This window comes from Curtobacterium flaccumfaciens (assembly GCF_013359815.1).
Lineage (GTDB): Bacteria > Actinomycetota > Actinomycetes > Actinomycetales > Microbacteriaceae > Curtobacterium > Curtobacterium flaccumfaciens.
Genome location: NZ_JABMCF010000041.1, coordinates 227,922 through 285,592 on the forward strand (window position 1 = coordinate 227,922; position 57,671 = coordinate 285,592).

The following is a 57,671-nucleotide window of genomic DNA, read 5'->3' on the forward strand; positions in this document are numbered from 1 at the left end:
CCGCGTCCGGACCGCGTGGCAGGAGCCGGGCGAGCACCTGGACCCGGAGCGGCTCGCCGACACACTGCGACGGACCGCGAGCTGGCAGGGCCTCGGCGCGATCGAGGTGACCGACCGAGGAACCGCTGCTGCGGCCGTCGCCGGGGCGCTCGGAGTGCCCCTGGTGCCGCACGAGTCCGCTGACGACGCGGACACCCCCGAACCGATCGAGACGGCCGAGGACACGGTCGCCGACGGCATCGGCTGACCCGTCAGAACCGGTCGGCGTTCGCTCGCAGCCGCGCGATGCGGTCGGGCAGCGGCGGGTGCGTCGAGAACAGTCGGTCCATCACCCCGGGGCGCATCGGATCGGCGATCCACAGGTGCGCCATCGAGGAGTTCTGCGTCTGCATCGGTCGGCCGTACGCGCCGAGCTTCTCGAGGGCCCGGGCCAGGCCCTCCGGGTGCCGGGTCGTCATCGCCCCCGTGGCGTCGGCCAGGTACTCGCGCTGCCGGGACACCGCCGCCTGCACGCCGGCTGCGGCGATCGGGGCCACGACGACGGCGACGATCCCGGCGATGAGCAGCACCGGGTTGGCGCTGCCGCCGTTGTCCGAGTTGCGGTTCCGCCCGCCGGACAGGCCGCTGAAGATCGAGATGCGGAGCAGGACGTCGGCGATGAGGCCGACGGCCACGACGAGTCCGAAGACCATCGTGGACACCCGGATGTCGTAGTTCCGGACGTGTCCGAGCTCGTGGGCCATCACGCCCTGCAGCTCCTGGTCGTCCATGAGTTCGAGCAGCCCCGTCGTCGCCGCCACCACCGCGTGCTCCGGGTCACGCCCGGTCGCGAAGGCGTTCGGCGAGGGATCGGGGATGACGAACACCCGGGGCATCGGCATGCCGGTCGCGATGGCGAGGTTCTCGACGGTGCGCCACAGCCGTGGTTCGGAGGCACGGTCGATCTCGACTCCGCCGGCGATCGCGGTGGCCTGTCGTGCCGCCAGGAAGTACTGCAGCACCGCGTACCCGAGGGCCACCACGAGGACGATGAAGCCGATCGAGACGTTGCCGGCGAGGTACCCGCCGAGGAACCCGAGCGCGCCGATGACCAGCAGGAACACCACGACGATGAGGACGGTGTTGCGCTTGTTCCGCGCGATGGCGCTGTACACGTCGGATCCGACGCTGGGGTCAGAACTGGACGCGCGGCGGCTCGGCGATGGCCGCCGGCTCGTTCGTCTCGAAGAACGGGGCCTCGGAGAAACCGCGGTTCTTCGCGAACGTGGAGTTCGGGAACACCCGGATCTTCGTGTTCAGCTCGCGCACTCCGCCGTTGTAGAAGCGGCGGGCGGCCTGGATCTTGTCCTCGGTGTCGACGAGCTCGGACTGCAGCTGCAGGAAGTTCTGACTCGACTGCAGCTGCGGGTACCCCTCGGCCACCGCGAACACGCTCTTGAGCGCCTTCTGCATGTGCCCCTCGGCGGTGGAGGCCGTGTCGGCGTCACCGGCGGACAGGGTCTCGGCGCGGGCCTTCGTCACGTCGTCGAAGACCGCCTTCTCGTGCGTGGCGTACCCCTTGACCGTGTCGACGATGGTGGGGATGAGGTCGGCGCGGCGCTTCAGCTGCACCGAGATGTCGCTCCAGGCCTCGTCGACCCGGACCTTGAGCGTGACGAGGGAGTTGTACGTCACCCAGAGGTAGATCCCGATGATCACCAGGACGACCACCACCACTCCGACGACGATGAGCGTCGTGACGAGTCCGGTGTCCATGCGGGCGTACTCCTTTGCGCGTCGGGATCCGCGGTGCTGCGTTGGCCTGAACGGCCATCGTGAAGTCTATCGACGCGCTGAGCATGCTCCGTTCCGTGAGCAGTGTTCACGGCCGATTCCCGAGTCACGCACACCGGGTTCCCGGACTGCGGCCCGATCCCGAACCTCATCCGCGAGGTGTATTGACCGGAGGCCGCCGATCCCGTGGGATGGGTCCGGTGAACACGACCGGGGAGAACGTGGAAGAGAGGGCTGTCGGGGGCGACAGCCCTCGTCGTCGTCCCCGCTTCGCCCTGCTCGCAGCTGCGACGACGGTCCTCGTCGCCGCCCTCCTCGGGGCCGCCGCCGCCCCGGCCATCGCGGTCGCCGCGGACGGCACGTCGGTCGACGCTGCCGCTGCGGACGCCCCCGCCGGCCGGGCAGCCGCCACCCCCACCGCCACCCCCGAGCCGAGCGAGATCGCTCCGCCGAGCCCCGGCCGGCCGGGCGCCCCGACGCCCACCCCCACGCGTCCGGCCGTTCGGCCCACCATCGCCGACCCGGGTGACGTCACGACGGGGACGACGCGTTTCCACGGCACCGGCACCCCCGGGCACACCGTCCGCGTGACCGGCCCGGCCGCGACGGGTTCGTCCGGGTGCACGACCCGGGTGGCCCCGAACGGTTCCTGGGCATGCCTGGGCACCGTGCGCTCCGGCCCGCAGCAGGTCTTCACGGTGCGCGACCTCGTCGCCGCACTGCCCGTCGCGAGTGCACCGGCCTCGGACGTCATCGTCCCGCCGACCCTGGCGGCAGCCGGCCCCACCGGCGGCACGGTCTCCGGTACGGGGTACCCCGGATCGACGGTGCTGCTGTCGGTGTCCGGGTCCTCGGCCCAGCAGACCGCCCGGGTCGGTGCGGACGGCCGGTGGGTGGCCGCCCTCGGGTCGCTCGCCGACGGCCGGTTCACCGTCACCGCGTCGCAGACCGCCAGCACGGCGCGCGGCTACCGGTCGGACCTGCGGAGCGCGGCCTCCGCTCCCGTGACGATCACGGTCGACCGCACGGCGCCCGCTGCCCCGCGCATCACGACACCGGACGACGGCCAACGGATCGGCACCCGCTCGACGACGGTGGCCGGGACCGGTGAGCCGGGCGCCCGCGTGACCGTGTACGTCGACCGTGCTCCGGTGTGCGGCGTGGTGGTCGCGTCGGACGCCTCGTGGTCGTGCTCCACCGCGGGGTCGACGCTGCGCGCCGGCGGGCACCAGCTCACCGCGACGCAGCACGACGTCGCCGGCAACTACTCCCGGTCGTCGGCCGCCGTGCGGGTCACGGTGTGGTCCACCACCACGGCTCCGACCGCCACACCGACCCCGGGCCCCACGGACACCCCGGGGACGCCGGGTACGTCGACGCCGGGGTCCGGCGCGACGACGGGCACCCCCGGCGCGACCGGCCACGGCGGAACCGGCGACGGCAACGGCACGAACGCCGCCGGTCACGGGGGCGACGGCGGCAACGGCGGCAATGGCGCTGAGAACGGCGGCGCAGCAGGCACCGGCAACGGCCCCAGCGGCGGCACCGGCAGCACCCCGGCCGGCGTCGGCAGCGCCGGAGGCCACCCCGACTGGTCCGGCCCCGCCGGCGACTGGACCGCGGCGACCACCTACGACCGCACCGTCCCGACCATCCAGGCCGCGTTCTCGTGGAAGACCGTCCTGGTCGCCACCGCCGTCGCCGCCGGGTTCCTCCTGCTGATCGCCGCGCCGCTCGCCCTCGTGGCCGCGGTCACCCGGGGCCGCCTCCGCTCGCCGTTCGCCGCGCTGCTCGGCCGCAACCGCTCGCGGTCGGACCGCGCCCGCGGCGACGACGTCCTGCCGACCTGGGCGTCGATCGCCATCGCGGTGTCGGTCGCGGCGCTGTGCACCCTGCTCGGGGTCGGCGTCGAGCTCGAGGCCCGCTACGCCCGCCTGGCGATCGCCGTCCTCGCCGGGACCGGGGTCCTGACCGCCGCCGTCGTGTTCGCCACGCGGTGGGCAGCCGGCAGCGACCATCGAACCGTCGAGTTCCGGGTGTCGCCGTGGCTCGTGCTCGCAGCCCTCGTGGCGTGCGGCGTCACCCGCGCGGCGGACCTGTCCCCCGCACTCATCGTCGGGGTCGTCCTCGTGCCGTCCGTCCGCCCCGATCTGGGGACCGGCCCGCTCCGCCTGGGCACCGGGATCGCCGCGAGCGCCCGGGGTGCGACCTGGCGGGTGCTGGCGCTGCTCGGACTCGCCGCGGCCGGCTGGGTGCTGCACAGCCTGCTCGCGGGCGGTGGCTTCTGGGTGTCGCTCGGGTCGGAGTTCGCCATCACGCTGTGCGTCGGCGGCCTCGGTGCCGTCGTCGCGACCCTGCTGCCCGTCGCGGGGTCCGCCGGCAGTGCACTGCTCGCCGCCTCCCGTGGCCGGTACGTCGCGCTCGCGGTGGTCGCCGTCGCGCTGACCACCGCGGTCTACTCGGGGACGACCGGCACGCACGCCGCACCCGCCCTGCTCGTCGGCATCGCCGCGGCCTGCGTGGCTGCCGCGATCGCGGCCCTGGTCTGGCTGCGCACCGACCGGCGCGCGGCCCGCGTCTGACCCGAGCCGGGCCTCCAGAGCGGCGCACCGCACCACCGGTCGGACAGAAGACGCACATCCGGGCCGGTTCGCGGACAGCGGGCTAGTGTGACGAACGGTGCTGGTCGCACCGCACGGAGGACGTTCGCCGTCCCGCACGGACGACCGACGCCGCACCGGACCAGCGGTGCAGCAGTGCCGCGCGACCGGTGCCCGCGCAGCACCGACGGTGTGCACCGCACGACCGCGGCAGGAGCGATGATGACCGACACCCGACTCGACCCGGAACCCCACACCGACACCCGACCCGACCCGGAACCCCGCACCGACACCCGGTCCGACTACGACCCGACGCGCTTCCGCGAGGTGTTCGAGGGCAGCTTCACCTACGCGAACGGCTTCGCCCGCAACACCCACCGCTTCGCCGGCCGACCCGCGCTCCGCGAGCCGGAGACGGACCGCTCGTGGACCTACGCCGAGCTCGGCGACGCCGTCGACCGGATCGCCGGGTGGCTCGTCCGGCACGGTGGCGGACGGGGTTCCGTCGTGATGGTCGAGCTGTTCAACTCACCCGAGTTCGCGATGCTCTACCTGGCCTGTCACCGCATCGGCGCGGTGTTCTCGCCGACGAACTTCCGGCTCGCCCCGGACGAGGTCGCGTTCATCATCGAGGACTCCGCACCCGCCGTCCTGGTGCACGACACCGAGCGGACGAGTGCGATCGCCGCTGCGATCGAGTCCTCGCCGCACCGGCCGGACCAGGTCGTCCCGGTGGGCGGCGACCACGACCGGTTCGCCGAGCTCCTCGCGTCCGAGCCCGTCTCCCCCGAGGAACTCGCGGCGATCGGCCCGCGCAGCACCTACGACGAGTCCACCCGGCTCTACACCTCGGGCACCACCGGTCGGCCGAAGCCGGTCCCGCTGCCGAGCCTGGTCGAGGTGCTCAGCGCGCACGACGTGGTCATGCACTTCCCGCTCAGTCCGTTCGACAAGACGCTCAACATGTCGCCGCTGTCCCACCGTGGCGGCCTGTACTCGGGTGGCCCGAACCCGGTGTTCTACGTCGGCGCGGAACTCACGACGCTGCGCCACTTCGACGCCGACCGGGTGCTCGACCTGGTCGAGTCCGAGCGCCTGACGTTCCTGATCGGGGCCCCGCCGAACCTGGTGCAGCTCGCCGACGCGCAGGAACGCCGGGCGCGGGACCTGTCGAGCCTCAACGGCATCGTCACGATGGGCGCACCGCTCGACCGCGCCGCGGCACTGCGGTACCAGGAGCTGCTGTCGCCCCGGATCTTCAACGGGTACGGCACCACCGAGACCTTCTGGAACACGTTCCTGCGCCCCGAGGACTTCCCGGACGGCGCCGGCTCCACCGGTCGCGCATCGACCGACGACGACGTCGCCGTCGTCCGCGTGCACGAGGACCGTCTGGCCGACCCGACCGACACGGTGGCGAAGGACGGCACCGAGATCGGCGAGGTCGCCGTCCGCACCGTGAAGTCCGGCTACTCGTACCGGAACCCCGGGCTCGAGGCCGAGAAGTTCGCGAACGGCTGGTTCTACCCCGGCGACCTCGCCACGTGGGACGAGCACGAGCGGGTGACGATCGTGGGCCGCAAGGACGACATGGTCATCTCCGGCGGCGAGAACGTGCACCCCGTCCAGGTCGAGGCCGTGCTGCAGGAGCACCCCGGGGTCGCCGACTCCATCGTGGTGGGCGTGCCGGACCCGCGATGGGGCGAGGTCGTCACCGCGTACGTCGTCCGTGCCGGCGACCGGCTGCCAGCCGACGACGCCGAGGCAGCGGCCGCGCTCGAGGAGTGGTCGGGCTCCCACCCGGGCCTCGCCCGCTACAAGCGCCCGCGGCGGTACCGCTTCGTCACGGACGTCCCGTACAACGCCACCGGCAAGAAGGTGCACTACCTGGCGAAGGACACGGCCGCGGCGGACCAGGCAGCCGGCCGGCTGATCGAGCCGTAGCGGACCCGGTACCCGGCCGGTGACGGCCTGGAGGCCCGTGGCGGCGCCGCCACGGGCCTCCAGGCCGTCAGCTGGTCGCGTCCACCGCGCGCCGGGGCGCGTTGCGGGCGAAGAGGCCGGGCAGGAGCCCGCCGATCTTCGTCCCGATGCACAGGCTGACGAAGGTCGCGAGCGGGGTCGCGAGCGCCTCGGGATCGAAGGTGGCCACCGCCACGAGCCCGACCGTCCCCGGCACGAGCAGCAGGAACGCCGGGAAGAAGGACACCGTCGCCGGGATCGCCGGCACGAGCCGCTCGAGCAGGCGCGTCGCGACGAACAGCAGCGCCGCCGCGGCCCCGGTCGCGACGACGCTGCCCCAGAGCGGCGTCGTCGTGCTCACCACGGCGTAGGCGGTGACCATGACCGCCACCGACACGAGCGTCAGGCGCCACCCGGACCGGAACACCAGACCGAGCCCGACCGCGAGCACCACGACGGCGACCCACGACACCCAGTACGCGGGCACGGACTCCCAGCCGGCCAGGTCGGTGCCGACCCCCGCGACCTCGCCGACGAGCGCGGCCGACGACGGGTCGACGTGCAACCCGGTCAGGGCGCTGCCGGACGCGATGCCGGCGGCCATGAAGCCGAGCATGATGAGCCCCTGCACCAGCCGCGACGACCCGGTGACGATGTCCGCGGCGGTGAGTTCGAGCAACGCGTTGGTGATGAGCGCGCCGGGGACGAACACCGCCACCGGGGCGCAGACCGCGAAGAGCGGGACCTGCTCGAACCCGGTGCCCGCGGCGACGAGGCCGACGATCGCCGTCGACACGAACGCGGCCAGGAACGGGATGATCGCCACGGCTTCGCGGAAGCGCCGGAGGACCAGTCCGATCACGCCGACCAGGCCGCCGACGACGAGCGCCAGGACGATCGCCCACCAGGGGCAGCGGAAGACGACGGCCAGGCCGGCCGAGGTCAGGGCGTTGCCGAGGATCCACGGCAGCGCGGGCGGCGGGACCGTGCCGGCGCGGATGGCCCGGACGCGGGCGGGGATCTCGGCGAGGGCGATGGAGCCGCTCTCGAGCCCGAGCACGACCCGGTTGGCGCGGGCGGCCTGGCGGGAGGACAGTTCGACGCCCTCGGCGTTGACGATGGTGGCGGCGCCCGTCGAGACCTCGCTCACCATCACCAGGGCGGGCAGGACGCCGATCGCGAGCGTCGGTCCGACCCCGGCGGCGTCCCGGGCCTTCTCGAGCGCCGACCGGACGTCGGTGACGGAGCTGCCGGCGTCCAGGAGCAGGGCTCCGAGGGTGCCGAGGAGCATGCCGACCGGGACGCTCTCGCCGTCGACGACCTCGACGTGGGCCTCCGGTCGGCGGAGGGCGTTCTGCAGGTTGGCGAGTGCGCTTCCGAGTCCGACCACGATCGTCGATGCTACTGGGCATGCGGGGTGCGCGGGTCGCGTGCGGTGTTCGGTACCCCCGGTGGGACTCGAACCCACAACTCAGCGATTTTAAGTCGCGTGCCTCTACCGATTGGGCCACGGGGGCGGGCCGCAACAGCCTACCGATGCACGAAGGCGGCCACCCTTCGCAGGTGACCGCCTTCGTGACGAGTGGTGCTACTTGGCGTCGGCCGGGGCCGTCACCGGCTCGGGGGCGTTGGAGACGTCCTTCGCGGGTTCGCCGTAGACGGGGCCAGCGGCACCGGCGACCTTGCCCTCTTCCGGAGCCGGGGCTGCGGCGGGCGCGGCCGGGGCCTCGGCAGCGGGCTTCGGACGGGACGCGAAGGCCTCGAACGCGGCACGCGGGGTCTCGCGGTCGTCGAGCGACACGATGTCGCGGCCCAGGAAGAAGCCACCGACCCAGTCGCCGATGACGCGCCACTTGCGCTCCCACGACGGCATGGCCAGGCCGTGGTAACCGCGGTGGGCGCCCCAGGCCAGGAAGCCCTTCATGGCGAACTTGCCGGACTGGAACACACCGGTGCCCAGGCCGAGACCCGCGACGGCGCCGAGGTTCTCGTGCTTGTAGTCGGTCGTCGCCTCGCCACGGATGGTCGCGACGACGTTCTTCGCGAGCTGCTTGGCCTGGCGCACGGCGTGCTGGGCGTTCGGCACGCAGAACCCGCCGACACCGCCACCGGTCAGGTCCGGCACGGCTGCGACGTCGCCGCAGGCCCATGCGTCGGCGATCACGCCGTTGTCGTCGACCACGCGCAGGTCGGGCTGCACGCGGATGCGGCCACGCTGCTCGAGCGGGAAGTCGGTGCCCTTGACCATCGGGTTCGCCATGACACCGGCGGTCCAGATGATGAGGTCGGACGGGATGGTCTCGATCGCGCCGTCGCTCGTCTTCAGCTCGCAGACGCCACCGACGGCCGAGGCCAGCTGGGTCTCGAGGTGCACGGTCGCGCCACGCTCGGCGAGGTTCTTGAGCACCCAGTGCGAGGTCTCGAGGGAGACCTCGGGCATGATGCGGCCCATCGCCTCGACCAGGTGGAAGTGCGTGTCGTCGAAGGACAGCTGCGGGTGGCTCTTCAGCAGGTCGGTGACGAAGGAGCGGAGCTCGGCGAACACCTCGATGCCGGCGAAGCCACCACCGACGACGACGACGGTGAGCAGGCGGTCGCGCTCGGGACCGGCCGGCAGGTTCGCCGCCTTGTGGAAGTTGCTGAGGATGCGGTCACGGATCGACGCGGCTTCCTCGATCGTCTTCAGGCCGATGGCCTCGTCGGCGACGCCCGGGATCGGGAACGTGCGGGACACCGCGCCGGCGGTCATGACGATCTGGTCGTAGGACTCCTCCCACGCCTCGCCCTCGGTGGGGGTGATCGTCGCCGTCTTGGTGGCGTGGTCGACCTTGGTGACCTTCGCCGTGACGACGCGGGTCTTCTTGAGGTGACGACGGTGCGCGACGACCGCGTGACGCGGCTCGATGGAACCGGCGGCGACCTCGGGCAGGAACGGCTGGTACGTCATGTACGGCAGCGGGTCCACCATGACGACCTCGGCTTCGCCCTGGCGAAGGTGCTTCTCGAGCTTCCATGCGGTGTAGAAACCGGCGTAACCGCCGCCGACGACGAGGATCTTGGGCACGGGGGATGATCTCCTTGGATGGGGGTGTGCGGGAGTCGGGTCAGACTTCGCCGCCACCCGCCCCGACTCCAGCGTCTGCACCGTCATCATACGCCCGGCACTCACACCGGGAGGGCGACCAGTCCGCGCGCTCGAGCGCGAGGTCGCCGATGGGGTTGACGCCGGGTCCGGCGGCGAGGGCGTGGCCGACGAGGGCGTGCAGGCACTTCACGCGGGTGGGCATGCCACCGGCGCTGATGCCGTCGATCTCGTCGACGTGTTCGATCGACTCGCGATCGGCCAGGTAGGACTCGTGGGCCGCGCGGTACTGCGCGGCGACTTCGGGGTCCTCGAGCAGGGCTGCCAGCTCGGGCATCACCTGGTTGGCCTCGAGGGTGCTGACCGCAGCGGTGGCCGCGGGGTGGCACAGGTAGTAGAACGTCGGGAACGGGGTGCCGTTCGACAGCCGGGGCTTCGTGGAGACGACGGTGGGGTTGCCACAGACGCAGCGTGCCGCGATCCCGATGACGTCACGTGCCGGTCGGCCGAGCTGCGCCGACACGACCTGGACGTCGCGGTCGGAGGGCGGGTCGAAGGGAGGGGTCGTCACGGGAACGTGAGCCTACCGGAGAAGCGGAACCCCTCGCACCGTCGGGCCGGACGGCTCCGCGCCCTGCGGTCCGGGACTACTTGCTGTCGCCCGTGCCGGAGACGTCGGGGGCGACGAGGTCGGCGGCACGCTCGTCGGTGAGCCCGGACTGCAGCACCGACGAGAGCATCGCCTGCACCCAGTCGACCTTGGGCGTCTGCACCTTCGCGCTCACGGGCGTGCCCGAGTCGGTGGTGGGGGTCTTCTCGGTCCGCTTGTCCTCGGTGCCCATCACGAGGTAGCTCTCCTCGCCCGGGTACACGTAGAGCAGCCGGTCACGGGCCTGCGCCTCGATGTACGCCGGGTCGTCCCAGCGTGCGACGTCCTTCTTCTTCTGCGTGACGTCGGCCTTCTGGCTCGCGACCTCCTGCTGCTGCTGGGCGATCTGCTCCTGCTGCTGGATGAGCGTCCGGAGCGACGGCGCGAGCACCACCACGAAGAGCACGATGATCGCGAGCATGAGCAGGCTGAACCCGGAGAAGTGGATCGAGCGGTACCAGGGCTGCGCGGGTGTGCTGCCGTCGGGCATCGCCACGGGGACGCGGCGGACGCGGGGCTTCTGGCTGGGCACGGTCCGACGATAACCCGGCACGGCCGGTCGGGCCGCCCGGCACGCGGCTGTTCGGCGCCCTCCCAGCGTCTCGCGTCGTCCGGTCCAGGCAGCCGGGAGGCACGGCTCCGGCCCGCCCGTCCGTCCCGCACCCGGAGTGGTCACCACACACCGCCAGACGCACGTCCGGTGGTCACGTCCTGTCGGCCGGGCCCGGGCCAGCCGACGACTCCCGACCACTCGACGCAGCGCGCGCGGCACGTCCTGACCGCTCGGCACCTCGAGGCCGCACACACGACGAGACGCCGCCCTCCTGGAGGAGGACAGCGTCTCGGTGGTGCGGGTACTGCTGGCCGGGCTGGTTACAGCGACGCGGCGCGCGGGAAGGCCGAGCGACCGGCGTACACCGCGGCGTCGCCGAGCTCTTCCTCGATGCGGAGCAGCTGGTTGTACTTCGCGACGCGGTCCGAGCGGGCCGGGGCGCCGGTCTTGATCTGACCACCGTCGACCGCGACCGCGATGTCCGCGATCGTGGTGTCCTCGGTCTCGCCGGAGCGGTGCGACAGGATCGAGGTCAGGCCGTGACGGTGCGCGAGCGAGACCGCGTCGAGCGTCTCGGTGAGCGTGCCGATCTGGTTGACCTTGACGAGGATCGAGTTCGCGGCCTTCTCGTCGATGCCCCGCTGCAGACGCTTCGGGTTGGTGACGAACAGGTCGTCGCCGACGATCTGGACCTTGTCGCCGAGCTCGGCGGTCAGGTGCGACCAGCCTTCCCAGTCGTCCTCGGCCAGCGGGTCCTCGATGGTGACGAGGGGGTAGTTCGCGACGAGCTCGGCGAAGTAGGAGGTGAACTCCTGGCTCGAGAGCTGCTTGCCCTCGAACTGGTACTTGCCGTCCGAGAAGAACTCGGTGGACGCGACGTCGAGGCCGACGGCGATGTCCTTGCCGGGCGTGTAGCCGGCCTTCTCGATCGCGGTGAGCAGGAAGTCGAGCGCGGCGCGGTTCGACGCGAGCTCCGGCGCGAAGCCGCCCTCGTCGCCGAGGCCGGTGGCCAGGCCCTGCTTCTTCAGCTCGCCCTTGAGGGCGTGGTAGGTCTCGACGCCCCAGCGGAGCGCCTCGGAGAAGGACTCGGCGCCGTAGGGCACCAGGAAGAACTCCTGGATGTCGACGTTGGTGTCCGCGTGGGCACCACCGTTGACGACGTTCATCAGCGGGACGGGCAGCGTGTGCGCGTTCGGGCCGCCGAGGTAGCGGAAGAGCGGCAGGTCGACCGAGTCGGCTGCGGCACGGGCCACGGCGAGCGAGGCACCGAGGATCGCGTTCGCGCCGAGGCGGGACTTGTTCTCGGTGCCGTCGAGCTCGATGAGCGCGGCGTCGACGAGGCGCTGGTCGGTGGCGTCGAAGCCCTCGAGCGCCGGGCCGATCTCGTCGAGGACGGCGTCGACGGCCTTGAGCACGCCCTTGCCGCCGTAGCGCGAGGCGTCGCCGTCGCGCAGCTCGTACGCCTCGAACGCGCCGGTGGATGCACCGGACGGGACGAGCGCGCGGGACACGACGCCGTCGTCGAGGAGGACCTCGACCTCGACCGTCGGGTTGCCTCGGGAATCGAGGACTTCGCGTGCGCCTACGGCATCGATCAGGGCCACGGGGTACTCCCTACACATTGGTTGTGGTGATTGCGGTGTCGATCCTAGCGAGCGGAGGTGAACACGACGTCGGCCGTGACGCCCCGCTGTGGACGAGTCCGTGCTGGAACGAGGACTGGGTGCTCAGTCGAGCGGGCGGAACTCGACGCCCTCGAGCGACGCGGTGTCCGCCGAGACGGTCGCGAACGCCGTGAAGCCCTGGGCGGCGAGGCCGGCGAGCAGGTTCTTGGTGTTCTTCGTGCGGCGCTCGAGCCGGACGCGCCGGTGGGACGCCAGGGCCTCGGTCTTCAGCGCGGCGAGCCGGACCGGGTCGACGTCCTTGTCGTACACGAGCACGACGGCGTCGGCCTCGGCGGACTCCGGGAGGGTCACGAGGTCGACGAGCCGCTCGAACCCGAGCGAGAACCCGACCGCGGGGACGTCCTGCCCGAGGAACCGACCGATCATCCCGTCGTACCGGCCGCCGCCACCGAGGCTGTAGCCGAAGTCGGGGTGCGCGACCTCGAAGATCGTGCCCGTGTAGTAGCCCATGCCGCGCACGAGCGTCGGGTCGAAGCGCAGGTCCACCCCGGGCAACGCCTCGCGCAGGCGGAGCAGGTCGGCGAAGGCCTCGGCGTCGAGCCACGGCGCCCCCTCGACCGACGTCCAGTCGGCGGCCTCGAGCGCACGGATGGTGTCCTCGAGCCCGGGCAGGCCGGCGCCCACGGAGCTGCGGAGTTCCGCCGCGACGCCGTCCGCGCCGATCTTGTCGAGCTTGTCGATCGTGATGAGCGCGCGGTCCGCGGCGGCCGGCTCGGTGATCCCCCACGACGCGAGGAGCGCCAGCAGGATCCGGCGGTCGTTGATCCGGATCGTCGTGCCGCGGACCCCGAGGGCGTCGAGGGCCGCGGTCGTCGCGCGGATGAGCTCGATCTCGGCGAGCTGCCCGGGCTCCCCCAGGATGTCGATGTCGCACTGCACGAACTGGCGGTAGCGGCCCTTCTGCGGGCGCTCGGCACGCCACACCGGCGCGATCTGCACGGACCGGAACACCGACGGCAGCTCCGCACGGTGCGAGGCGTAGAACCGGGCCAACGGGACCGTCAGGTCGAACCGGAGACCGAGGTCGGCGAGGTCCAGCGGCGCTTCGGCCGCCTGCAGGTCCTCGGTCGTCAGCCCGCGCTTCATCACCGCGAACGCCAGCTTCTCGTTGTCGCCGCCGAGCCCGGAGTGCAGCCGCGCAGCGTCCTCCACCACCGGGGTCTCGATCTCGTCGAAACCGTGCCGCGAGTAGACGTCCCGCACGACACCGAGCACGTGCTCGCGCCGGGCCTTGTCCGCCGGGAGGAAGTCACGCATGCCACGGGGTGCCGTCACGGTCGTTGCCATGCGGTCAATTCTGGCAGACGGGCGTCTCCGGCTTGCGCGCGTGCCGACCCACTGGCATACTGCATGCAGAACCTCGGTCCGGATCGTGCCTGATCCACGCTCCGGACCGATTCGCGGGGCGACGTGCTGCAGTGCGTCCCGCGGTTCGAGCGGGCTTCCCTGTCGGCCCCTCTCCCTGGTGGAGCCGACGCCCGCTCACGGGCGCCCTCTCTTTTTCGGGTTGGGAGGGCGCCCGTTCTCCCCTGCCCGGAGCGACCTCCCGACCGGGGATCACTCCACAGCCCGACCGGCCTCCTCGAGCGCCGACACCGCGGCCCGCAGACTCGCGACCGGGTCCACCCCGCGTCCCGCCGCAGCCGCGACCTCCCCGAGCACCGCTCGCCCCCACTCGGCGTCGACCGTGCCGACCCCGTCGTCCGCGGCGGACGCACCACGGGCCTCCAGGCCGACGCCGGAACCAGCCCCGACGACGGACGCGACGACCGCGTCGGCGTCCCCACGTTCCTCCAGGCGTTCCAGCAGCTTCACCGCGCGCTCCAGCGGCGGCATCGCCCGCGGCACCCCGTCGAACGCACTCCGCCGGCTCGCCTTCTCGGCAGCCTTGGCCGCACGCCAGACCCGCACGACGTCCTCGACGGTGTCCGCCGTCTCGTCGCCGAACACGTGCGGGTGCCGCCGGGTCATCTTGTCCCGCACCCCGGCGGCGACGTCCTCGAGGGTGAAGTTCCCCGCCCGGGCGGCGATCCCCGCGTGCAGGACCACCTGGTAGAGCAGGTCGCCGAGTTCCTCGCGGACGTCGTCCGGGTCGCCGTCGTCGATGGCGTCGACGAGTTCGTACGACTCCTCGACGGCGTAGCGGGCGAGCGAGGCGTGGGTCTGCGCCCGGTTCCAGACGCACCCGCCGTCCTCGGCGAGCAGGCGGTCGACGACGGTCACGAGGTCCGGTACGGCGGTCATCAGGTCATCGTGCCACCCGCGTAGACTGGCCGTGGTGTGTCGGGAAGTCTGGTCGACGGACACTCACCCGACCCCTCGAGACGGAGATCCATGTCGTCCCTCGTCCGCTCCCCCCGCTTCAGCGCCATCGCGCTCCTCACCGCCGCCGTGCTCGGCCTGGTCGTGGCGAACTCCCCGATCGGCCCCGGCCTCGAACGGCTGCTCGACGCGCACCTGCCGCTCGGTGCCCTCGGCCTCGACCTGTCGATCGCGCACTGGATCAGCGACGGTCTGCTCGCGGTCTTCTTCCTGCTCGTCGCGATCGAGCTCAAGCAGGAACTCGTCGACGGCGAGCTGTCGAACCCCAAGACCGCGATCATCCCCGCCATCGCGGCGGTCGGCGGCGTGCTCGTCCCGGCCGGCATCTTCCTGCTCGTCACCGCGGGCACGCAGTACACGCACGGGTGGCCGATCCCGACGGCGACGGACATCGCGTTCGCGCTCGGGGTGCTCGCCATGTTCGGTCGCGGGCTGCCGAGCGGCATCCGGGTGTTCCTGCTCGCGCTGGCCGTGCTCGACGACCTCATCGCGATCATCATCATCGCCGTGGTGTTCGCCCACGACACCGACTTCCTGGCCCTCGCCGCTGCCGTCGTCACGCTCGCGGTGTTCTGGCTGCTCGGCCGGATGCTCCGTCCGGGGCGCAGCGGGCAGACGCTCGTCATCGTGGCGATGGTCGTCGTCGGGCTCCTGACCTGGTGGCTCGTCTACCACTCCGGTGTGCACGCCACCATCGCCGGCGTCGCGCTCGGGCTCGTGCTGCCCCGCCGCCCGGGCCACACCCTGCACGAGAACGTCGAGCCGTGGTCGAACGCCATCGTGCTGCCGGTGTTCGCGTTCGCGTCGGCCGCCGTCATCATCCCCTCGGTCGGCATCAGCGAGCTCTCCCCCACGTTCTGGGCGGTCGTCCTCGCACTGCCGGTCGGCAAGGTGATCGGCATCACGCTGTTCGGCACGATCGCCACGCGGGTCTTCCGTTCGCCCGGCCGCTCGTCGCTGTCGTTCTTCTCGATCATCACCGTCGGTGTGCTCGGCGGCATCGGGTTCACGGTGTCGCTGCTCATGAACGAGCTGGCGTTCGCCCGCAACGAGGAGATCCTCGACGAGGGCGTCCTCGCCGTGCTCGTCGGCTCGGGCGTCGCCATCGTCGCGTCGGCGGTCGTCGTCACCCTGCGGGCGCGGGCGTACCGCGCGCGCCGCGAGCTGTCCGAGGCCGAGGACACCGAGTAGCGGGTCGCGGGCGGCGGGCGGCGGCGCAGCCGACGCGGAACGACAGAGTCGACGTCGGACGACGTCGACTCTGTCGTTCCGCATCAGCGGACGCGTGGATCGTCGCGGACGGCGCACGCGCCGTGGACGTGGCCGATGGACGGCCTGGAGGCACGGTGCGGGCCCGCACCGTGCCTCCAGGCCGTCTCCGCTCGCGTCTACGCGGCCGGCGCCTCGGCGGGGGTCGTCGCGCCGTACACGGCGGTGAGGATGCTCTCCACCCACTGGATGAGGGCGTCGTCCGGCAGCGCCTGGTCGTGCGGACGCGGCATGGGGATGCTCGTCGCGTTCTGCTGCGGGAACCAGCGCGCACCCGGGAACATGCGCTTCAGGCGCACCTGCGACGAGTCGGCGAGCTCCTTGCCGGCGACCCGCAGGTTCGAGCCCATCACCACGACGTCGGACAGGCCGACCTGCTGCGCCATGCGACGGAGGCGGGAGACCTCGACCAGGGTCTGCACGGCCTGCGGCGGCTGCCCGTAGCGGTCGGTGAGCTCGTCGAGCACCATGTCGATCGCGTTCGGCTGCGCCGTCGGGGCCGACGCCGCCGACAGCTTCTGGTACGCCTCGAGCCGGAGTCGCTCGGACTCGACGTAGTCCTCGGGGATGTGCGCGTCGACGGGGATCTCGAGCCGGAGCTCGGTCTGCCCCTCGGCGACGTCGCCACGGAACTGCGACACCGCCTCGCCGATCATCCGCAGGTACAGGTCGAAGCCGACGCCCGCGATGTGGCCGGACTGCTCCCCGCCGAGCAGGTTGCCGGCCCCGCGGATCTCGAGGTCCTTCATGGCGACCTGCATGCCCGCGCCGAGCTCGTTGTTCGCGGCGATGGTCTCGAGGCGGTCCTGTGCGGTCTCGGACAACGGCTTGTCGGAGTCGTACAGGAAGTACGCGTACCCGCGCTCCCGCCCACGGCCGACACGTCCGCGCAGCTGGTGCAGCTGCGACAGGCCGTACTTGTCTGCCTTGTCGATGATGAGCGTGTTCGCGTTGGCGATGTCCAGGCCCGTCTCGATGATCGTCGTCGAGACGAGGACGTCGAAGCGGCGCTCCCAGAAGTCGACCATGACCTGCTCGAGGGTGGTCTCGGACATCTGCCCGTGCGCCACGGCGATGCGGGCGTCCGGCACGATCTCGGCCAGGTGCGCTGCGACCGACTGGATGTCCTTCACGCGGTTGTGCACGTAGAACACCTGACCCTCGCGCAGCAGCTCGCGACGGATCGCCGCCGCCACCTGCAGGTCGGACTGCGGTCCGACGAAGGTCAGGATCGGGTGGCGGTCCTCGGGCGGGGTCGCCAGGGTCGACATCTCACGGATGCCCGTGACCGCCATCTCGAGCGAGCGCGGGATCGGGGTCGCCGACATCGCCAGGACGTCGACGTTCGTCTTGAACTTCTTGAGCTGGTCCTTGTGCTCGACCCCGAACCGCTGTTCCTCGTCGATGATGACGAGCCCGACGTCCTTGAAGGTGATGCCCTGCGACAGGATCCGGTGGGTCGCGATGACGATGTCGACTGTGCCGTCGGCGAGCCCGGCGATGGTCTCCTTCGACTCCTTCTCGGTCTGGAAGCGGCTCAGGGCGCGCAGGTGGACAGGGAACCCGGCGAAGCGCTCCTGGAACGTCTCCATGTGCTGGCGGACGAGCAGGGTCGTCGGGACGAGCATGACGACCTGCTTGCCGTCCTGCACGGCCTTGAACGCCGCCCGGATCGCGACCTCGGTCTTGCCGTAGCCGACGTCGCCGGACAGCAGGCGGTCCATCGGGATCGGGCGTTCCATGTCGCGCTTGATCTCGTCGATCGTGGTGAGCTGGTCGGCGGTCTCGGCGAACGGGAACGCCTCTTCCAGCTCGCGCTGCCACGGGGTGTCCGGACCGAACGCGTGCCCCTTCGACGCCATGCGCGCCGAGTAGAGCTTGACCAGGTCGACGGCGATGTCGCGGACGGCCTTGCGGGCCTTCGACTTGGCGGCGGACCAGTCCGAGCCGCCCATCTTCGACAGGGTCGGGGACTCGCCACCGACGTACCGCGACAGCTGGTCGAGCTGGTCGGTCGGCACGAAGAGCTTGTCGCCCGGGTAGTTGCGCTTCGACGGCGCGTACTCGAGCACGAGGTACTCGCGCTGCGTCTTCACGGCGTTGCGGCCGCCGCTGGAGACCTCGCGGCTGACGAGCTCGACGAACTTGCCGATGCCGTGGGTCGCGTGCACGACGACGTCGCCCGGCTTGAGCTGCAGCGGGTCGACGACGTTCTTGCGGCGGCTCGCGAGCTTCTTGACGGTGCGGGCACCCTGCTGGACGCTGCGGCCGTAGAACTCCGCCTCGCTCAGGACCGCGATGCGGGGGTCGGGGATCGCGAAGCCGTGCTCGACGGTCGCGGTCGTCACGACGGCGAACCCCGGCTCGGGCGGCGCGTCGACCGCTGCGGCACGGGCGGCGACCCCGGCGTCGGCGAGCACCTGCACCGCACGCTCGACGAGGCCCTGGCCCTGCGCGGTCACCACGACGGCCCACCCGTCGTCGGTCAGCGACTTGACGTGCGCGATCGCCCCGTCGGCGCTGCCGGCGAAGCTCGGGACGGCCTCGGCCCGGACGCGGATGTACTCGCCGGCCTCGGCAGCGGCCTCGGCGTCGGTGAGGACGCGCTCGGTGTCCCCTTCGTCGAGGCCGGAGTCGAACGGCGACACCGTCCACCAGGTGCGCTGCCCGCGGGTGTTCTTGAGCTGCTGCACGGTCAGGAAGTTGCCCGCGTCGAGGTCGATCGGGGCCTGGGCACCGGCGACCGCTGCACTCCAGGCCGCCTGCAGGAACTCGGTGTTCGTCTCGGCGAGGCTGTTCGCCCGGCCGTTCACCCGCTCGGGCGAGAACACCGCGATGGTGGCGTCGTCCGGCAGGTAGGAGGTCATCGGCACGAGGTCCTGCACGAGCGCCGGAGCGAGGGACTCCATGCCCTCGACCGGGATGCCCTCGGCGATCTTCGCGAGCATCTGCGACAGGTTCGGGAACTCGTGCAGCATCTCGCGCGCCCGCTGCCGGACGTCGTCGCTGAGCAGGAGTTCGCGCGAGGCGGTCAGCTCGACCGAGCCGAGGTCGTCCTCGGTCGTGCGCTGGTCGGCGACGGAGAACGCCTTGATCGCCTCGATCTCGTCGCCGAAGAAGTCGACGCGTGCCGGGTGGTCGGCCGTCGGCGGGAAGACGTCGAGGATGCCACCGCGCACCGCGAACTCACCACGGCGTGTGACGAGGTCGACACGCGAGTAGGCGAGGTCCACCAGCTGGGACGCGATCGCCGCCAGGTCGTTGCCCCGCGAGTCGGTCCGCAGCACCACCGGCGCCAGGGACGTCAGGTTGCTCGCGATCGGCTGCAGCGCGGCGCGGACGCTCGCGACGACGATGGTCTGGCGGCGCTCGGCCGGGTCCGCCGCCTGCCACGCCGCGAGCTTCCGGAGCGTCGCGATGCGGGTACCGACCGTCTGGGCACTCGGGCTGAGGCGTTCGTGCGGCAGGGTCTCCCACGCCGGGAACTCGAGCACGTCGGCGTCGGGGACGTAGCTGCCGAACGCTTCGCGGACCGCCTCGGCTTCACGCCCGGTCGCCGTGATGACGAGGACGCACTGCGGACCGTTGCGCTCGGCGAGCAGCGCGCCGAGCAGCGGCACGCGCAGGCCATCCACGACGGAGAAGTCGGCGTCGCGCGGTGCGGCGCGCAGCACGCGATCGAAGGCGGAGGCGCGCGAGAGCGCAGGGATGATGCCCGAGATCGTCACTCAGGAGATGGTACCGGCCGCCACCGACACCGGCCGCGACGTGCGCGACGGGCGAACAGCGCCGACGCCCGGCACGGAGCGCTCAGGACGGAGCGTGCACGCGCTGCTGTGCGGCGAGCAGCCCGACCTCGGCGATCGCCTGTACCGCGTCGGCGGCGTCGGCCAGCAGGATCGGCAGCGTCTTCTTCTCGGCTGCGGAGAAGTCACGCAGCACGTAGTCGGCCGGGTCCTGCCGACCGGGCGGACGCCCGATGCCGACCCGGACGCGCATGAACTCGTTCGTGCCGGTGGCCTTGATGATGTCGCGCAGCCCGTTGTGCCCGCCGTGACCCCCGCTGCCCTTGAGGCGGACGGTGTCGAACGGCAGGTCGAGCTCGTCGTGCACGACGACGAGGTCGGCCGGTGTGGCGCTGTAGAACCCGAGCACCGAGGAGACCGGTCCGCCCGAGGTGTTCATGAACGACCCGGGCTTCGCCAGCACGAGTCGTGTGCCGCCGGGCACCAGGCGCCCCTCGGCGACCTGGTTCGGCGTCTTGTGCTTCTTGAACGTCGCTCCCATGCGGGACGCGAGTTCGTCGAGGACCATCTGGCCGACGTTGTGACGGTTGCCCGCGTAGTCGGGCCCGGGGTTCCCGAGCCCGACCACCACCAGGATGCTGCTGCCGTTCATGAGCGCAGTGTCACAGCGTCGACCAGATGTCTTCGAAGGGGTGTTACTCGGAGTCCGCGGCGCCCTCGGCACCCGACTCGGCACCGGCCTCGGCCGAGGCCTCGTCCGCAGCGTCGTCGTCAGCGGTGCCACGCGGGGTGACGATCGCGACGACCAGCGCCTCGGGGTCGGTCTCGAGCTCGGCGCCCTCGGGGAGCTCGAGCTGCGCGGCGTGGATCTGCACGCCGTCCTCGAGGCCCTCGACGTTCACGGAGACGTGCTCCGGGATGTCGGTGGCGAGCACGAGCAGCGAGATCGTGTTGAGGTCCTGCACGTGGATGGTGCCGGAGAAGGACTCGCCCTCGATGACGACGGGCACGTCGACCGTGACCTTCTCGCCACGGCGGAGGACCACGAGGTCGATGTGCTCGATGATCTGGCGCACCGGGTCACGCTGGACGTCCTTGACGAGGGCGAGCTGCGCAGCACCCTCGATGTCGAGGTCGACGACCGCGTTGGCGGTACGGACGAGCAGCATGGTCTCGTGACCGGGCAGCGAGATGTGCTTCGGCTCGGTGCCGTGGCCGTAGACGACCGCGGGGATCTTGTCGGCCGCGCGGAGCTTGCGAGCAGCGCCCTTGCCGAACTTGGTGCGGACTTCCGCTGCGAGCTTGGTGTAGTCGGCCATGGTGCCTCCTGGTGTCGGGGACGACGCCGGGGTGCCGGCATCGTGGGGGTCTGTGGTGTTGCAACTCGAACGCGTGCACGCGTGAGGAACGATCCCAGGGTCTTGCCGGGTATCCCACCGCGTCGATCACGGCCGCGCGTACGCAGCCCTCGCCGAAGTCAGGGATTGAGTCTAGCAGGGCCGTCCGGGCGTGTCGTCCCGTGATCTGCCCGCTTCCGCTGCGACGACGCTCAGCGGCCGACCTGCCGACGGTGCTCCTGCGCGGCGTGGAGGACGTCGCGCGCCCGGTCGCTCGCTGCCTCGGCCTCGTCGCGGGCTGCCTCGAGCCGGGTGATCTCGGCCTCGGCCTGCTCCAGGGCACGCTGGAGCTCCGCGCGGCGCTCCTCCGCCTGTTCGAGATCGGCCTCGGCGGTGTCGAGTGCTGCGTCGGCGTCGCGGGACTCCGTGCGCGCCGCGGTCTCGGCCTGGCGTGCGGCCTTCCGGTCGGCGACCGGGTCGCGCTTCGGTTCTGGTACGGGGTCGGGATCGGCTTCGGCGTCCGGTTCCGGGGCGTCGCGCTGCGCGGGCCTGGAGGCACGGCTCGCCTTCCGCGCGCCCCTCGCCTGGGAGATGGGGATGGGTGGGGCATCGCTGCCGGACCAGGCATCGGGCACCGCGTCCGGATCCGCGAGCGCCCCGTCGAGGTCGACCGCGTCGAACCCCACGCTCTCGAGCGCCGTCACGAGCAGCCCCGACCGGACGGCCGCGCCGGCGTGCGGGTCCGCCATCGCCGCCTCGATCGTCGACCGGACCTGCTCGAGCACCGCCGGGGTGACGGGGTGTCCGGCGTCGGACGCCAGGTCCGCACCGGCCTGTGCGAGGGCGTCGACGACCTCGGCGCGCTGCCGACGGAGGGTCCGGATCGCGTCGGGGTCGGCGTCGGCCTGGGCCTTGCGGAGTGCCGGTCCGAGGTCGACGGCGTCGTCGAGGGCACCGTCGTGGGCGAGCAGGTCGATCACCCAGGCGGCCGGTGAGGGCTTCCGGAGCTTCCCGATCTCGGTCGCGAGGGCGCGGTCGTCCTGCCGCACCGCACGCTGCCGTGCGGTGCGCTCGGCGACGAAGTCCTGCGGCGCGACGAGCAGCAGCTCCCTGGCGACGTCGGCGAACTCCATGCGACCACTGTGCCTGCTCAACACCGTGCCCGCCACGGCGTCGGGGACTACCAGTCGTGGACGGTGCCGTCGGCCAGGCGGTTGAACGGCAGGTACGCCTGCTCGTAGGGGTACTTGCCGGCTTCGTCGACGTCGAGGCTGACCCCGAGGCCCGGCTCGTCACCCGGGTGCAGGTAGCCGTCGGTGAACGTGAACGTCTGGTGGAACACCTGGTTGGTCTGCGGCCCGTGCTGCATGTACTCCTGGATGCCGAAGTTGTGGATCGCGAGCCCGAGGTGCATCTGCGCGGCGAGACCCACCGGGGAGATGTCGGTCGGCCCGTGGAACCCGGACTTGACCTGGTACAACGCCGCGTACTCCATCGTCTTCTTGAGCGGGGTGACGCCGCCCATGTGGGTGACGGCACCGCGGACGTAGTCGATGAGCTGGTCTCGGATGATGTCCTTGAAGTCCCAGATGGTGTTGAAGACCTCGCCGATCGCCAGCGGCGTCGTCGTGTGCTGCCGGACGAGCTTCAGGGCCTCCTGGTTCTCGGCGGGGGTGCAGTCCTCGAGCCAGAACAGGTCGTACGGCTCGAGCGACTTCCCGAGCTTGGCGGCCTGCAGCGGGGTCATCCGGTGGTGGCCGTCGTGCAGCAGGGGCAGTTCGGGGCCGAACTCGTTGCGGACGGCCTCGAACACGGTGGGCACGTGGCGCAGGTAGGCGCGGGTGTCCCAGTCCTCCATCGCGGGGTACGCACCGCGCTGCGCGGGCTCGAAGTCGTAGCGGACGCCGGCGTTGCCCTCGGTGGTCCTGTTCGACGCGATGCCGTAGATGGACTCGAGGCCGGGGACACCGGTCTGCACGCGGATGGAGCGGTAGCCCTCTTCCTGGTGTTCGCGGATGGAGTCGAACAGCTCGGGCAGCTCCTTGCCCGAGGCGTGGCCGTACGCCATGAGCCCGGTGCGCGATGCGCCGCCGAGCAGCTGGTACAGCGGCATCCCGGCGACCTTCGCCTTGATGTCCCAGAGGGCCATGTCGACGGCGGCGATCGCGGCCATCGTGACCGGACCACGGCGCCAGTACGACGACCGGTACAGGAACTGCCAGGCGTCCTCGATGCGGCTGGCGTCACGGCCGACGAGCAGCGGGACGACGTGCTCGGACAGGTAGGCGGAGACCGCGAGCTCGCGGCCGTTCAGGGTGGCGTCGCCGAGCCCGGTGACGCCGTCGGCCGTGGTGAGCTTGAGCGTCACGAAGTTCCGGTTCGGGCTGGTCACGATGACCTCGGCCCGCTCGATCAGCTGGCCGCGATCCGCCGAGGCCCAGGTGTCCGGACGGCCGGCGGTGGTCTCGGCCGGCCCGCTGTCGGTGGCGCCGGGGACCGGGGCCGCGGGGTTGGTGGTGGTCGTGTCGGTCATGCGTGGACTCCTCCGTTGGAGCGTTCGCGGGCGCGTGCCGCGGCGGTGCGGATGCGGTCGGCCGCCGCCGTCACGGCGGTGACCACGGGGGTGGTGTCGAGTTCGGGCGCGACGACGGCCAGGACGTCGTGCACGTCCGAGTCTGGCCCGGGGGCACCGGGGTCGTCCACCAGGTCGGGTTGCTCGGTGACGTGCAACCACCACGCGGCGAGGGCGGTGGCCGCTCCGGTGCCGATGCCGGCCGAGGGGTCGCGGGCGAGCCGGTGCCGCACGACGTCGACGACACGGACGGGCAGCTTCTGCGAGCCGCCGGACGCGATCTGCCGCAGGGTGTGCCGGATGCGCGGGTTGGCGAACCGCTCGACCAGGGCCGCGCGGGCGTCGGTGACCTCGCCCTCGGGCAGGGGCAGCTCGAGCGCGGCTTCGTCCCAGAGCTGCTCGACGGCGGTGCGGCAGACCGGGTCGTCCATCGCCTCGGCCACGGTGTCGTGGCCGAGCTGCAGCCCCAGGTAGGCGAGGAGCGAGTGCGAGCCGTTCAGCAGCCAGAGCTTCCGCTGCTCGTACGGGGTGACGTCGTCGACGATGCGCACCCCGGCGGTCTCCCACGCGGGGCGGTCGATCCCGTCGAAGGCGTCCTCGAGCACCCATTCGGCGAACGGCTCGGTGACGACGGGGACCCGGTCGCCGGCGAGCGCACCCGGCAGTTCCGACAGGTGCGCGACGTCGTCGTCGGTGGTGGCCGGGGTGATCCGGTCGACCATCGAGCTCGGGAACGTGACGTTCGCCTCGATCCAGTCGCGCAGGGCGTCGTCGGTGACGGCGTCGAGCACGGCGTCGCGCAGGACCGCCCCGTTGTGCGTCAGGTTGTCGAGACTGACCAGCGCGATGCGCCCGGACCCGGCGGCACGGCGGGCGTCGAGCCCCGCGACCAGCCGCGCCGGCACGTCGGAACCGGGCCGGTAGCCCTGCTCGGTGACCGTCAGCGTGACGATGGTCGTCTCCGGGGACGCGACCACGTGCCTCCAGGCCGTGTCGTCGCTGCCGGGGTGGGCGGCCACGATCGTGTCGACCACCTCGGCTCCGTCGCCGGACGCGGCTCGGGTGACGAGCGTGTACCGGCAGTCCTGCGCGGTCAACGCGTCCGCGGCGGCGGGCGAGCGGCCGGTGAAGGCGGTGATGCCCCACGGCTCCCCCGTGGTGTGGGCGGTGTACCAGGCGAGGTGGGCACGAGCGAAGGCCCCCACCCCCAGGTGGACGATGCCCGGACGGCGCTCCGTCATGCGGTCACCGGCACGAGGGAGCGGAGGTACGCCAGGTTGTCGGCCGTGCGGGTCTCGAGCGGGAGGTCGGTGGAGAAGTCCTCGATGGTGACCCACCCGTCGTACCCGACCTGGCGGAGCGCGTCGAGGTACTCGGACACCGACGCCTGGCCGGTGCGCAGGGGTGCCCACTCGTGCTGCCAGATCGAACTGCCGTCGGCACGGGTGTCGCCGGTGTCGACCCAGCGGGCGTTCTTCACGTGGGCGTGTGCCAGGTACGGCCCGAGCAGTTCGAACGCGGCCAGGTGGTCCTCGTACCCCTCGATCACGAGGTTGCCGAGGTCGTGGATGACGCCGACGTGTGCGGGGTCGAGACCGTCGATCAGTCGCAGTGCCGCGGAGGCCGACGGCGTGATCGTCATGTGGTGCAGCTCGACGAGTGCTTTCACGCCGAGCTCCGACGCACGCGACGCGGCCCACTCGAGGTCGGCGCGGGTGCGGTCGAAGAGCTGCGGGTAGGTCTCGCCGGTGCGTTCCTTCTCGGCACGGTAGTGCGGCATCGTGACCCGCACCTGGCGCGCGCCGAGTTCGCTGGTCACGCGCAGCATCGTCTCGACGCCGTCGTGGTCGGCGGCCGCCTGGTAGCCGCCGATGCCCGAGTACTCGAGGCCGGCTGCGTCGGTGACCCGGGCGATCTCGCCGACCCGGTCGCGGATGCCGGTGTACTGCCAGGTCGAGTTGTTGCCCGCCCAGAACGACCGCTCGGCAGGGACTTCGGCGCCGTCGGCCGGGCGGTCGTCGACGATGCGCCACTCGATGCCGTCCCAGCCCTGTGCGGCCAGGATCTCGGCGGCTTCGGACGGGGTCCAGTCGGGGGTGGAGGCGGTGAACACAGAGAACTTCATCGGGTGGCTCCTTCGGTCGCGGTGGCGGTGGCGGGTGTGCCGACGACCGGCACCACGTCGTCGTACTTCCCCTCGATCACGTCGTCGATGCGCACGGGGTGCCCGAGCGTCGCGCTGACGTAGAGCCCGCGGACGGTGGCGAGCGACACGAGGGCCGCGTCGACGGTGACACCCGGTTCGCGTCCCTGCCGGATCGCGTCGACGATGTCCGTGTACTGCCGAGCGTGGCCCGCGGCGAAGTGGTCGGGTTCAGCCGGGCCGCCGACGACGTGCTCGGGCGGGACGACCTGGTCCTTCTGGTCGACCGCACCGGCGACCGCGGTGGCGTTCGACGTGGTGGACGCGGACTCGAGCGTGGCGGTGTCCGGGGCGATGTGGAAGTACGCGAGCCGGTCGTCGTCGACGATGGCGGAGCCGTGCGTGCCGTACACGGCGTACCGGGCGGAGAGCCCCGGGTACGCGGCGGTCGTGCAGTGGACGACCCCGAGCGCCCCGCCGGCGAACCGGACGGTGGCGACGGCGGTGTCCTCGACCTCGATCCGGTCGTGCGCGAGCAGGCCGGTCTGCGCGGAGATCTCGACCGGACGACCGAGCGCCCAGACGAGCAGGTCGACGGTGTGCACGCCCTGGTTCATCACCGCGCCGCCGCCGTCGAGCGCCCAGGTGCCGCGCCAGTCACCGGAGTCGTAGTACCCCTGCGACCGGTACCACGCGACGCTCGCGAGCCCCGAGGTCACGGTGCCGAACCCGCCGTCGTGCGCGGCCCGGGCGACGGCCGCCGACGCCGGGTCGAAGCGGTGCTGACTGATGACGCTCGTGACGAGCCCGCGGTCACGAGCGGCTGCGGCGAGCGCCGCGATCTGCCGGGCCCGGGGCATCGTGGTGTCGAGCGGCTTCTCGATGACGACGTGCTTGCCGGCGGCCAGGGCGGCCTCGGCGAGCTGCACGTGCATGCCGGACGGCGAGCAGATCGCGACGACGTCGATGTCGGTCTGGTCGATCGCTTCCTCGATGGTGGACGTCGTGATCGGGCGGGCGACGCCCATCGCCTCGATCGCGTCGGCTGCGCTCGTGGCGGCTTCGGGCACGGCGTCGACGAGGGCGACGACCTGCAGGTCGGGGTGGTGCACGGCGACGGTCGCGTGGTGGCGTCCGATGACACCGGCGCCGACGACGGCCAGGCGGAGCGGGTTGGTGGGTTCGGTCATCGCAGGGTGACTCCGATCTGGTCGGTGAGGGTGCGGAAGGCCCGGCCGGCACGACCGAAGGCCGCGGGGCCGGAGAACCCGCCGAGGGAGGTGAAGTCGCTGAGGTGCGGCTCGAGCGAGGCGTACCCGGAGTAGCCGGCGTCGCGGAGCGCGGTGAGGGTCTGGAGCAGTTCGCCGTCACCCTCGCCCGCGGGGACCACCGACGAGTCGGCGGCGAGGGCGTCCTTGACCTGCAGGTAGTCGACGAACGGGGCGAGCTGCTCCCAGCCGTCGGTGAAGGGCCGGACGCCGCACTGCACGTAGTTCGCGTTGTCCCAGGCCAGGCGGAGCGCCGGCGATCCGACGCTCTCGACGATGTCGAGCACCCGCGCGGGGACGTCGCCGTAGATGTCCTTCTCGTTCTCGTGCAGCAGGGTCACGCCCTCACGCTCGGCGAGGTCGGCCAGCGCCCGCATCCGGACGAGGACGTCGTCGCGGACGTCGTCTGGGCTGCGGCCCTCGAAGTAGAACGAGAAGATCCGGATGTTCGTCGTGCCGAGCGCGTGTGCGGCACGGATCGCACGGGCGAGCCGTGACACCTCGTGCTCGACGGGCTCGTCGACGGGCACCTTGCCGATCGGCGAGGCGATCGCAGACACGGTCTGCCCGCGCTCGTCGAGCAGCCGGTGGAGTCCGGCGAGCTGGTCCTCGTCGAGGTCGACGACGTTGACGCCCCAGGCGCTGCGGACCTCGATGGCGCTCGCGCCGAGCGCCTGGAGGACCGCGACCTGGACGACCGGATCGGCGTCGATCTCGTCGCCGAAACCGGAGAGTTCCCAACTGGGCTGGTCGGTCATGGTGTCCTTTCGTTCGGACTGGAGGCGCGTGGCGGGGCCGCCGAGGGCCTCCAGTCCGGTTCTGGGTTGCGGCCTACTTGACGGAGCCGGCGGTGAGCCCGCCGACCAGGTAGCGCTGGAAGATCAGGTACAGGGCGACGACGGGGACGGCGCAGACGATCGAGGCGGCCATCATCTGGCCGTAGATCGGGACCGCGCCGCCCTCTTGGGTGGTGCCGAGCACCTGCAGGACCACGGCGACCGTCCGGGTGTTCGGGGTCGTCATGATCGTGGAGAACAGGACGTCGTTCCAGCCGAGCAGGAAGGCGAAGATCGCGGACACGACGATGCCGGGCCACGACAGCGGGAGCACGATCTTCGTCAGGATCTTCGTCGAGCTGGCGCCGTCGATGCGCGCCGCTTCCTCGAGTTCCTTCGGCAGGCCGCGCAGGTAGGTGACCATCACCCACGTCGAGAACGGCAGGGCGAAGGTCAGGTAGGTGACGAACAGGCCCCAGCGGGTGCCGATGATCTGCACGCCGGTGGCACTGGCGATGTTCGAGAACACCACGAAGACCGGCAGGAGCAGGAGCGTGCCGGGGATCGACTGCAGGGCGAGGAGCCCACGCAGGATCGTCAGCCGCCCGAGGAACCGGAACCGGACGAGCACGTAGGCCGTGGACACGGCGAGCGCGGCACTCGCGACGGCGACGGCACCGGCGGTGAGCATCGAGTTCACCAGTCCCTCGCCGAGGGCGACGGTGGACCAGATCTCGACGTAGTTCGACAGCGTGAACTCCGACGGGAAGTACTCGCCGCGGGCGACCGCGACGTCGGAGTTGACCGAGCCGAACAGGATGTAGAGCACCGGGACGGCGATGAACGCAATGATCACCGCGATGACGGTGACGAGCAGCCAGCGCGGCAGCAGCCGGGTGACGTCGGTGTCGTAGGGACGCTTGCTCCGTCGGCCGCCGCTGCCGGTCGTGATGCTCTCGGTGAGCGTCGCGGTGGGGCGGGTGCGGGTGCTGAAGGACGTGCTCGGGGTGGTCATGCGCGGGCTCCGTCGATGTCGGCGGCGGTCGGGGCGGCGGCGAGCGTGGCGCGGTCGGCGCGACGCTGCTTCCGGTTGGGGCCGGCGTCGTCGCCGGTGTCGAGCTTGACCGCCCGCAGGTAGACGAACAGCGGGATCGCGACGATCACGAGCGAGCAGATCGCCATCGCCGCGGACAGGCCGAAGCGGAACGACTGGAAGCTCGCGATGTACGTCAGGACGGGCATCACCTCGACGCTGGACGGCAGCGGGATGCCGAACAGCACGAACGGCAGCGTGAAGTTGTTGATGTTGTGCAGGATCGAGATGATCACCGCGAGGCTGAGGGGTCCGCGCAGGTACGGGAAGATGATGTACCGCAGCTTCGCCCACCAGGTCACCCCGTCGAGTGCGGCGGCCTCGTGCACCTCGTTGTCCACGGCCTGCAGTCCGGCCAGGGACAGCAGGTAGACGAAGGGCCAGCTCGTCCAGATCATCACGCCGGCGAGCGCCCAGTACGACGCCGAGCCGTTCAGCCACAGCACGTCGGTGTGCAGGATCGAGTTCACGACCCCCTGCGGCTGGAGCATCGTGCGGAAGAACGTGCCGACGACGAACGCCGGGAGCACGTACGGGATCAGGTAGATCGAGCGGACGAGCCCGCGACCGGGGAACCGGTTCTGCGTCGAGATCGCGGCCGCGACGCCGATCGGTACGGTCACCGCGGTGACGAGCACCGACAGCGACACCGAGATCCAGATGGAGTGCAGCAGCGGCGAGTTCGTGAACGCCTCGGTGAAGTTCGCGAACCCGACGAAGGGGGCACTGAACCACTGGCGGAGCGTGTACTGGTCGAGGTCGAGCATCGCGATCCAGAAGCCCACCAGGAGCGGCACCACGATGACGGCGAGCATGAGGACGCCGCCGGGCAGGAGCATCCACAGCGGGCGCTCGCGTTTGTAGAGGGGCGTCTTGCCGGCCGGGCGGACCGGCCGGGGCGGCGCCGCGTCGGTGCGGGGCCTGGTCTGCGTGCTGGTCATCACAGACCTCCGTTCTTCTGACGGTCGAGGGTGGCCTGGGCGTCCTTCTGGGCGTCCTGCAGTCGCTTGCGGAGCTGGTCGTCGGTGACCTCGCCGGACTTCAGCGACGGGATCGACTGCACGACCACGTCGACCAGGGCGAGCTGGATGTCGGACCAGGCGCCGGTGAACGCGGTCGGCTTGGACAGGCGGCCGGCGTCGATGATCGGCTTGAGCTGCGGGTTGTCGGCTGCCAGGTCGGCGGCGGCCGAGGCGTTCGTCGGCAGGTTGCCGAACAGGTCGTAGTACTCGAGCTGGGCCTTCGGGGCGCTGAGCTGCTTGACGAACGCGAACGACAGCTCCTGCTTGCTGCCGTAGTCGGCGACGACCCAGTTGTCGCCGGACAGGATGCTGGCGGCTTCGATGCCGTCGGACGGCCGCTCGGACGCCCCCGGCGGGACGGTGGGCAGCAGGGCGAACTCGTACTTGCCGTCGACCTTGGTGTCCTGGAAGGAGTTGATGGCAGTGGTGGTCGTCATCGGGAAGAACGCGGCCTTGCCCTCGGTGAACTGCGCGAGGGCCTGGGCGTTGTTCCAGCCGATCGCGGCCGGGTCGACGACGCCGTCCTTCGTGACCCAGTCGAAGTAGGTGCGGTAGGCGTTCTCGACGGCCTTGCTGTCGATCTCGGCCTTCGAGCCGTCGACGATCGTGTTGCCGGCGTTCTGGGCCATCCCCCACACGAACTTCCAGGGGTCGAAGCCGTCGGCGTAGGCGATCGCCATGCCGTGGTGTCCGTCACCCGTGGTGGCCTTCGCATCGGCGGTCAGCTCGTCCCACGTCGTGGGCATGTCGGTGATGCCGGCCTTCGCGAGCAGGTCCTTGTTCACCGCCATCACGAACGGACGGCTGGCGAACGGGATCCCGATCTGCTTCGACGCACTCGGACCGGAGATGCCGAACGACGCGGGGTCGAACTGGTCCTTGCCGCCGATCGCGTCCCACTCCTTCGTGCCCATCTCGACGAAGGCACCGGTGGCGTACGCGGTCGGGGTGAAGGTGGTGCCGATCGCGTAGACGTCGGGGCCCTGGCCGGAGATGACGCTCGTCTGGATCGCGGTCAGTTCCTCCTGCGCGGACGAGTAGGTCTCCCACTGGATGTCCGCACCGGTCGTGCGCTTGAACTCGGCGGCGGTCTCCCGCTGCCATTGCTTGCGTTCCTTGGGGTAGGTGGTGTCCGCGCCCATCATCACGCGGAGGGTGTTCGGGTCGTCGCCGCTGCCGTTCACCACAGCGCATCCCTGCAGGGACAGTGCGGTGAGGGCGACCACGGCGACGGCACCGACGAGGGTGCGGACTTGCAGTCTTCGCGTCTTCACGGGGGTTTCCTCCTCGAGACCTCCTCCGAGCGGCGCTGCTCGGTGGCACCACTGTTCCGCCGATGGCAACATGCGGCAACCGGTTGCCACTTGTTGCCAGACGCGAATACGTTCGGCCTCGTGAAGGACCTCTCGACGGACGGCGGCGGGCGCACGGGCGGTGCCGCAAGCACTGCCGCTGGTGGCGCCGCCGCTGGTGCTCGCGCTGCCGGCGCCGCCGTTGGTGCCGCGCGTCGCGTCACCATCCGCGACATCGCCGACGCCACCGGGGTCGCCGCGTCCACCGTCTCCCGCGCCCTGTCCCTGCCCGACCGGGTCAACCCCGTCACCCAGGAGCGCATCCAGCGGGCAGCTCGCGAGCTCGGCTACGTCGCCAACTCGCAGGCCCGGGCGCTGACCTCGGGCCGCACCCGCGCCGTCGCCGTGCTCGTGTCCGACATCACGAACCCGTTCTACTTCGACGTCATCCGGGGCACCCAGCACCAGCTCGCCGGCGCCGGCTGGACGCAGCTGCTCGTCGACACCGAGGAGTCCGCCGACGCCGAGATGGCCGCACTCACCGCCGTGGGGGCGAAGGCCGACGGGGTCGTGCTCACCGCGTCACGACTGTCCGACGCGCAGATCGCACGGTTCGCCGAACGGATCCCCCTGGTCGTCGTGAACCGTCGGCCCACCGGCGTGCCGTCGGTGCTCATCGACACCCCCGGCGGGGTGGAGCAGGCGGTGCAGCACCTGGTGTCGCTGGGACACCGGGAGATCCTGTACGTCGCCGGGCCCGACAGCTCGTGGTCGAACGAGCGTCGGTGGCGCGCCCTCGTGCAGGTCGCCAAGCGCCTGGGGATCCGCGTCGCCCGGGTCGGACCGCACGCTCCCTTCGTCGACTCCGGCGCCGCGGCCGCCGACGCCGCCGTGCACGCCGGTGCGACCGCGTGCATCGCCTTCAACGACCTGATCGCCATCGGGATGCTCGCCCGGCTGCGGGAGCGCGGGGTCCGCGTCCCCGAGGACATGAGCATCGTGGGCTGCGACGACATCTTCGGCGCCGACTTCTGCAACCCGCCGCTCACCACGATGACCTCGCCGATCGAACGGGCCGGCCGGGTCGCGATCCGGATGCTGCTCGGACGGCTCGGCGCGCTGCCCGCCGACGAACTGCCCGGGGAGCACATGTCCGGCGCCGTCGCCCTGCCCACCCACCTGACCGTGCGCGAGTCGACCGGGCCGGCGCCCCGTGTCGGCACCGACTGATCCCGCACGAGCAGCCCCACACTCGCACCACCCGAACTCGCCGCCCCCGAAGGAGTCGATGATGACCCGCACCAGCACCCCCACCCGGCTCGCACCGCACCCCGACCGACTGTTCCCCGCCGACCCCGGAGCGCGAGCCGTGGCACGCACCGTGTACGAGGCGGTCAAGGACGCCCCGATCATCTCGCCGCACGGGCACGTCGACGCGGCGCTGATCGCCTCGGACCAGCCGTTCAGCGACCCCGCATCGCTGCTCATCACGCCCGACCACTACGTGCTCCGCCTGCTGCACGCGAACGGGGTGGACCTGGCCGCGCTGGGACGCGCGGATCTGTCGGGGCCCCGCCCGGGCTCGCAGGCTCGCCCGGCGGCGTCGGCGCATCGCTGGCGCGATGCCGCTGAGCCGACGCCGCCAGGCCGTGCCATCTGGCGGCAGTTGGCGGAGCACTGGGACGACTTCCTCGGGACCCCCGTGCGCTACTGGTTCGAGACAGAGCTGCACGACGTGTTCGGGCTCGACCAGGCGCCGTCCGCCGCCAACGCGGACGACCAGTACGACCACATCGCCGGCCTGCTGGCGTCCCCCGCCTTCCGGCCACGCGCGCTCTTCGACGCCTTCGGCATCGAGGTCCTCGCCACCACGGACGGCCCGGCGGACGACCTCGCTGCGCACGCGCAGCTCGCCGCGGACCCCGGCTTCACCGGCCGGGTGCTCCCCACGTTCCGCGCGGACGCCGTGTTCGACCCGACGCGGTCGGACTGGAGGCCCGTGGTCGCGTCGATCGGCGAGGCCGCCGGCATCGACACGGGCACCCACGCAGGGCTGCTGGCGGCTCTCCGCGCACGTCGCCGGTACTTCATCGAGCACGGTGCGACCGCCACGGACACCGGGGTGCTCGACGCGGGCTCCGCTCCCCTGCCGTCGAGCGAGCGGGAACGCATCCACGCCGCGGCGCTGCGCGATGCGTCGTCGGTCACCGAGGCCGAGGCGACGGCGTACCGGCACGACATGCTCTACCGCTGGGCGGAGATGAGCGTCGAGGACGGCCTCGTCATGCAGCTGCACCCCGGGGTGATCCGGAACCACCACACCCCGACGCTCGAGCGCTTCGGGCCGGACACCGGGCACGACCTGCCGGCCGTCGGGTCCTTCACCGAGCCGCTCCGGCCGCTGCTCGAGTCCTTCGGCACCGCTCCCGGGTTCCACCTCGTGCTCTTCACCGTCGACGAGACCGTCTTCTCGCGCGAGATCGGGCCGCTGGCGGGCTTCTACCCCGCCGTGTACGCGGGCGCACCGTGGTGGTTCATCGACACCCCGGCGGCCATCGGGCGCTACCGGTCGGCCGTCACCGACTCCGCGTCGTTCGCCAAGACCTCCGGGTTCATCGACGACACCCGTGCGTACTGCTCCATCCCCGCGCGGCACGACATGGCGCGGCGGGCGGACGCGGCGTACCTGGCGTCGCTCGTGGTCACGCACCAGGTCTCGGAGGAGGACGCCGTCCGCACCGCCCGCCGCATCGTGTCCGACATCCCGAAGGCGACGTTCAAGCTCTGACGCGGCGTGCGGCGCGCTGGTGGCCGCGTGGTGCGAGGTTCCGTGCCTGGTGCGAGGGTTGCCGGGTCGCACGGAACACGGAACCTCGCACGGTTCGGCGCTGCGGCGGTACGGCGGTGCGGCGGTACGGTCGGGTGCATGACGGAGCGGGTGACGGCGGCGTACAGCGCTCGAGCTGACGAGTACGCGACGCTGCTCGGGTCGATGGACGCCGTCCACCCCGACGACCGAGCCGTCGTCGAGGCCTGGGCAGCCGGTCGCAGCGGTCCCCTGGTCGACGTCGGGTGCGGCCCCGGTCACTGGACGGCGCACCTCGCACTGCAGGGGCACCGTGTCAGCGGCATCGACGCGGTGCCGGAGTTCGTCGAGCACGCACGACGGACGCACGGCGCGGTGGACGCGGACATCGACTTCCGGGTCGGGTCGCTCGACGCGCTCCCGCTCGCGGACGGCAGCGTCGACGGGGTCCTGGCCTGGTACTCGGTGATCCACCACGAACCGTCGCAGATCCGTGGGGCACTCGCCGAGTTCCATCGGGTGCTCGCGCCCGGCGGTGGGCTGCTGCTCGGGTTCTTCGAGGGTCCCGCGGTCGAGGCCTTCGACCACGCGGTCGTCACCGCGTACCGCTGGCCGGTCGCGTCCCTGGCGACGCTGCTGGACGGAGCGGGGTTCGACGTCGTGGACGTCCACACCCGCACGGCCCCGGGGCACCGGCCGCACGGGGCGATCAGTGCGGTGCGCCGCTGATCGCTGACCGCTGTCCGTTCCAGCGGCCGGTCAGGCGTCCGAGACCATCGAGGTCAGAGCAGCAGCGATCTCCGGCACAGCATCGAGTTCTCCCTCGGCGATCGCGACGATGAAGTCGTACGCCTGGTCGTTCGAGGCGTGGAGCCGGACGCCGTTCACGCCGAGGAAGACCACGAGCAGCATGAGCCCGAGGCGCTTGTTGCCGTCGACCAGGGCGTGGTTCCGGACGGCGGAGTGGACGAGCGCCGCCACCTTCTCGACCAGCGTCGGGTAGGCGTCGTTCCCGCCCACCGACGCGGCGGGTCGCGCGACCGCCGCCTCGAGCAGTCCGACGTCGCGGATCGCGTAGTCAGCTCCCAGGGTCCGACGAGCGACGTGCAACGCCTCGTCGGTCGTGAGGTGGATCACTTGCCGAGTCGTTCGAGCGCCTCGGCGTAGCGCGGGAGTTCTCGGTCGAGGATGCCGTCGATCAGATCGCTGCGGCTGTGCTGCTCGACGTACTCGCGGATGGCGGCGCGCGCGACGTCCTGCATCGAGCGCTCCTCGAGGTCAGCACGCTTGCGCAACGCCGCTGCCTCGTCGTCGTCGAGTCGGAGGGTCATGGCCATGGGGTCGATGGTATCAAGAGTGGTATCTGAACGCGCGGCAGTGATCGTGGTCATGGAGCGACGGTACGAACGTCCCCCTCGACGCGGACGGGACCGGGGATCGGTTGGGGACGGCGACGGCCGCGCTGCGCCCTGTGGAGGAACTGCCCATCCGTCGCAGGTCGTGGAACTTCGTCAGTCGGTGGTGACCGCGAGCGCGGCGAGGATCTCCCGCACGGTGTCGTCGACCGAGCCGTCGATCGACACCGCGACGGCGGCCTCGTCGGGCTGCGGCCGCTCGAGGGTCGCGAACTGCGAGTCGAGCAGCGTCGTCGGCATGTACTCGTGCTGGCGGTGGGACTGCCGTTCGGCGATCAGGTCGCGCGACCCGTCGAGGAAGGCGATGACGAGCTCCGGAGCGGACGCGCGCAGACGGTCCCGGTAGGCGCGCTTGAGCGCCGAGTTCGCCATCACGCACCGGGAGCCGTCCGATTCGACCGCGGCGATCCGCTCGGCGCAGGCGTCGAGCCACGGCCAGCGGTCCTCGTCGGTGAGCGGGATCCCCTGCCGCATCTTCTCCTTGTTGGCGACCGGATGCAGGTCGTCGGCGTCGACGAAGACGCACGGTTCGCCCTGCGCGACCAGGGCGTCGGTGAGCGCCTGGCCGATGGTGGACTTGCCGGAGCCGGAGACCCCCATCACGAGGACGGGCGGGTGGACAGCGAGCTCGCTCATCCCTCCACAGTATTGATCCGGTGAACTCTGGTCCCCAGTTCCCGCAACACCTGTGCGATCCCAGACCGCCGGTCGTAGGTTGGGCGCCAACGTCAGGACAAAGGAGGCCCTCGTGGCAGACAACAACGGTCAGGCGAACATCGGAGTCGTCGGACTCGCAGTGATGGGCTCGAACCTCGCCCGCAACCTCGCATCGCGCGAAGGCAACACGGTGGCGGTCTACAACCGCACCTACGCCCGCACCGAGGAGCTGCTCCAGGAGCACGGCGACGCCGGGTTCATCGCGTCCGAGGACATCGACGGGTTCGTCGCCTCGCTGTCGAAGCCCCGGACCGCCATCATCATGGTGCAGGCCGGCAAGGGCACCGACGCCGTGATCGGGCAGCTCGCCGAACGGTTCGAACCGGGCGACATCATCGTCGACGGCGGCAACGCGAACTTCCACGACACCATCCGACGTGAGCACGGCCTGCGCGAGAAGGGCCTGAACTTCGTCGGCACCGGCATCTCCGGTGGTGAGGAGGGCGCCCTCAAGGGTCCGTCGATCATGCCCGGTGGCTCGAAGGAGGCCTGGGAGACACTCGGGCCGATCCTGAAGTCGATCGCTGCGGTGGCCGAAGGCGAACCGTGCGTGACACACATCGGTACCGACGGCGCCGGGCACTTCGTCAAGATGGTGCACAACGGCATCGAGTACGCAGACATGCAGCTCATCGCCGAGTCGTACGACCTGCTCCGTCGCGTCGGCGGGCTCTCGGTGGAGGACCTGGTGCAGGTCTTCGACGAGTGGAACAAGGGCGACCTCGAGTCCTACCTGATCGAGATCACCGGCGAGGTCCTCAAGCAGCGCGACGCCGACACCGGCAAGCCGCTCGTCGACGTCATCCGTGACGCGGCCGGCTCGAAGGGCACCGGCGTCTGGACCGTGCAGAACGCCGTGGGCCTGGGCATCCCCGTCTCGGGCATCGGCGAAGCCGTGTTCGCCCGCGCCGTCTCGTCGAAGCCGACGCAGCGTGCCGCCGTGCAGCAGTCGGTCAAGAACCGTCCGCAGATCGCCGAGGTGCCGGACACCTTCGCCGACGACGTCCGTGCGGCGCTCTACGCCTCGAAGGTCGTCGCGTACGCACAGGGCTTCGACCTCATCATCGCCGGGGCGAAGGAGTACGGCTGGGACATCGACCTCGGCAACGTCGCGAAGATCTGGCGGGGTGGCTGCATCATCCGGGCCCAGTTCCTGAACCGCATCGTCGAGGCGTACGCCGAGAACCCGAAGCTCGAGTCGCTGCTGGTCGACCCGTACTTCGCGAACGCGGTCGCCGAGGGCGAAGCCGCCTGGCGCCGCATCGTCGGCATCGCGGCCGCGTCGGGCGTTCCCGCGCCGGGCTTCTCGTCCGCGCTGTCGTACTTCGACTCGCTCGCGTCCGACCGTCTGCCCGCGTCGCTGATCCAGGGCCAGCGCGACTTCTTCGGCGCGCACACCTACCAGCGCATCGACAAGGACGGCACCTTCCACACGCTGTGGTCCGACGACGACCGCCGCGAGGTCGAGCAGGAGCCGTCCACGCACTGACGACCGCGCCCGCTGCCGCTGCTGCCCCGTTGCCGGCCACGGAGGTCGGTGCGGGTTCGGCAAGGAGGGCCTCGCTGACCGGGGCCCTCCGTCGCGTCAGGCGACGATGCGTTCCCGCGCCAGGTCGGCGACGAGCCGGTCCAGCCGTGGACCGCGCCCGAGCAGCCGACGCGAACCCGGGGCGGTCCGGACGAAGAACGTCGCCACGGCGGGGGTGTCGTCCGGTCGCACGTGGTGGATCGCCACCGCACACGCGCGGCGAGCACCACCGGTAGCACTAGGTCGCGGCGAGCCACCGGGTTGCCCCGAGCCGTCCGAGCCGTCCGAGCCGTCGACGCCGTCCGCCACGTCTTCCAGTCCGACGTGCACGACACGACTCCACCGGATCACGAGCAGCCGGGTCGCCCGCCGTTCGTCGAGTTCCCACAGGGAGGCCTCGGTGGCGCCGAAGGCCCAGGTCACGCGCGAACCGAGGTGGGTATCCGGACGGACTTCGTCGACGACGCCACGGAGTTCCGGTGTCGGCGCCGCCGGCACCAGCCACACCGTCGGGTCGATCCGCCGGATGGCGAGCGCGAGGGCCTCGTCCGCCTGCCGCCGCCGTGCCGTCGCGGTCCGCACGACGGCGACCACGATGACCACGACACCGAGGGCGATCGCGCCGAACTCCACGATGCCGTACCAGGAGAGGTCGACGCCCGGCGCCGTCGAGACGACGACGATCCGGGTGATCAGGAGGACCAGCCAGACGGCGACGATGACCCAGCGCAGGGTGGCGAGTCGACGTGCCGGAGACATCGGTGTCCGCCCGGCACCGCGGGCACGACCGGACCGCGGGACACCATCCGGACGCTGCAGCACGGTCCGATCCTCCCACGAGCCGCGCGCCACCTGCTGGCCGAACCCGATGAACGCGCGGGGAAGCGCACACACAGCCCACGAGCGGCCGGGCGACCTACGCTCGGGCGGTGACCACCGAGACGACGGACGAACCCATCGGCCAACCGACGGCGGGTCCGTCGGACGGCCCGGGCGGGCCCGATGCCCCTTCGACCCGACGTTGGACGCTGATCGCCGCGATCGTCGGCGTCGTGGCCGCCGCCGCGTTCCTCGGTGTCGCCGAGTTCGGCGCGCTGCTGCTCGGCGGAGCGGGCAGCCCCCTGGTCGCCGTCGGGTCCGCCGTCATCGACCTCGCTCCCCCGGGTGCGAAGGACTTCATGGTCTCCGTGTTCGGCACCGGGGACAAGGTCGCCCTGTTCGTGCTCATGACGGTGATCGTCATCGCGATCAGCGCCGGTGCCGGTGTCCTCGAACGTGTCCGCCCACCCTTCGGCGCCCTCGTGTTCGCCGCCGGTGGTGTGCTGGCGCTGCTGGCCGTCAGCACCCGCTCGGGCAGCGGGACGCTCGACGGCGCCCCCACGGTCCTCGGCATCGCGGCAGCGGTGGTCGTCCTGCGCCTGCTGCTCCAGCGGCTGCGCCGGTGGGAGGCCGCGGCGACCGTGCCGACGGCGGCGCCGCGACCCGCCTCGACGGAGCGCCGCACGTTCCTGGTCTGGGGCGTCGCGACGGCGACCGTCGCGATCGTGGTGGGCACCGCCTCCAGGCTGGGGTCGTCCGCGATGCAGGCGGCCGCTGCTGCCCGGCGGGCCATCCGGCTGCCCGCCGCGGCGACCGCTGCACCGGCCGTGCCGGCCGGTGCGTCGCTCGACGTCGACGGCATCACCCCGTACATCACGCGGAACGCCGACTTCTACCGGATCGACACGGCCCTCCGGGTGCCGCAGGTCGACCCCGCCGACTGGTCGCTCCGCATCCACGGCGCGGTCGAGAACGAGATCACGCTGACGTGGGACGAGCTGCTCGCACTGCCGCTCGAGGAGCACGTGGCCACCCTGAGCTGCGTGTCGAACGAGGTCGGCGGTGACCTCATCGGCACGGCCCGCTGGTTGGGCTACCCCATCCGGGAGCTCCTCGCCCGGGCACGTCCGACGGGCGACGCCGACATGGTGCTCTCACGGAGCATCGACGGGTTCTCCGCCGGCACCCCGCTCGACGTGCTGCAGGACGACGGCACCGCGGCGCTGCTCGCGGTCGGGATGAACGGCGAACCCCTGCCGACCGAGCACGGGTTCCCGGTGCGGATGGTCGTGCCGGGCCTGTTCGGGTACGTCTCGGCGACGAAGTGGGTCACCGAGCTCGAGGTCACCCGGTTCGCCGACGCACAGGGCTACTGGACCCCCCGCGGTTGGTCGGAGCGTGGCCCGGTCAAGCTCGAGTCCCGCATCGACACCCCGCGGAACGGGTCGACCGTGACCGCGGGCAAGCCGGTCGCGATCGCGGGGGTCGCGTGGCAGCCGCACAAGGGCGTGAAGGCCGTCGAGGTCCGCGTCGGAGGCGGCGACTGGCAGCGCGCCGAACTCGCCGACTCGGTATCCGCGGACACTTGGCGACAGTGGGTGGTGCGGTGGACGCCGACCGCCGGCTCGCACCGCATCGAGGTGCGCGCGACCAGTGCGGACGGCGAGGTGCAGACGAGCGTGGACCGGCCGCCGGCTCCCAACGGTGCGACGGGCTGGCACACGGTGACGGTCGACGCGCGCTGACGCTCCGGGAGCGGTCTGCGACACGCCTGCTGACTGCCGTCGAGGTCGCAGAAAGCGTCGGTTCATGGGCGCCCGGGCGACACTTCGTGCCACCTCGGCGAACCTGAGCGGCAGGTCGTGACCGCTCGGCGGCGACGCGCTCCGGTCACCCGACGGCCTGGAGGCCCGGTGACAGCCCGCCCCGCCCCTCACCCTGGTCGCGCGACACGCCACGTGCGTCACGCCGGGGGTGCAGAAAGCGTCGGTTCGCGGACGCGCAGGCGACACTTCGTGCCGCCTCGACGAACCTGAGCGGCATGTCGTGACCGCTCGGCGCCGGGTTTCGGCGGGAAAGTCAGGGCCAAGCGGACGGACCGGGGTCAGGCGGGCAGGGTCGCGACGACGCAGGTGCCGTCGACCTCGGCGTCCCGCTCGACCACGGTGGAGAAGCCGGCGGCCGAGAACGCAGCGGCGGACGCCTCGGCCTGGGCCTCGGACACCTCGATGACGACGGCGCCACCGGGACGGAGCCACTCCCCCGCACCCGCTGCGATGCGGCGGTGCAGGTCGAGGCCGTCCGCACCACCGTCGAGGGCAACGCGGTGTTCGTGCTCGCGGGCTTCGCTCGGCATGAGTTCGATCGAGGCCGTCGGCACGTAGGGGGCGTTCACCGCGATGACCGCCACGGCCCCGCGGAACCGATCGGGCAGCGGCGCGAACAGGTCACCCGCGACGACGATGCCGCGGTCGCCGATGTTCTCGGCTGCGACGTCGACGGCGTCCGGGTCGATGTCGGTGGCGACGAGGTCGAGCGCGCCGACGCGGCCGAACAGGGCGACCGAGATCGCGCCGGCGCCGCAGCACAGGTCGACCACGCGGTCGTAGCGCTGCAGCCGACGAGCAGCCTGCTCGACGACGACGGTGGTGCGGGCTCGCGGCACGAAGACCCCGGGCGTCACCCGGATGCGGTGCCCGTCGAAGGCGGCCCAGCCGAGCACGTACTCGAGCGGCTCACCGGCCAGCCGACGCTGCACGAGGCTCCGGAGTCGCACCGGCTCACCGTCACCGGCCTCGAGCAACAGGTCGGCTTCGTCCTCGGCGAAGACGCTCCCCGCGGCCCGGAGCCGGGCCGCGAGGGCGTCACGCGCGGGATGTGTCACCACGGGCGACGGGACACGTCACGTCGCGGAGATGGTCCTGCGCCGTCGGCTGTGCCCATGGTTCGACGGCTCCGCTACGCTGCGCCGTCGAACATCGACGTCACGGAACCGTCGTCGAAGACCTCGTGGATGGCACGGGCGATGAGCGGGGCGATCGGCAGGACCTCGAGGCGGTCCCAGCGCTTGTCCATCGGCAGGGGCAGGGTGTCCGTCACGACCACGCGGTCGATGAACTCACTCTGCAGCAGCTCGGTGGCGGGGTCGGAGAACACGGCGTGGGTCGCGGCGACGACGACACCCGTGGCGCCGGCGTTCTTGAGCGCCTCGGCAGCCTTGGCGATCGTGCGGCCGGTGTCGATGAGGTCGTCGACGAGCAGGCACACGCGGCCGCTGACGTCACCGACGATCTCGTGCACCGAGACCTGGTTCGGCACGAGCGGGTCGCGGCGCTTGTGGATGATGGCGAGCGGGGCGCCGAGCTTCTCGGACCAGATGTCGGCGACACGGACGCGGCCCATGTCGGGCGACACGACGGTGAGCGTCTTCGGGTCGAGGATCTGGCGGAAGCGCTCGAGCAGCACCGGCATGGCGAACAGGTGGTCGACGGGGCCGTCGAAGAAGCCCTGGATCTGCGCGGCGTGCAGGTCGACGCTCATGATGCGGTGTGCGCCGGCGGCCTTGAACAGGTCGGCGACGAGGCGGGCCGAGATCGGCTCGCGGCCGCGGCCCTTCTTGTCCTGGCGCGCGTACGGGTAGAACGGCGCCACGACCGTGATGCGCTTCGCCGAGGCACGCTTCAGCGCGTCGACCATGATGAGCTGCTCCATGAGCCACTCGTTGATCGGCGCGGTGTGCGACTGGATGACGAAGGCATCGCAGCCACGGACCGACTCGTCGAAGCGGGCGTAGAGCTCACCGTTCGCGAAGGTCCGGGCATCGGTCGGCACGAGGTCGACCCCGAGCTCCTCCGCGATCTCGGCAGAGAGCGCCGGGTGTGCTCGCCCCGAGACGAGGACGAGTCGTTTCTGGCCGGTTGTCTTGATTCCGGACAAGTACGGTGCTCACTCCCTGACCCACGAGGGGTCGATGTCGGCGACGGGTGGTCGCCGGGATCTATTCGCCGTTCGCGAGCCGAGCAGCCTCGGCCGCCGGTGTGCCGGGTCGGTGTTCCTCGACCCATCCGTCGGTGTTGCGCTGTGGGGCGTAGCTGATCGCGAGCGATCCTGCCGGAACATCCTTGCGGACGGTGGTCCCGGCGCCGGTGTACGCACCGTCACCAATCCTAACGGGGGCGACGAACACGTTGTGCGAGCCTGTACGGACGTTCGAACCGACCTCGGTGCGGTGCTTGTGCACGCCGTCGTAGTTCGCGGTGATGGTGTTCGCGCCGATGTTCGAGTCCTCGCCCACCTCGGCGTCGCCGATGTAGGACAGGTGCGGGACCTTGCTGCCCCGGCCGATCCGGGCGTTCTTCGTCTCGACGAAGGTGCCGATCTTGCCGTCGTCACCGAGGATCGTGCCCGGCCGCAGGTAGGCGAACGGGCCGACCGAGGCGCCGTCCCCGATCACGGCGAGGGTGGCGTCGACGCGGTTCACGGTGGCGCGGGCCCCGACCTCGGTGTCGCGGAGCGTGGTGTCCGGTCCGACGACGGCACCGGCGGCGATCGCGGTGGCGCCGATGAGCTGGGTGCCGGGCAGGACCTCGGCGTCGGGTTCGATGGTGACGTCGAGGTCGATCCAGGTGGTCGCCGGGTCCTGCACGGTGACGCCGGCGAGCTGGTGGCGGCGGACGATACGGGCGTTGAGTTCCCGCGCGGCGTCGGAGAGCTGGGCACGGTCGTTGATGCCGGCGACGAGCCACGGGTCGGTCAGGGTGACCACGTCGATGCGCCCGCCGCGCTCGCTGATCAGCGCGGGAGCGTCGGTGATGTACTTCTCGCCCTGGGCGTTCGCCGTGGTGAGCGACGGCAGGGCCGCCCGGAGGCGTGCCACGTCGAACGCGTAGATGCCCGCGTTCGCCTCGGTGATGGTCAGCTGCTCGGCCGTCGCGTCCTTGTGCTCGACGACGCTGACGAAGGCGCCGGAGGCATCCCGCACGATCCGTCCGAGGCCGGTCGGGTCCGGGGCGATGGCACTCACGAAGGTCGCGCCGTTGCCGCCGCCGACGTGGGCGTCGACGAGGAGCCGGAGCGATGCGGCGTCGAGCAGCGGGACGTCGCCGGACAGCACCACGACGGCGCCGTCGAAGTCGGCGGGCAGTGCTTCGACCGCGACCTCGACCGCACGGCCGGTGCCGGGGACGTCGTCCTGGTCGACGACGATCGCGTCGGGGGCGCGCTCGACGACCTCGGCCGCGACGAGGTCACGCTCGTGCCGCACGACGACGGCGACGTGCTCGGGGCTGAGCGACGATGCCGTGCGCAGGACGTGCCCGATGAGCGGCAGTCCGGCGAGCCGGTGCAGCACCTTGGGCGTGGACGACTTCATGCGCGTGCCCTGCCCGGCGGCGAGGACGACGACGGCGATGCGCTGGTCGGTCATGCACCCATCCTGGCGCACCGCGACCCGGGCCGCCCGACGCGACCACGGCCCTGTGCGGAACCGTGCGCACAACCGCAGCCTGTGGACGGACGGGAACCGCGCCTCCAGGCCGCCTGACGGGGAGCTCTGGCCGGCCCCGCACGCCGAGGATCAGGCCCGCGCGCCCTGCGGTTCCCGCTTGACGAACGCCATCAGCACCAGCCCGGCGATGAGCACGACGACCACGCCGAGGATCCCGAACCGGGTCGACCCACCGACGGTCACGGCGACGCCGAACAGCGCCGGCGCGAGGAACGACGCGGCCCGGCCGGTGGTGGCGTAGAGGCCGAAGAGCTCGCCCTCGCGGCCGGGGGTCGTCAGGCGCGCCAGGTACGCGCGGGACGACGACTGCACCGGGCCGACGAACACGGCGAGGGTCAGCCCGAGCACCCAGAACCACTGCGTCTCGTTGCCGGCGGCGAAGACCCCGACCCCGCACACGGCGAGGCCGACGAGCGAGACCATGATGAGCGCACGCGACCCGAACCGGTCGTCGAGGCGTCCGGAGACGAACGTCGCGATGCCGGCCACGACGTTCGCGGCGATGGCGAACAGGATGACCTGCGACGGCGTGAACCCGAACACCTGCGCGGCGACGATCCCGCCGAACGTGAAGACGGCCCCGACGCCGTCGCGGAACACCGCGCTGGCGAGCAGGAACGCGAGGACGTTGCGGCGCTCCCGCCACAGCCGTGCGATGTCCCGGCCGAGGTCCGCGTAGGCACTGAACACGCCGCCGCCGCGGGCACGGTCGGGCACCGCCTCGGGCACGGTGAGGAACAGCGGGATCGAGCTGACGGCCAGCCAGACGGCGGCGATGCCGATCGCGACGCGGACGTCCCACTGCCCGGTGGCGACCGTCGCCGGCAACTGCAGGAGCCCGCCGACGACCCCGTCGCCCCGGAAGTCCTGGATGCAGAGCACGAGCAGCAGGACGAGCAGCACGATCCCGCCGAAGTACCCGGCCGCCCAGCCGATGGCGGAGACGCGGCCGGTGCGTTCCCCGGAGGCGACCTGCCCGATCATGGCGTTGTAGCCCACGCTCGCGATCTCGTAGGCGACGGTGCCGATGCCGAGCAGGGCCGCTCCGAGCAGCAGGTACGGCTGGCTCGGCGCGACGAAGACCATGCCCCCGATCGACAGCGCGACGCCGATGGTGGCGATGAGGACGGACCGGCGGCGGTGTCCGGACGAGTCCGCGAGCCGCCCCATGGCCGGTGCCACCAGGGCCACGACGATGCCCGCGATGGTCAGTGCGGTGGACACGACGGCCGCGTTGTGCGCGAGCTCCCGCTCCACGATCGCCTTGCCGGCCGCGGACGTGTCGCCGACGAGCGCCGGGTCCACGAACGCCCGGCTGGCCAGGTACGTGCTGAACACGAAGGTGGTGACGACCGCGTTGAACGCGGCGGAACCCCAGTCCCAGAGCGCCCAGGAGACGAGCGCGCGCCGGTCGGTGCGCTGCGGCACGACGGCGGCCGGTGAAGCGGTCATGCGCGAACCGTAGCGCGTCCCGGTGACGCGGCGGTGGCCCCGTTCCGGGTCACGTGCCGGACGGGAGGCGCGGGGCGGCCTGGCCCCGCGCCTCCCGTCCGCACCCTGCGTGCGTCCTCACCCGGTGCGAGCTTCCACGCACCGTGCCCGGCTGCAACGCCGCACCAGGCGGCTAGGCCCGCACCGTCCGACAAGCCGCGCACCGTCCCGGACGGGAGGCGCGGGGCGGCCCGGCCCCGGGCCTCCCGTCCGCACCGTGCGTGCGTCGTCACCCGGTGCGAGCTTCCACGCACCGTGCCCGGCTGCAACGCCGCACCAGGCGGCTCAGCCCGCACCGTCCGACAAGCCGCGCACCGTGCCGGACGGGAGGCGCGTGGCGGCCTGGCCCCGCGCCTCCCGTCCGCACCGTGCGCGCGTCGTCATCCGGTGCGCGCTTCCACGCACCGTGCCCGGCTGCAACACCGCACCAGACGGCTAGGCCCGCACCGTCCGACAAGCCGTGCACCGTGCGTGCGTCGCCACCCGGTGCGCGCTTCCGCGCACCGTGCCCGGCTGCAACGCCGCACCAGGCGCGCAACGCGGCCCGGGCCGGCGAAACCCGCACCGTGCCCGCTCAGGCGGGGACGCCGCCGGGGTAGACGACGGACTTGAGCGACTCCGGGTCGGTGTCGCTCTCGAGGGCCTCGCGGACGTCGTCGAGCCCGAAGCGACCGGTGACGAGCGAGTCGAGGTCGACCTGCCCGGAGGCGACCAGCTGGATCGCGACCGGCCACGTGTTCGTGTACCGGAAGATCCCGGTGACCGTGACCTCGAGGTTCTGGATGTGCTCGACCGGCAGGGTCATCTCGGAGTTGCCGAGCCCGACCAGCACCGCGGCACCCGCCGGACCGACCGCCTTGATGCCGTCCGACACCGCTCGGGGTGCACCGCTGGCGTCGATGAACGCGTCGACGGGGACGATGTCGGACGCGACGGACACGGCGGTGGGGTCGACGACCTCGGTGGCGCCGTACTCCAGGGCCCGCGCACGGCGCTCCGGCACCAGGTCGCTGACGACGATGCGCGACGCACCGAAGGCCTTCGCGACCTGGGCGCAGATGATGCCGATCGGACCGGCGCCGGCGATGAGCACCGACGAACCGGGCACGATGCCCGCCTTGCGGACGGCGGCGATGCCGACGGACAGGGGCTCCAGGAGCGCGCCGGCCTCGAACGAGACGGCGTCGGGCAGGACGTGCGCGAACTCGGCCTCGATGGTGACGAACTCGGTGAAGGCCCCGTCGACCGGCGGCGTCGCGTAGAAGCGCATGTGCGGGCAGAGGTTGTAGCGGCCCGCCAGGCACTGCGCGCAGCGGTGGCAGGGGCGCTGCGGCTCGATGGCCACGCGCTCCCCCACGCGGGACGGGTCCACGCCCTCGCCGACGGCCTCGATCGTGCCGGAGAGCTCGTGCCCGAGGACGAGGGGCTCCTCGACGACGAAGTCGCCGATGCGGCCGTGGCGGAAGTAGTGCACGTCGGAGCCGCAGACACCCACGGCGGCGACCCGGACGAGCACGTCGCCGGGGTCGACAGCGGGGACGGGGCGGTCCTCGACGGTGAGGTCCTGGGTGCCGAGCAGGACGCTGGTGCGCTGGGTGGAGGTCATGCGGTTCTCGCTTCCTCGGCCGCGTCGTCGCGGCCGGACGTGTGGGTGGTGGAGGGGGCGGCTGCGGGCGCCGCGGACATGGTCGCCGGTGCCGGTGCCGCCGGCATCGTGGCGTCGCGCAGCAGCTCTGCGAAGCCGATCTCGGCGGCGCCACGGACCAGGACGTCACGGCCGAGTGCCGCCGGGACGATCCGGAGCCGATCGGTCATCGCGGCCATCGTCTGCGCGCGGACGTCGGTCTCGACCCGGTCGCCGACGTGTCCGAGCAGCGCACCGAGGAACCCGCCGAGCACGACGACCTCGGGGTCGACGGTGTGGATGGCGTTCCGCAGTGCGGTCGCGAGTGCGGTGACCTGTCGGTCGACGACCCGCTCGACCTCGGGGCGGCCCTCGGCGAGCGCCGCGGCGAGCGCGTCGAGGTCGTCCGGCGGCGTCCCGGTGACGGCGGTGAGGGCGGAGCGTGAGGCCTCGGTCTCCAGGCAGCCGACCGCACCGCAGTGGCAGCGGATCCCGTTCGCCGCGACGAAGGTGTGCCCGAGCTCGCCCGCGTACCCGTCGGCGCCGCTGAAGGGCCGGCCGGCGCTGACGATCCCGCCGCCGATGCCGCTCGCGCCACCGTTCAGGTAGACGAGGTCGTCGACGCCGCGGGCGCTGCCGTACAGCCGTTCCGCCCAGGCGCCGAGGTTGGCGTCGTTCGCGGCCCGGACCGGCAGCCCCAGCTGTTCCGCGAGCGGTGCGGCGAGGGGTTCGTCACGCCAGCCGAGGTGCGGGGCGTCGCGCACGGTGCCGTCCTCGACCCGGACGATGCCGGGCACGGCGACGCCGACCCCGACGATCCGGGCCGCCGGTCCGGTGCGGGCGAGGAGTGCTGCGAGAACCCGGGCGACGGCGTCGATCGCCTGCGCCGCGGTCGGCACGGTGGTCTGCGGCTCGACCAGTCGGTCGCGGACGGTGCCGTCGAGGCCGACGAGGGCGACCCCGACGGCGTCGATCTCGACCGTGACCGCGGCGGCGAGGACGTCGGCGGACGCCCGGACGACCCCGCTCGGCCGTCCGACACCGGCACCGGGGGTCCCCGCGGCGGGGGTCTCCTCGTGCACGAGACCGACGTCGACGAGTTCCCCGACGAGCGCGAGGATCGTCGAGCGGTTCAGGCCGGTGCGGCGGGTGAGTTCGGCGCGGGTGACGGGGCCGTCCTCGTGGACGAGCCGGAGGACGCGCGCGGCGTTGCCCGGCGTCGCCGTGGGCTGCCGTGCCATGGGTCCTCCTCGGTGGTGGGTGGGTTCCTGCGACCGCGTCGGCCGGTCAGCGCGACTGCGAGAACGCGGCGTCGAACGAAGCGTCCGGCGGCGCGATGGTACCGAGCTGCCGGACGAACGCCAGCGCCTCGGGCCCGCCGACGAGCCGGTCCATGCCGGCGTCCTCCCACTCGACGCTGGTCGGTCCGGTGTACCCGATGTGGTTCAGCACGCGGAACACCCGCTCCCACGGCACGTCCCCGTGGCCGGCGGTGACGAAGTCCCACCCGCGCCGGGGGTCGCCCCACGGCAGGTGCGAGGACAACCGCCCGTTGCGCCCGTCGAGCTGCTTCACCGACTCCTTGCAGTGCACGTGGTACACCCGGTCGGCGAAGTCGAGCAGGAACGCCGCGGGGTCCAGGTCCTGCCAGACGAAGTGCGACGGGTCGAAGTTGAACCCGAACGCCGGCCGGTCGCGGAACACCTCGAGGGTCCGCGCAGCGGTCCAGTAGTCGTAGGCGATCTCGGACGGGTGGACCTCGAGCGCGAACCGGACCCCGACCTCCTCGAAGACGTCGAGGATCGGTGACCAGCGGTCGTGGAAGTCCTGGTACCCGGCGTCGATCATCCCGGGGGGCACGGGCGGGAACCCGGCGACGGTCTTCCAGATCGACGAGCCGGAGAAGCCCGTGACGGTGTCCACCCCGAGCGCCGCGGCGGCACGGGCGGTCCACTGCAGCTCCTCGGCCGCACGCTGCCGCACGCCCTTGGGGTCGCCGTCGCCCCACACGCGCGGCGGGACGATGTCCTCGTGCCGCTGGTCGATGGGGTCGTCGCACACGGCCTGGCCGACCAGGTGGTTGGCGATCGTCCAGACCTGCAGCCCGTTGCGTTCCAGGATCGCCTTGCGCTCGGCGACGTACGAGGGGTCCGTCGCGGCGCGCCGGACGTCCAGGTGGTCACCCCAGCAGGCGATCTCCAGCCCGTCGTAGCCCCACTCGCCGGCGAGCCGGGCGACCTCTTCGAAGGGCAGGTCGGCCCACTGTCCGGTGAACAGGGTGACCGGCCTGGAGGCCCGGGTCGTCTCCGTCGTGTCGCTCGCGTCCGTCGTCGTCATCGTCGTCGTCCTTCTTCGCGGTGGTCGGGTTCCGTCACCAGGATCCGGGTGCGGACCCGGCGGGGACGGTGGCAGGTCGCTCGACGCGCGAGTGCACGTCGACGACCGAGTGGTCTCGGGCGGCGGCGGAGACCGCCTCCATGACCTCGAGCACGTGGAACGCGAGGTCGCCGGAGGCTCGGTGCGGCCGGTCCGTCGCGATCGCGTGCGCCATGTCGGCGAGGCCGTAGCCGCGGCCGGCGTCGGCGTACCCGGCGGCGACCGGCAGGTCGCGCCACGAGCGGTCGTCGGCGGTGGCGATCGACACGGTGTCCGAGAACCGGTTCGGGTCCGGGACACCCAGGGTGCCGGCGGTGCCGTACACCTCGAACAGCGGGGCGCGGGTTGCCCAGACCTCGAACGAGACGGTGACGGTGGAGACCACGCCGCCCTCGTGCTCGAGGATCGCGACGACGTGGGTGTCGATGTCGACCGGGATCGACGTGCCGGCGTTCGGTCCGGTCGCGATCGTCCGTTCGCGGGTGGAGCGGGTCGCACTGCCGCTGACCCGGACGACCGGCCCGAAGAACGTGACGAGGCTGGTCAGGTAGTACGGCCCCATGTCGAGGAGCGGTCCGCCGCCAGGCTGGTAGTAGAACGCCGGCGCGGGGTGCCAGAGCTCGTGCCCGGGTGCGCTCCAGGCGACGGCGGCACCGACCGGGGTGCCGATCGCGCCGTCGTCGAGGGCGGCCCGTGCGGTCTGGATGCCGGTGCCGAGGACGGTGTCCGGTGCGCTGCCGACGCGCAGGCCGGCGGCGCGGGCTGCTTCGAGCACCGGTGCGGCCTCGGCGGTGGACATCGCGAGCGGCTTCTCGCCGTAGACGTGCTTGCCCGCGGCGAGGGCCCGGGTGGCGATGTCGGCGTGCGCGGCCGGGATCGTCAGGTTGAGCACCACGTCGACGTCGTCGGCGGCGAGCAGGTCGTCCACGGTGGTGCCGCGAACGCCCTGTGCCGCACCGACCTGCTGGGCACGGGCGACGTCGAGGTCGGCGACCGCCACGAGCGACAGCCCGGGCAGCGCCGGGAAGTGCTCGAAGTACTGCTGGCTGATGACCCCGACGCCGACGACACCGACGCGGAGCACCCCTTCGTTCACCGTGCTGCCCACAGGAGTCCCCGTTCGATGATGGTGCGGAGTGGCTGCGACTCGACGACCTCGAGGCGGTGCCCTGGTGCGGAGACGAACACGCGGCCCTCGCCCCACTGCCGTGTCCAGATCGCCGGTGCGGTGACCGGGCGGTTCCAGGCGTCGAAGTCGCGCGCGTCCTGGGTGGTGGTCGCGAGGACGTCGTTGTACTCGTCGGACAGCACCCAGTACTGCTCGGTGACGAGGTCGAAGTCCTCGATGCCCTGCGTGATCGGGTGTTCGTGCCCGAGGTCGGTGATGTGCACCGTGTACGGGATGTAGTTGTCGGACTGTTCCCCGACGCGCTCGTCGGGGTGCTTGCCGGCGTGGTGGGCGAACTGGCCACCGACCATGTGCAGGTAGTCGGCGGTGTTCCGGAACGCGTCCGCGATGCCGCCGTGCCAGCCGGCCAGTCCGGCGCCGCCCAGGACCGCGCGCTGCAGCCCGGCGAACTCGTCGTCGGCGATGGTCGACATCGTGACGACCTGCACGATCAGGTCGACCTCGTCCATGACGGCGGCGTCGGCGTAGACGGCCGTCGAGTCCGACACCCGGACCTCGAACCCGTTCTCGCGCAGGAACGGGACGAACAGGTCGGTGGTCTCGACGGGCTGGTGGCCGTCCCACCCGCCGCGGACGACGAGCGCCTGGCGGGTCTGCTCGGCGGCGCTCACGAGGTCGCCGTCCAGGTGCTGCCGGCGGCGGCGCTGCGCTCGACCGCGTCGAGGACCCGCTGCACGTGCAGGCCGTCGGCGAACGACGGCGACGGGTCGGTGCCGGCGACGATCGCGTCGACGAAGTCCTTCACCTGGTGGCTGAAGGTGTGCTCGTACCCGATGAGGTGCCCGGTCGGCCACCACGCGGCCATGTAGGGGTGCTCGGGTTCGGTGACGAGGATGCGACGGAACCCCTGCTCCCCCGCCGGGGCCTTCGACTCGTACAGCCGGAGCTCGTTCATCGCCTCGAGGTCGAACTGGATCGCGCCTTCGGACCCGCTGATCTCGAGCGTCAGACCGTTCTTCCGCCCGGTCGCGTAGCGCGTGGCCTCGAACGTGCCGATCGCACCGTCGGCCGCGCCGCCACCCAGGCGGGCGGTGAAGAACGCGGCGTCGTCGACGGTGACCTGCCCGCGCTCGCTCGACGCGGTGCCGGAGAGCCCGACCCCCTCGGCCATCAGCGGACGCTCGGTCACGAAGGTCTCGAGCGTGCCGGAGACGGTGGCGAGCGACGCACCGGTGACGTGCTCGACCAGGTCGATGGCGTGCGCGCCGATGTCCCCGAGGGCCCCCGAGCCGGCGAGCGACTTGTCGAGGCGCCAGGTCATCGGGCCGTCCTCGTCCGCCAACCAGTCCTGCAGGTAGAGCGCGCGGACCTGGCGCACGGTGCCGATCCGCCCGTCCTGCACCAGCTGCCGCGCGAACGCGATGGCCGGCACCCGGCGGTAGCTGAACCCGACCATCGCCCGGACACCCTGTGCACGGGCGGCGTCGGCGGCGGCGGTCATCGCCTCGGCCTCGGCGACGGTGTTCGCGAGCGGCTTCTCGCACAGGACGTGCTTGCCGGCCTGGAGCGCGGCGATCGCGATCTCGACGTGCGAGGACCCCGGGGACACGACGTCGACCACGTCGATGTCCGGATCGGCGATGACGGCACGCCAGTCGGTGGACGCCGCCTGCCAGCCGTACTGCTGCCGAGCGGCCTCGGTGCGTCCGGGATCACGCCCGACGACCACCGCCATCTCCGGCTCGGCTCCGAGGTCGAAGAACCTGGGGGCGGTCCGCCACGCCTGTGAGTGTGCGGCTCCCATGAAGCCGTGCCCCACCATCGCGACCCGCAGTCGTTGCTGCACCGTCGACTCACTTGCCATCCGCTCGCTCCTTTGCGATCACGTGCTTGCCACAGCCAACACTACCGCTTATGTTGGGCGCGGCAACATTTTGTTTCGACGACGAACGGTGACCACCATGGCAACGACGCCCACCCGTGCAGACAAGTTCTCCTTCGGTCTCTGGACCATCGGCTACAACGGCTCCGACCCCTTCGGCGGGCCGACCCGACCCGCCCTCGACGTGGTCGAGGCGGTCGAGAAGCTCGACGAGCTCGGGGCCTACGGCCTGACCTTCCACGACGACGACCTGTTCGCGTTCGGTTCCACCGACGCCGAACGCCAGACCCAGATCGACCGCCTCAAGGGCGCACTCGAGTCGACCGGGCTCGTCGTGCCGATGGTCACGACGAACCTGTTCTCCGCCCCGGTCTTCAAGGACGGCGGCTTCACCTCGAACGACCGCCAGGTCCGCCGCTTCGCGCTCCGCAAGGTGCTCCGCAACATCGACCTCGCCGCCGAGCTCGGCGCGTCGACGTTCGTGATGTGGGGTGGCCGCGAAGGCTCCGAGTACGACAGCGCCAAGGACGTGCAGGCCGCGCTCGAGCGCTACCGCGAGGCCGTCAATCTGCTCGCCCAGTACGTCACCGACAAGGGCTACGGCATCCGGTTCGCCATCGAGCCGAAGCCGAACGAGCCCCGCGGCGACATCCTCCTGCCGACCCTCGGTCACGCGATCGCCTTCACCGAGACGCTCGAGCGCCCCGAGCTGTTCGGTATCAACCCCGAGGTCGGCCACGAGCAGATGGCGGGCCTGAACTTCACCGCCGGCATCGCCCAGGCGCTCTACCAGGGCAAGCTCTTCCACATCGACCTCAACGGTCAGCGCGGCATCAAGTACGACCAGGACCTGGTGTTCGGCCACGGCGACCTGCAGAACGCGTTCTCGCTCGTCGACCTGCTCGAGCACGGCGCCCCGCAGGGCGGCCCGGCGTACGACGGCCCGCGCCACTTCGACTACAAGCCGAGCCGCACCGAGGACATCACCGGCGTCTGGGACTCCGCGTCGGCCAACATGCGCATGTACCTGCTCCTCAAGGAGCGTGCGCAGGCGTTCCGTGCCGACCCCGAGGTGCAGGCAGCGCTCGAGGCCTCCAAGGTCGGCGAGCTGTCGACGCCGACGCTGAACGACGGCGAGTCGTACGACACGTTCCTCGCCGACCGTTCCGCCTACGAGGACTTCGACGCCGACGCGTACTTCGGCGGCAAGGGCTTCGGCTTCGTCCGCCTGCAGCAGCTCGCGATGGAGCACTTGATGGGCGCGCGGAATTGAAGGCAGACGCGCCAGCGGCTGCATTCCGCGCGCTGAGGCGGCCTGCCGCCGAGGGGGCTGACCTGGTCGCCGGCGTCGACTCGTCGACCCAGTCCTGCAAGGTCACCATCCGTGACGCCGCGACCGGTGCGGTCGTCCGCGAGGGACGCGCGTCCCACCCGGACGGCACCGCCGTCGACCCCCGTCACTGGTGGGACGCCCTCGGTGCCGCCGTCGCGGACGCCGGTGGCCTCGACGACGTCGGTGCCGTCGCCATCGCCGGGCAGCAGCACGGCATGGTCGCGCTCGACGCCGACGGCCGCGTGGTCCGCGAGGCCCTGCTCTGGAACGACGTCCGCAGTGCGGACGCGGCCGTGCAGATGGTCGACGAGCTCGGCCAGGAGGCGTGGGTCGCCCGGACGGGGCTGGTGCCGGTCGCGTCGTTCACCGGTACCAAGCTGCGGTGGCTCCGCGACGCGGAGCCTGAGAACGCGGCCCGCGTCGCGGCCGTGGCGCTCCCCCACGACTGGCTGTCGTGGCGACTCCGCGGGTACGGACCGGCCGACGAGAGCCCGCTCGGACCCGACCTCGACGCCCTGGCGACGGATGCGTCCGACGCCAGCGGCACGGCGTACTGGGACCCGGTGCGCCGCGAGTACGACCCGGAGCTGTTCGAGCTCGCGCTCGGGCGGCCGATAGGTCCGGCGTCGATGGGTGACGACGACGCCGTGGTCGTGCCCCGCGTGGTCGCTCCCGACGAGGCGATGGGCACCCTGTCCACCGACGTCGAGCTGCCCGGCGGCGCGGTCGCCCGGTCCGGCCTCGTCGTCGGCGCCGGACTCGGCGACAACGCCGGGGCAGCGCTCGGCCTTGGTCTCGGCCCGGGCGACGTCGCGGTGTCCCTGGGCACGAGCGGCACGGTCTTCGGGGTCAGCGACGCCGAGGTGCGTGACCCGAGCGGGACCGTGGCGGGCTTCGCCGACGGGACCGGGTCGCGCCTCCCGATCGTCACGACGCTCAACGCGGCCCGCGTGCTCGAGGTGATCGGCGGCCTGCTCGGCGTCGACCACGACGCACTCGGCGAGCTGGCGCTGCAGGCGCCGGCCGGGGCCGACGGCCTCGTCCTGGTGCCGTACTTCGTCGGCGAGCGCACGCCCAACCGGCCGGACGCGACCGCATCGCTGCTCGGCATGACGCCGGCGACCACCGACCGGGCGCACCTGGCCCGGGCGGCCGTCGAGGGGATGCTCTGCGCCCTCGCCGACGGACTGGCCGCGGTGCAGGACACCGGCGTGACCGTCGAGCGGCTGCTGCTCATCGGCGGCGCTGCGCGGAACCCGGCGGTCCGCGCCGTCGCCGCGCAGGTGTTCGGCCGTGACGTCCTGGTGCCGGAGCCCGGCGAGTACGTCGCCGCGGGTGCTGCGAAGCAGGCCGCGTGGGCGCTCACCGGCGCCCTGCCGACGTGGGACACCGCGACGACCACCGTGCCGTCCGACCCGCACCCCGAGGTGCTCGAGCAGTACCGCGCCGCGGCGCGCTGACCGACGCACCGGATCCGACACTCCCTGCCCCCGGCGCCCTCCACCAGGGCGCCGGGGGCATCATCGTCCCCGGAGGACACCCATGCCACTGACCGACCTGCCCCTCGACGCGCTCCGCACCCACCGCTCGGACGTGCGTCGTCCCGCTGACTTCGACGCCTTCTGGGCGGACACGATCACCGCCGCCCGGACCGCGGGCGAGGGCGTCGAGGTGACCCTCGTGCCGGCCGAGACCCCGGTGACCGGGCTCGTCGTCGAGGACCTGACGTTCCCCGGGTTCGCCGGTGACCCGGTGCGCGCGTGGGTCAACCGTCCCGTGACCGACGACCCGGGCGCGCTGCCGGTCGTCGTCGAGTTCCTCGGGTACGGCGGTGGCCGTGGTCGCCCGGGCGAGCGCGTGCACTGGGCCCTCGCCGGCTACGTGCACGTGGTGATGGACACCCGCGGCCAGGGCTCCGGGTGGGCCGGCGGCGACACCCCGGACCCCCACGGCTCCGCACCGCACGCCAGCGGCTGGATGACGAGCGGCATCGGCTCGCCTGCCGACCACTACTACCGCCGCGTCTACACCGACGCCGTGCGGCTCGTCGAGGCGGTGCGGACGCTGCCCGGGATCGACCCGGAGCGCATCGCCCTGACCGGCGGCAGCCAGGGCGGCGGCATCACGATCGCCGCGGCGGCCCTGGTCGAGGCACACGTCGGGCCGGTCGCCGCGGTGCTGCCCGACGTGGCGTTCCTGGCCGACTGGCGGGACGGCACCGACGTCGCGGTCGGCGGGCCCTACCTGGAGCTCGCGCAGTACCTCGCCGTCCACCGCGACGCGGCCGACACAGTGTGGGCGACCGCCGCGTACCTGGACGGGGTCAACCACGCCCCCGGCATCACCGCCCCGGCGCTGTTCTCGGTCGCGCTGATGGACGACGTCGTGCCGCCGCGCACGACCTTCGCCGCGTTCAACGCCCTCGGCTCCACCGACCGCGAGATCGTCGTGTACCCGTACAACGGACACGAGGGTGGCGGCTTCCGGCACTGGGAGCGTCAGGCGGCGTTCCTGGCGGACCGCTTGCGCTGACGGACGTCGGGCGTCAGGGGTCAGGTGCTCGTCTGGAGCGTCTTCTTCGGGTACTCGTCGAAGCGCTGGAAGTACGTGCTCGAGAACCGCCCCATGTGGCGGAACCCCCACCGGTGCGCGACCTCGGCCACCGTCGTCTGCGCGCAGTCGGCGAGCTGGAGCGCGATCCGGACCCGGTCGAGGCGGACCTGCAGCAGGTACGTCATGGGGCTCACGCCGACGTGCTGCACGAAGTTCTCCTGGAGCGTGCGGGAGCTGACCCCGACGGCCCCGCAGACGTCCGCGAGCTGGAGCGGCCGGTCGCAGTGCTCCGCGAGCCAGGCCTGTGCGAGCTGCACGGTGTTCTCCGTCCGGCGCACCGGCCGCGCGTCGGGTTCGGCGTCCGCCCCGCCGAAGGCCCGCAGCACGGACTCGGCCAGCAGCACCTGTGCCGACAGGTGCCCGCCCGGGTTGCGGTCGGGGTGCAGCGCGTTGACGGCGACCGCATCGATGCGGGCGAGCAGGTGGGACACCTCGGCCTCGGCCGGGCGGGATCGCAGTCGGCCGGCGAAGCGGTGGTCGAACACGACCCCGTTCACGGCGTCGAGGAATCCGCGGTCGACCCGCAGGACCTGGACGGTCCCCGCCGGCACGAGCAGCGTGAACGGCCGATCCGTCGGCAGGAGCACCGGCACACCGGGCCGGGTGGGCGCGTCGTCGTCGACGCGGAGGCATCCCGCGGTCGACCACGCCAGCACCGGCGTGCCGTCCGGCGTGAACGAGGCGGCGGCGGCCGTCGACACCGCCGACGACAGCAGCGCGACGTTGTGGTGGCGCACCGTCCGGTGGCGGAACGCGAACCGGTCGGTGGGCGCGAACCGGACGTCGCGACCGTCGTACACGGCACGCACCGTCCGGACGGCGTCCGCGGTGGTCCGGCCGCACCGCTCGGCGGTCCGGGGCACGTTGCCGACGGCGACCCGCGGGACGGTGTCGCTGCTCACTGGCCCGACCCTCGCCGGGCGCGGAGGTCCGCGAAGCTGAACCGCTCGTGGTCGACATCGTCCTCGGACTGCACGATCCACCCGCGTCGGGCGGCGCGTGCCCGAGCCCGGTAAGAGGTGATGTGGACCGGGGCGACCCCCGGTGCACGCTCGTAACCACTCATGAGAGCCTCCGATCCGCCCCCTGGCCTCCGACCCTGTTCGGAGGGGGACAGTTTGAGTACCTCTTGGACGATAAGCGCCCTCACCGGGGTCCACAATGGCCCCCGAACAGGTGCGATCCACATCCGCGCACCCCGGATAACGGCGGCGTCGTGGCGTCGGATGCCGATCGGCCCGACCGACTCGTACCCTCCACGTATGGACCAGGCACCGACCACGGCGAG

49 protein-coding genes and 1 tRNA gene (2 of these 50 cut by a window edge) are annotated in these 57,671 nt (G+C 72.0%); 13 read left to right on the plus strand and 37 right to left on the minus strand.

Annotated features, from left to right (window positions below):
• Window positions 1-247 carry the final stretch of a winged helix-turn-helix domain-containing protein gene (locus HP445_RS18015; RefSeq protein ID WP_128781147.1) on the plus strand. Its footprint begins 1,037 nt before the window's first position, so the window shows 247 of its 1,284 coding nt (coding positions 1,038-1,284); the start codon falls outside the window, past its left edge; it ends in the stop codon at window positions 245-247.
• A gap of 4 nt (window positions 248-251) precedes the next feature.
• Here HP445_RS18015 and HP445_RS18020 read toward each other — a convergent pair whose 3' ends face one another.
• On the minus strand, window positions 252-1,154 hold the full coding sequence (locus HP445_RS18020; RefSeq protein WP_128781146.1) for a M48 family metallopeptidase: 903 nt from the start codon (window positions 1,152-1,154) through the stop codon (window positions 252-254).
• 19 nt (window positions 1,155-1,173) lie between these two features.
• Complete coding sequence (locus HP445_RS18025) at window positions 1,174-1,755, minus strand: LemA family protein (protein WP_027464499.1); 582 nt, start codon at window positions 1,753-1,755, stop codon at window positions 1,174-1,176.
• A 218-nt stretch (window positions 1,756-1,973) separates the two neighbouring features.
• On the opposite strand from HP445_RS18025, the gene HP445_RS18030 reads away from it, so the two are divergent.
• Both HP445_RS18030 and HP445_RS18035 read left to right on the plus strand, forming a co-directional pair.
• The gene (locus HP445_RS18030) at window positions 1,974-4,355 is read left to right on the plus strand and encodes an Ig-like domain-containing protein (RefSeq protein ID WP_128781145.1); all 2,382 of its coding nucleotides are present in this window, start codon (window positions 1,974-1,976) and stop codon (window positions 4,353-4,355) included.
• A gap of 240 nt (window positions 4,356-4,595) precedes the next feature.
• On the plus strand, window positions 4,596-6,317 hold the full coding sequence (locus tag HP445_RS18035; RefSeq protein ID WP_128781144.1) for a class I adenylate-forming enzyme family protein: 1,722 nt from the start codon (window positions 4,596-4,598) through the stop codon (window positions 6,315-6,317).
• Window positions 6,318-6,384: 67 nt separating this feature from the next.
• On the opposite strand, the gene HP445_RS18040 is transcribed toward HP445_RS18035, so the two are convergent.
• The 8 genes from HP445_RS18040 to HP445_RS18075 form a co-directional block, all read right to left on the minus strand.
• The gene (locus HP445_RS18040) at window positions 6,385-7,725 is read right to left on the minus strand and encodes a threonine/serine exporter family protein (RefSeq protein ID WP_027464496.1); all 1,341 of its coding nucleotides are present in this window, start codon (window positions 7,723-7,725) and stop codon (window positions 6,385-6,387) included.
• Between the two features lie 53 nt (window positions 7,726-7,778).
• Window positions 7,779-7,852, minus strand: a tRNA-Leu gene (locus tag HP445_RS18045).
• A gap of 71 nt (window positions 7,853-7,923) precedes the next feature.
• Complete coding sequence (locus HP445_RS18050) at window positions 7,924-9,399, minus strand: NAD(P)/FAD-dependent oxidoreductase (RefSeq protein ID WP_017886746.1); 1,476 nt, start codon at window positions 9,397-9,399, stop codon at window positions 7,924-7,926.
• A 40-nt stretch (window positions 9,400-9,439) separates the two neighbouring features.
• Complete coding sequence (locus HP445_RS18055) at window positions 9,440-9,988, minus strand: DUF501 domain-containing protein (RefSeq protein ID WP_071406119.1); 549 nt, start codon at window positions 9,986-9,988, stop codon at window positions 9,440-9,442.
• 76 nt (window positions 9,989-10,064) lie between these two features.
• The gene (locus HP445_RS18060) at window positions 10,065-10,598 is read right to left on the minus strand and encodes an FtsB family cell division protein (RefSeq protein WP_071406118.1); all 534 of its coding nucleotides are present in this window, start codon (window positions 10,596-10,598) and stop codon (window positions 10,065-10,067) included.
• A gap of 341 nt (window positions 10,599-10,939) precedes the next feature.
• Complete coding sequence (eno, locus tag HP445_RS18065) at window positions 10,940-12,223, minus strand: phosphopyruvate hydratase (protein WP_027464494.1); 1,284 nt, start codon at window positions 12,221-12,223, stop codon at window positions 10,940-10,942.
• Window positions 12,224-12,346: 123 nt separating this feature from the next.
• Window positions 12,347-13,591: a histidine--tRNA ligase gene (gene hisS, locus HP445_RS18070; protein ID WP_128781143.1), complete on the minus strand. Its 1,245-nt coding sequence runs from the start codon at window positions 13,589-13,591 to the stop codon at window positions 12,347-12,349.
• A 270-nt stretch (window positions 13,592-13,861) separates the two neighbouring features.
• The gene (locus HP445_RS18075; protein ID WP_128781142.1) at window positions 13,862-14,548 is read right to left on the minus strand and encodes a MazG family protein; all 687 of its coding nucleotides are present in this window, start codon (window positions 14,546-14,548) and stop codon (window positions 13,862-13,864) included.
• Window positions 14,549-14,638: 90 nt separating this feature from the next.
• On the opposite strand from HP445_RS18075, the gene nhaA reads away from it, so the two are divergent.
• Window positions 14,639-15,817 carry a Na+/H+ antiporter NhaA gene (nhaA, locus tag HP445_RS18080; RefSeq protein WP_128781141.1) on the plus strand — a complete coding sequence of 393 codons (1,179 nt, stop codon included), beginning with the start codon at window positions 14,639-14,641 and terminating at the stop codon, window positions 15,815-15,817.
• 197 nt (window positions 15,818-16,014) lie between these two features.
• Here nhaA and mfd read toward each other — a convergent pair whose 3' ends face one another.
• The 12 genes from mfd to HP445_RS18140 all read right to left on the minus strand — a co-directional run bounded on the left by mfd (window position 16,015) and on the right by HP445_RS18140 (window position 31,126).
• Window positions 16,015-19,623 (minus strand): transcription-repair coupling factor, encoded by a 3,609-nt coding sequence (mfd, locus tag HP445_RS18085; protein WP_128781140.1) that lies wholly within the window; start codon window positions 19,621-19,623, stop codon window positions 16,015-16,017.
• An 82-nt stretch (window positions 19,624-19,705) separates the two neighbouring features.
• Window positions 19,706-20,293 (minus strand): aminoacyl-tRNA hydrolase, encoded by a 588-nt coding sequence (pth, locus tag HP445_RS18090; protein ID WP_111029602.1) that lies wholly within the window; start codon window positions 20,291-20,293, stop codon window positions 19,706-19,708.
• 43 nt (window positions 20,294-20,336) lie between these two features.
• The gene (locus HP445_RS18095) at window positions 20,337-20,960 is read right to left on the minus strand and encodes a 50S ribosomal protein L25/general stress protein Ctc (protein WP_071405234.1); all 624 of its coding nucleotides are present in this window, start codon (window positions 20,958-20,960) and stop codon (window positions 20,337-20,339) included.
• Window positions 20,961-21,190: 230 nt separating this feature from the next.
• Window positions 21,191-22,111 carry a hypothetical protein gene (locus HP445_RS18100; RefSeq protein ID WP_128781139.1) on the minus strand — a complete coding sequence of 307 codons (921 nt, stop codon included), beginning with the start codon at window positions 22,109-22,111 and terminating at the stop codon, window positions 21,191-21,193.
• Window positions 22,112-22,158: 47 nt separating this feature from the next.
• On the minus strand, window positions 22,159-23,511 hold the full coding sequence (manD, locus tag HP445_RS18105; RefSeq protein WP_241660452.1) for a D-mannonate dehydratase ManD: 1,353 nt from the start codon (window positions 23,509-23,511) through the stop codon (window positions 22,159-22,161).
• Complete coding sequence (locus HP445_RS18110; RefSeq protein ID WP_128781138.1) at window positions 23,508-24,791, minus strand: mannitol dehydrogenase family protein; 1,284 nt, start codon at window positions 24,789-24,791, stop codon at window positions 23,508-23,510. Before HP445_RS18110 ends, manD begins: the two co-directional genes overlap by 4 nt.
• Entirely contained in the window at window positions 24,788-25,675 is an 888-nt protein-coding gene (locus HP445_RS18115) for a sugar phosphate isomerase/epimerase family protein (protein WP_128781137.1), read from the minus strand. Before HP445_RS18115 ends, HP445_RS18110 begins: the two co-directional genes overlap by 4 nt.
• Window positions 25,672-26,883, minus strand: a complete 1,212-nt coding sequence (locus HP445_RS18120; RefSeq protein ID WP_128781136.1) for a Gfo/Idh/MocA family oxidoreductase — start codon at window positions 26,881-26,883, stop codon at window positions 25,672-25,674. The genes HP445_RS18115 and HP445_RS18120 overlap by 4 nt, the downstream gene beginning before the upstream one ends.
• Window positions 26,880-27,719: a sugar phosphate isomerase/epimerase family protein gene (locus tag HP445_RS18125; RefSeq protein ID WP_128781135.1), complete on the minus strand. Its 840-nt coding sequence runs from the start codon at window positions 27,717-27,719 to the stop codon at window positions 26,880-26,882. The genes HP445_RS18120 and HP445_RS18125 overlap by 4 nt, the downstream gene beginning before the upstream one ends.
• A gap of 73 nt (window positions 27,720-27,792) precedes the next feature.
• Window positions 27,793-28,752: a carbohydrate ABC transporter permease gene (locus HP445_RS18130; protein ID WP_206647628.1), complete on the minus strand. Its 960-nt coding sequence runs from the start codon at window positions 28,750-28,752 to the stop codon at window positions 27,793-27,795.
• The gene (locus tag HP445_RS18135) at window positions 28,749-29,771 is read right to left on the minus strand and encodes a carbohydrate ABC transporter permease (protein ID WP_027464479.1); all 1,023 of its coding nucleotides are present in this window, start codon (window positions 29,769-29,771) and stop codon (window positions 28,749-28,751) included. The genes HP445_RS18130 and HP445_RS18135 overlap by 4 nt, the downstream gene beginning before the upstream one ends.
• Window positions 29,771-31,126: an ABC transporter substrate-binding protein gene (locus HP445_RS18140; RefSeq protein WP_175330839.1), complete on the minus strand. Its 1,356-nt coding sequence runs from the start codon at window positions 31,124-31,126 to the stop codon at window positions 29,771-29,773. The genes HP445_RS18135 and HP445_RS18140 overlap by 1 nt, the downstream gene beginning before the upstream one ends.
• Window positions 31,127-31,246: 120 nt before the next feature.
• On the opposite strand from HP445_RS18140, the gene HP445_RS18145 reads away from it, so the two are divergent.
• From HP445_RS18145 to HP445_RS18155, 3 genes are all read left to right on the plus strand, one after another.
• Complete coding sequence (locus HP445_RS18145) at window positions 31,247-32,374, plus strand: LacI family DNA-binding transcriptional regulator (RefSeq protein WP_241660451.1); 1,128 nt, start codon at window positions 31,247-31,249, stop codon at window positions 32,372-32,374.
• A 61-nt stretch (window positions 32,375-32,435) separates the two neighbouring features.
• Window positions 32,436-33,932: a glucuronate isomerase gene (uxaC, locus tag HP445_RS18150; RefSeq protein ID WP_128781134.1), complete on the plus strand. Its 1,497-nt coding sequence runs from the start codon at window positions 32,436-32,438 to the stop codon at window positions 33,930-33,932.
• 138 nt (window positions 33,933-34,070) lie between these two features.
• On the plus strand, window positions 34,071-34,679 hold the full coding sequence (locus HP445_RS18155; protein ID WP_128781133.1) for a class I SAM-dependent methyltransferase: 609 nt from the start codon (window positions 34,071-34,073) through the stop codon (window positions 34,677-34,679).
• A 30-nt stretch (window positions 34,680-34,709) separates the two neighbouring features.
• Here the strand turns inward: HP445_RS18155 and HP445_RS18160 are convergent, their stop codons facing one another.
• The 3 genes from HP445_RS18160 to HP445_RS18170 form a co-directional block, all read right to left on the minus strand.
• Entirely contained in the window at window positions 34,710-35,087 is a 378-nt protein-coding gene (locus HP445_RS18160) for a type II toxin-antitoxin system death-on-curing family toxin (protein ID WP_128781132.1), read from the minus strand.
• Window positions 35,084-35,341: a ribbon-helix-helix protein, CopG family gene (locus HP445_RS18165; protein ID WP_254699648.1), complete on the minus strand. Its 258-nt coding sequence runs from the start codon at window positions 35,339-35,341 to the stop codon at window positions 35,084-35,086. Before HP445_RS18165 ends, HP445_RS18160 begins: the two co-directional genes overlap by 4 nt.
• 120 nt (window positions 35,342-35,461) lie before the next feature.
• On the minus strand, window positions 35,462-36,001 hold the full coding sequence (locus HP445_RS18170) for a gluconokinase (protein WP_128781131.1): 540 nt from the start codon (window positions 35,999-36,001) through the stop codon (window positions 35,462-35,464).
• A 112-nt stretch (window positions 36,002-36,113) separates the two neighbouring features.
• Here HP445_RS18170 and gndA point away from each other — a divergent pair, with 112 nt between their 5' ends.
• A complete protein-coding gene (gene gndA, locus HP445_RS18175) occupies window positions 36,114-37,571 on the plus strand; it encodes an NADP-dependent phosphogluconate dehydrogenase (RefSeq protein WP_128781130.1) in 1,458 nt (485 codons plus the stop codon).
• A 96-nt stretch (window positions 37,572-37,667) separates the two neighbouring features.
• On the opposite strand, the gene HP445_RS18180 is transcribed toward gndA, so the two are convergent.
• Window positions 37,668-38,432, minus strand: a complete 765-nt coding sequence (locus HP445_RS18180) for a hypothetical protein (protein WP_128781129.1) — start codon at window positions 38,430-38,432, stop codon at window positions 37,668-37,670.
• Between the two features lie 107 nt (window positions 38,433-38,539).
• Between HP445_RS18180 and HP445_RS18185 the strand changes: the two genes are divergently transcribed.
• Window positions 38,540-40,174, plus strand: coding sequence for a molybdopterin-dependent oxidoreductase (locus HP445_RS18185; protein WP_128781128.1), 1,635 nt, complete (start codon window positions 38,540-38,542; stop codon window positions 40,172-40,174).
• Window positions 40,175-40,533: 359 nt separating this feature from the next.
• On the opposite strand, the gene HP445_RS18190 is transcribed toward HP445_RS18185, so the two are convergent.
• The 10 genes from HP445_RS18190 to HP445_RS18235 form a co-directional block, all read right to left on the minus strand.
• Window positions 40,534-41,313: a putative protein N(5)-glutamine methyltransferase gene (locus HP445_RS18190; RefSeq protein WP_308201633.1), complete on the minus strand. Its 780-nt coding sequence runs from the start codon at window positions 41,311-41,313 to the stop codon at window positions 40,534-40,536.
• A 74-nt stretch (window positions 41,314-41,387) separates the two neighbouring features.
• On the minus strand, window positions 41,388-42,365 hold the full coding sequence (locus HP445_RS18195; protein WP_027464468.1) for a ribose-phosphate diphosphokinase: 978 nt from the start codon (window positions 42,363-42,365) through the stop codon (window positions 41,388-41,390).
• A 61-nt stretch (window positions 42,366-42,426) separates the two neighbouring features.
• A complete protein-coding gene (glmU, locus tag HP445_RS18200) occupies window positions 42,427-43,854 on the minus strand; it encodes a bifunctional UDP-N-acetylglucosamine diphosphorylase/glucosamine-1-phosphate N-acetyltransferase GlmU (RefSeq protein WP_111095811.1) in 1,428 nt (475 codons plus the stop codon).
• A 150-nt stretch (window positions 43,855-44,004) separates the two neighbouring features.
• Window positions 44,005-45,387 (minus strand): MFS transporter, encoded by a 1,383-nt coding sequence (locus tag HP445_RS18205; RefSeq protein WP_128781126.1) that lies wholly within the window; start codon window positions 45,385-45,387, stop codon window positions 44,005-44,007.
• Window positions 45,388-46,000: 613 nt separating this feature from the next.
• Window positions 46,001-47,032: an NAD(P)-dependent alcohol dehydrogenase gene (locus HP445_RS18210; RefSeq protein WP_128781125.1), complete on the minus strand. Its 1,032-nt coding sequence runs from the start codon at window positions 47,030-47,032 to the stop codon at window positions 46,001-46,003.
• Entirely contained in the window at window positions 47,029-48,291 is a 1,263-nt protein-coding gene (locus tag HP445_RS18215) for an ROK family transcriptional regulator (RefSeq protein WP_128781124.1), read from the minus strand. Before HP445_RS18215 ends, HP445_RS18210 begins: the two co-directional genes overlap by 4 nt.
• Before the next feature lie 46 nt (window positions 48,292-48,337).
• Window positions 48,338-49,387, minus strand: coding sequence for a sugar phosphate isomerase/epimerase family protein (locus HP445_RS18220; RefSeq protein ID WP_128781123.1), 1,050 nt, complete (start codon window positions 49,385-49,387; stop codon window positions 48,338-48,340).
• Window positions 49,388-49,421: 34 nt separating this feature from the next.
• Window positions 49,422-50,534, minus strand: coding sequence for a Gfo/Idh/MocA family protein (locus tag HP445_RS18225; protein WP_128781122.1), 1,113 nt, complete (start codon window positions 50,532-50,534; stop codon window positions 49,422-49,424).
• A complete protein-coding gene (locus tag HP445_RS18230) occupies window positions 50,519-51,226 on the minus strand; it encodes a ThuA domain-containing protein (protein ID WP_111039984.1) in 708 nt (235 codons plus the stop codon). The genes HP445_RS18225 and HP445_RS18230 overlap by 16 nt, the downstream gene beginning before the upstream one ends.
• Window positions 51,223-52,419: a Gfo/Idh/MocA family protein gene (locus HP445_RS18235; RefSeq protein ID WP_241660450.1), complete on the minus strand. Its 1,197-nt coding sequence runs from the start codon at window positions 52,417-52,419 to the stop codon at window positions 51,223-51,225. Before HP445_RS18235 ends, HP445_RS18230 begins: the two co-directional genes overlap by 4 nt.
• Window positions 52,420-52,516: 97 nt before the next feature.
• On the opposite strand from HP445_RS18235, the gene xylA reads away from it, so the two are divergent.
• The 3 genes from xylA to HP445_RS18250 all read left to right on the plus strand — a co-directional run bounded on the left by xylA (window position 52,517) and on the right by HP445_RS18250 (window position 56,302).
• Window positions 52,517-53,710, plus strand: coding sequence for a xylose isomerase (xylA, locus tag HP445_RS18240; RefSeq protein WP_111033642.1), 1,194 nt, complete (start codon window positions 52,517-52,519; stop codon window positions 53,708-53,710).
• Window positions 53,711-53,772: 62 nt separating this feature from the next.
• Window positions 53,773-55,230, plus strand: coding sequence for a xylulokinase (gene xylB, locus HP445_RS18245; RefSeq protein ID WP_128781402.1), 1,458 nt, complete (start codon window positions 53,773-53,775; stop codon window positions 55,228-55,230).
• A gap of 82 nt (window positions 55,231-55,312) precedes the next feature.
• Window positions 55,313-56,302, plus strand: coding sequence for an acetylxylan esterase (locus HP445_RS18250; protein WP_128781121.1), 990 nt, complete (start codon window positions 55,313-55,315; stop codon window positions 56,300-56,302).
• Window positions 56,303-56,322: 20 nt separating this feature from the next.
• Here HP445_RS18250 and HP445_RS19250 read toward each other — a convergent pair whose 3' ends face one another.
• Window positions 56,323-57,285 (minus strand): helix-turn-helix transcriptional regulator, encoded by a 963-nt coding sequence (locus HP445_RS19250; RefSeq protein ID WP_128781120.1) that lies wholly within the window; start codon window positions 57,283-57,285, stop codon window positions 56,323-56,325.
• A 360-nt stretch (window positions 57,286-57,645) separates the two neighbouring features.
• Here HP445_RS19250 and HP445_RS18260 point away from each other — a divergent pair, with 360 nt between their 5' ends.
• A protein-coding gene (locus HP445_RS18260; protein WP_164941230.1) for a helix-turn-helix domain-containing protein crosses the window boundary here: on the plus strand, window positions 57,646-57,671 show its start. It continues 730 nt past the right edge of the window; only the first 26 of its 756 coding nucleotides appear in the window; its start codon is at window positions 57,646-57,648; the stop codon falls past the right edge of the window.

What these genes read in the sequence shown, in the direction of transcription:
- HP445_RS18250 (WP_128781121.1), top strand. Translation starts at nt 55,313, where the DNA reads ATGCCACTGACCGACCTGCCCCTCGACGCGCTCCGCACCCACCGCTCG.
- pth (WP_111029602.1), bottom strand. Translation starts at nt 20,293, where the DNA reads ATGAACGGCAGCAGCATCCTGGTGGTGGTCGGGCTCGGGAACCCCGGG.
- HP445_RS18130 (WP_206647628.1), bottom strand. Translation starts at nt 28,752, where the DNA reads ATGACCACCCCGAGCACGTCCTTCAGCACCCGCACCCGCCCCACCGCG.
- nhaA (WP_128781141.1), top strand. Translation starts at nt 14,639, where the DNA reads ATGTCGTCCCTCGTCCGCTCCCCCCGCTTCAGCGCCATCGCGCTCCTC.
- HP445_RS18120 (WP_128781136.1), bottom strand. Translation starts at nt 26,883, where the DNA reads ATGACCGAACCCACCAACCCGCTCCGCCTGGCCGTCGTCGGCGCCGGT.
- HP445_RS18075 (WP_128781142.1), bottom strand. Translation starts at nt 14,548, where the DNA reads ATGACCGCCGTACCGGACCTCGTGACCGTCGTCGACCGCCTGCTCGCC.
- uxaC (WP_128781134.1), top strand. Translation starts at nt 32,436, where the DNA reads ATGACCCGCACCAGCACCCCCACCCGGCTCGCACCGCACCCCGACCGA.
- HP445_RS18215 (WP_128781124.1), bottom strand. Translation starts at nt 48,291, where the DNA reads ATGGCACGGCAGCCCACGGCGACGCCGGGCAACGCCGCGCGCGTCCTC.
- hisS (WP_128781143.1), bottom strand. Translation starts at nt 13,591, where the DNA reads ATGGCAACGACCGTGACGGCACCCCGTGGCATGCGTGACTTCCTCCCG.
- HP445_RS18220 (WP_128781123.1), bottom strand. Translation starts at nt 49,387, where the DNA reads ATGACGACGACGGACGCGAGCGACACGACGGAGACGACCCGGGCCTCC.
- HP445_RS18125 (WP_128781135.1), bottom strand. Translation starts at nt 27,719, where the DNA reads ATGACCGACCAGCCCAGTTGGGAACTCTCCGGTTTCGGCGACGAGATC.
- HP445_RS18100 (WP_128781139.1), bottom strand. Translation starts at nt 22,111, where the DNA reads ATGGAGTTCGCCGACGTCGCCAGGGAGCTGCTGCTCGTCGCGCCGCAG.
- HP445_RS18170 (WP_128781131.1), bottom strand. Translation starts at nt 36,001, where the DNA reads ATGAGCGAGCTCGCTGTCCACCCGCCCGTCCTCGTGATGGGGGTCTCC.
- manD (WP_241660452.1), bottom strand. Translation starts at nt 23,511, where the DNA reads ATGACCGACACGACCACCACCAACCCCGCGGCCCCGGTCCCCGGCGCC.
- HP445_RS18025 (WP_027464499.1), bottom strand. Translation starts at nt 1,755, where the DNA reads ATGGACACCGGACTCGTCACGACGCTCATCGTCGTCGGAGTGGTGGTG.
- HP445_RS18235 (WP_241660450.1), bottom strand. Translation starts at nt 52,419, where the DNA reads ATGGCAAGTGAGTCGACGGTGCAGCAACGACTGCGGGTCGCGATGGTG.
- HP445_RS18135 (WP_027464479.1), bottom strand. Translation starts at nt 29,771, where the DNA reads ATGACCAGCACGCAGACCAGGCCCCGCACCGACGCGGCGCCGCCCCGG.
- HP445_RS18035 (WP_128781144.1), top strand. Translation starts at nt 4,596, where the DNA reads ATGACCGACACCCGACTCGACCCGGAACCCCACACCGACACCCGACCC.
- HP445_RS18205 (WP_128781126.1), bottom strand. Translation starts at nt 45,387, where the DNA reads ATGACCGCTTCACCGGCCGCCGTCGTGCCGCAGCGCACCGACCGGCGC.
- HP445_RS18165 (WP_254699648.1), bottom strand. Translation starts at nt 35,341, where the DNA reads ATGACCACGATCACTGCCGCGCGTTCAGATACCACTCTTGATACCATC.
- glmU (WP_111095811.1), bottom strand. Translation starts at nt 43,854, where the DNA reads ATGACCGACCAGCGCATCGCCGTCGTCGTCCTCGCCGCCGGGCAGGGC.
- xylA (WP_111033642.1), top strand. Translation starts at nt 52,517, where the DNA reads ATGGCAACGACGCCCACCCGTGCAGACAAGTTCTCCTTCGGTCTCTGG.
- HP445_RS18095 (WP_071405234.1), bottom strand. Translation starts at nt 20,960, where the DNA reads ATGGCCGACTACACCAAGCTCGCAGCGGAAGTCCGCACCAAGTTCGGC.
- HP445_RS18210 (WP_128781125.1), bottom strand. Translation starts at nt 47,032, where the DNA reads ATGACCTCCACCCAGCGCACCAGCGTCCTGCTCGGCACCCAGGACCTC.
- HP445_RS18155 (WP_128781133.1), top strand. Translation starts at nt 34,071, where the DNA reads ATGACGGAGCGGGTGACGGCGGCGTACAGCGCTCGAGCTGACGAGTAC.
- HP445_RS18110 (WP_128781138.1), bottom strand. Translation starts at nt 24,791, where the DNA reads ATGACGGAGCGCCGTCCGGGCATCGTCCACCTGGGGGTGGGGGCCTTC.
- HP445_RS18115 (WP_128781137.1), bottom strand. Translation starts at nt 25,675, where the DNA reads ATGAAGTTCTCTGTGTTCACCGCCTCCACCCCCGACTGGACCCCGTCC.